Genomic DNA, 57,102 nt, shown 5'->3' with positions numbered 1-57,102 from the left:
ATTCACCCGGCGCCGGCGCGCCACCTCCGAAGCCCACGCGCCAGGAGCACGCGCCCCCTCCAGGAGCAACCGCTTCTCTTCTCGGACCCAACGCCGACGCGCCGATCCCGTCGACTTCACCTTCTTCCCTTCGGGTATCCACCCAATTGGTGGATACCCGAAGGGAAGCCTGACCCTTGCCGACAACAGGCCGCCAGATCACGCGTAGGGTCAGCCGAAGGGGTGACCGGTACACCCGCGTCATAGGCGCCGAGGCAGGGTCGGCGGGAGGATCGTTGACCGTTTGATAACCGTCACTCCGGCGATCGATGGCCGATCAATCCAAAGAATACGTCACATCCTGCACGGGAAGTCCCATTTATACCGGGACGCACTGTGGCCTTCGCAATCCCATGAGTATAAGGCTACTTTTTAGGCAATTTTGATCCTTTGAACCGACCTACGATCCTTCTAAAGCTGATGATAAATCACTGCCACGGCGATGCGGAGGGGAGCGTTCCATGTCTGGCCTTGCTGCCGAAATCGACGATACTGGTGCGCGGGAAGCCTCGGTCACCGTGCGACGCGATCCTCGCCAGGAGATGGCAGCGCGATTGCCCGCCGTCATCCAGCCTTTCCTGTCATGGCTGACCGCCAGGCCGGCGCCGGACGAGAAGGAGATCGTGCGTTCCCCGACACACTTCGTGCATCAGGGCTGTCTTTTGATCGTGGCGGGGCTCACGGCCGGCGTGCTCGCGACCTTGGCTCCGACGATCCAGGCCGACCTTCTCCTGTTCGTCTCTCTGACGCTCACCACTTCCGGCCTCGGGATTTTCCAGGTTGTGGTGTTCCACCACTGCGGCCATGGCACCGTGTTTCGCACCTGGGAGCGCAACCGGCTGGTTGGACGGCTGGTCTCGGCCCTCTTCCTGTTCAAGCATTTCGATCACTATCGAAAGGAGCACATGTATCACCACAGCGCCCGCAAGCTGCTGACGGAGGAGGATGAGTTCGCCGACTTCGTCCTCGGGATGTGCCGTCTCGAGCCGGAGCTCTCGAAACGCGAGCTGTGGCGGCGTGTGCTGGTCAATGTTGTCTTTTCGCCCGGATTCCATCTCCGATTCCTGCTCCGCCGAATGGGCGCCGCAATGCGTTCACACGACCGGGAACACAATGCGGTGGCCGTGGCTGCCCTGGTGCTGCCAGCGGCGGTTTCGGCTATCGCCGGCCATTTTCTCGCCTATCTCCTCATCTGGTTCCTGCCGCTGACCGTCCTCCTGCAATGGGCGACGATCGGGCGGATTCTGTGCGAGCACCGCTTTCCCGCACCGGAGTTGATCGTTGCCCGGGACAAGGAGTTCATTTGTCTGGCGACCGCGGGCGTATTCCCTGGCGTCGTCCCGCCGAGAGAGCAGGCGTGGTCGCCATCGGGCTTCGCCGCCTGGAGCCTGTGGTGGCTGAACATGCTCACGGTCCAGTTGCTGGTCCGCATCATCGTTTTGGTCGGGGACGCGCCCTGCCACGACTTCCATCATCGCCGCCCGTCGACCAAGCTCTGGACTGACTACATCCATGCTCGGCAGAAGGACGTCGACGCCGGGTGCCCGGGCTTTCCGTTGAACTACGGCGAGACCTGGGGCCTGTTCCGCGCCATCGACGAGAACCTCGCGACCTTAACTGCGACCCCCAGGGGCGCCATACCGACATGGCCACGCTGACAGTCCGGTTCAGCGCTTTGCCGTCGGTCTCCCCGCTCGCCCCGGGCTTCCCAGCGAAGCTGGAAAGACGATGCGGACGGTCGTTCCCCGGCCGGGCTCGCTCTCGATCATGACGGCACCGCCATGGGCCTCGACAAGGCCCTTTGTGATCGGCAGGCCCAATCCAGTGCCCGCGATCTTGCGGGTCAGAGCGTTATCGAGCTGACGAAACGGCTCCATCGCGATCGCGATGTCCTCGGATCGCATGCCGATCCCGGTGTCACTGACCGAGATTTGGATCGAGCTTTCCGCTCCGAACTCGATATCGACAGCGATCTGGCCGTCCGGCGGCGTGAACTTGATCGCGTTGCCGATCAGGTTGTCGAGGATCTGGCGGAAGCGGACCGAGTCGACGAGAAGCCCGAAGGCGGGATCGATGGGCGACACCGACAGAGTAATGCCTCGTTCCTCCGCCATCCCTTGTGCCGCCCGGATGGCGCCTCCCACGGCATGTTCCAGGCGGATCCACTCGGGCTGGATGGCCAGATGTCCCCGGGCGATGCTCGAATAGTCCAGAATATCGTTGATGAGGCGGAGAAGGTGACGCCCCGAGCTGGCAATTTCGGCCGCATATGTGCCGGACCGTTCCTCAGTCAGGGCGGAGGATCGCTTCGAGGACATAATGTCGGCCAGGCCGATGATGGCGTTCAGTGGAGTCCGCAATTCATGGCTGAGCGTCGCGAGAAAGGCGGCCTTCGCCTCGTCGGCCTGCTCTGCCGCATGCATCGCCCGCCGCAGTTCCTGCTCCGCCTGCTTGCGCGCCAGCACGTCGATAAAGACCGAGAGGCCGCCCTCGATGAGCTCCTGATCGCCGGCCTCGAAAGCGCGGCTCACATTCGCCTCGGACCGGTTGCCGATCATGAGGGCATGGCCAGTCGTCCGGTCATACGCCCAGAGCACATAGGGCAGTTGCAGGATGCCGGTGAGCTCATATGCCGGTGGCTCGATACGACTCTGGGCGGTGGTGAAGAAAAACTCAGGCACGCTCGGAAGCGTGATCGGCGATGCTGCCTTCTCGCGCAACCCGATCGCATGTGTCACGCGGAAGACGCGGCTCCCAGGAACCTCCTCGACTAGAAGAGCTGCGCGATCGCACATCGAGTTGTCGATGACGATCTCCAAGATCCGGTCACCGAGATCCTCCGCTCCGATCACGGTGTCGGCAAGACGGTGGGCCTCGCGGATCAGCTTGGCCAACGTTCGGCTGCGCCTCGCCTCGCGAAAGGCTTGGCTCTGCTCTTCCTGCAATCGCAGCAGGCGGGCGCCGAGATCGTTGCATTCCCGCTGATAGTAGGCGAGCTCGCGCTCCAATTGACCGGGCGAAACGCCGACGGCTCCCCGCGAACCGGTGATCATCGGGCGGACAGCACAGTCAACAGACCCGTCCAGTCGAGAGGACGGCTGTAGCCGTTGAAGGGTGCGATCTCGACGCCTGAGTAGAATCCAAGGAACGGGATCGTCGGGCTGAGGCCGTCTGCCACCAGCCGTGCCTCTTCGACCGCGGCGCCGCTGCGAGCACTGGCGCGGCCGGCACAATCGATATAAATCGCCAGAAGTGGCTGTCCGCCGCTTTGTGCGTGGTTGATCTTGCTGATCCCGCTCCGGACACTGTCGAGCATGAGCGCGTTGTCTCGGGACATGATCTGAACTCGCGTGCCGAGATGGAAGTCCTTCTCGAACAAGGTGATCGAGCCTGTGGTCCGATTGGCCCGCAGGATCAGGCGATTGACATAGCTGTTTTCGTCGTAGGGAGCGTAGGGGTCGCCTTGCTTCTCGCCCAGCGTTGCGATCAACGACAGGTCCTGCGACGACGTGTTACCGAGGGTGACGCCCAGCATCTGTTCGATCACGCCCAATGCGGAGCGGCCGTCGAGTTCGAAGACCTCCGCCCCTTCGATGCGCGTGATCTCCATGAAAGTGCTCACCGGTCGACAGCCATGCAGGATGACGGTTTCGTCCTTCAGTTCCGGCGGGAAGACGAGGGCGACGGCGGCATGCTTGGCAACGCTCCTGCCGTCGAGCACCCAGGCGTCAGACAGATTCATGTCGGTCAAAGTTCCGCCGCCGATCAGGCGAATCCGATGTCCCGCGAGCCCCGATTGTATGCCCGCGACGAGATCGCTCGCCGGATGAAGACGGAGCGGTGACTGGTTGGCGACGCTGTCGTAGAATAGCAGGGTGACTGCGTCCTCCGCCGCTCTCTCCCTGAGCTGCTGCCCAAGCGCGAGGCCCGCGGCATACTCGCCCTGCAGCAAATCCCGGTTGACCACGACTTCGGGCAGGAATTCGCCCTCGCCGAAGGCGATGAGCCCCACCTCCAACCCGCTATAGCCGAGGCCGTCCCGCCAGATGACGCCGGCAGCCGAACCGCCCACGATCGGCACATCTTCGCCGAAAGCGGCCCGAAGTGCCTTCACGATTTCGGTGCCGTCGTGCTTGCCGCCACAGAAGACCAGGAGGAGGTGGGGGACCATATCGCCCACCGCCGCGCGACACTGCTCAATCGCTGCCGTGGCCGAGACGCTTCTTCCATGACCAATCGCGACCATCGAGTCCCCCGAGATCATCGGCGCCCGTCACTTGGCGCCAGCAAAATGTCCATTCAACGGCAGGACGATTGCCATCACTCGCCCAAGTGGATGACCAAACCGAATATCTCGGTGACCGGCATGAAAATGCTCGGCGGCATCTCACCGTGATCCGAATGCTGCCTATCCTGGTACGACGTCGGGAAATCCACCTTCTCGGCAGCCCTCCATTCATCCGGGGCGCAAGCGCGTGATCATCCATCTCCTCAAATCCATATCAGCGTCGTCTGCGAGATGCGGTTACAGAAAGCTGCCTGCTGCCGGCGGAGCATACTGGAATATTTCGGAGCAGAGTTGGAGAGCCTGTATCAGAAGTATAATTCAGAAGCGCTGTGGCCGAGAAGCTCCAAATTCTAACACCTGTCGCTCGAGTTGCCGCAATGAGGACGTGCCCCGAGGGCCCACACCTGTGCCCATCTCCGGGCACGTCCCAATGATTACGGTCGATTGCTATCGGGAAATTCTTATCGGCTCGCGACAATCAAGTTCCCGACAGAGGGTTGCCGACACCAACCTGGACCGAGGAACCGAAGATGACCGAGGACATCATGGCCCTGCGCGTGCTGATGAAGAACAGCGCCGAGACCGATCTGCTGCCGAGATGATCGGGTTCGCTGCCCGGCGGCCGATGGGGATTGAGGTGACGGCGAAGACCCGCGCGGCGTTGGACGAGAAGCGCCCGGAGCGGCTGACGCGGCGCGACGGCAACCGCAACTGGGAGAGCCAGTGCGGTTGGAATCGGTAGGGATTTCGTCGCCGCGCTGACGATCAGCAGCTCGCCGTCCAGATCGAGCCGGCCGTGCCGATCGAGTGCCGGCAGCAGCACCAGGATCAACGGCTTCAAGCGCTCGAGCAGAGGCGGCCAGATGCCTCCCACAGCACCAACAGCACCTCGCGGACCGCACCGCAGTAGCAGACGCTCACCGCTCGGATGGCGGCTTCGTCGGCGTCAGAGAGCACTCAGAACGCCGCTGCACCAGGCGGCTATTTGGCCATCATGCTGTAGCCGGCGGCGGCAGGTATCCCGACACGGGAATCAGCTGCACGGCGATATTCAGGTCGCGCAGGGCTCGACGCACCTCTGTTTCGTATTCCGGGTTCATCAGCAGGATCGCATCGGGCGGACTGTCCTTCAGGGCCGCTGGTGGCACGATCTGATGGCCAGTACCGGCCGTAAAGGTTCCCGTCTTCAGTGGATTGATGTCAATGACGTGCTGGACGACATGCTGACCATTCCGATCCAGCAGGTTCAGGAAGGTGATCCCTTTCGACCCACCTCCCCAGAGCGCCAGGCGCTTTCCTTGTCGCCGGGCGAGGTCCATCCACTCACGCCAGGCCGTGACGGTCGCAGTGTAGCGGGCGCCAAACGTGTGAAAATTCTCAGCCACCGCGGGCGAAGACGCAGGATGGCGCGCATCGTGTGGCCCACAGATCGCCTCCGCGATCAGCAAATACCCCCCGAACGCGGGCTCGATCCGTTCGATACTCAAACCTGCCAGCCTCAACATATTGGCGAGCGACGAGGGGGTGAAATAAGACAGCTCCTCATAGAGGAACTCCCAGATACCGAGTTGATCCAGCATGAAGCCGCCGTTCGGAACCTCGATGAATAAAACCTGGGCCGGGCATGAAGCGTAGGCCTTGCGGATGGCACGGAGCAGATCCACGGGGCGGGGCAGGTGCTCCAGCACGTGACGAGTGCAGACGGCATCGGCATGCGGCGCCAGAGCCGGGTCGAAGACAGAGCTGATGAATCTCATCATGGCCCCGTCAACGGAGACGGTTTCACTGGGGCGGCTGGGTTCGAAGCCAATCCCGGTGCGGATCCCCCGCTGGCATAGTATGTGCAGGAACTCGCCCCGGCCACAGCCGATCTCCACGACCGTACGGCCTTTCAGATCATAGGCGGCGAAGAGCCGCTCGATGATGGCGTCTGTGAATTGCCGATAGCGTGGCGACGCCATCAACGAATTTTCGTAGTTCGCCTCATATGTGATCCGAGCCGGATCGAAAACCGCGTTGAAGACGTGTCCGCATCCGCGGCATCCGACCAGATCGATGTCTGCTCTGGCGACCTTCCTGGCCTCACTGGCGCTACGCCAAAGCTGGGTGCAGATGACAGGCACGGAGATGAGCTGAATCAGTCCGACAACATCCGCTCCACCACAGACGATGCAGAACAATTGGCTACGGCTTGGCATTTCTCCTCCACTGCTTTGAGGGAGCAAATATCTGAATAGACTGCGGCAAGACCGAGCTCGGCAGTGGGATCGCAAGAAAATCAGGAGAGTGGCCACAATATCCTGAAGACGGATACTCTGATCTCTATCTACACTTCCGGATCTTGTTCTGATATAGCGTCATCGACGCCGGTTGCGAAGCAACCCAATCGCAGAAGCGAGCACTCTCGCTGGGCCGCATCAGATGCATCCGGTGAACGGGTTCATTCTCATCGCGCCCTCGATCGAGAGCACAATCGATCTGACCGTCGCCACTGCGTCTTAGCGTTGTCCGGCGGATCAGCGGCCGGAATAGCCACCCGGAATCTCACCGGGTCCATGCGAATGTTCTTAGAGTAAGCATCTGCGGCGGGTCTGCAATCCCGTCCGCCCCGCCCAGCACCATCAATTTGTATGCTCCACTGCGGCCACTGGCCTATTCAAAGGATGAAAATACAACAATGGGTTTATTGCGTACCACTGATGGCACCGACTTCGGACTTCCGCTTTCCGCCCTTCACGGATGGTTTGCCCACGAGGATCGCGCCAAACGCTGCGCCTGACCTCGCACAGGAGCTGCCAGAACGGGACCGATCCGGCGCTCCGGTGCGCATGGGAACGGCTTCTGCCGAGGTGCTGATGTCGCGAGGGAAATAAGCCTTGGCGACCCCTGGTGGATGAAGATGAGAACTACGTCTTCGCCATAGCCCTATGATCCGCCCGCTGGCGATGGTGATCGCCGCTGGGGATTCTCACCGATGCGACAGATTGCTATTCCACGCTGCCGGTGGTTGCTTTTGCAAGCCATGCTCGCGATTTCACCGTCGCTCTCGCAGTTCAAATCGGGGACACGCAACCACCTACGCTCATGTACGCGACGTGCGATCGTGCACGCCATCGTGACGGTGGATTTGACGAGACCGGAAGACATACCGTTCAAGCCATGGTGCCGCGGGCGGCGACGGGCCACAGGCACTCGGCCCTGCCGTTGCGGATGCCGACATACCAGCCGTAGCGGTCGACGGTCGGGTCACAATGGCCCGGCACCAGGCGCAGCCGCTCGCCGAGCTTCGGCCGGGCGGCGCCGGGCTCGAGCACCAGCCGGCCATGTTCGTCCGACGGACCCTCGTAGCGTATGCCGTCGCGGCCCCAGACCAGGCGCATGCCGCTGTCGGTCGGCAGCGCCTTGTGGCCGGCATCGACCACGGCGGCACCGTCGCGCGGCACGCTCATCACCGTCGCCAGCACGAACAGCGCTTGGCGGAAGGGCGGCGGCGGGTCGTTGCGGGCATAGTCCGCATCCATGAAGGCGTAGGAGCCGACCTGCAGCTCGGTGAAGACGCCACTCACCGCCTCCAGCGCGAAGGTGCCGGTGCCGGCGCCGCCGACGATCGGGCAGTCAAGGCCGGCCCGGCGCAAGCCCTCCACCGTTCGACCGGCCGCCTGTGCCGCTTCGGCGATGGCGGCGGCGCGCTCCTCCGGCGACCGGCGGTGCTGGGCCCGGCCGCGATACGCCTGCAGCCCGCCGAAGGCGAGGTGCCGGCTGGCGGCGATGCGCCGGGCCAGCGCCTCCGCCGCCTCCCCCGGCGCCACGCCGCAGCGGCCGGTGCCGACATCGATCACGACCAGGACGGAGAGCCGCGTGCCCGCAGCCTCCGCCGCGGCCTCGATCGCCGCCACCCCGTCGGGATGGTCGGCGCAGACGGCGATCCGCGCGATCCGGGTCAGCGCCCCCAGTCGCGCCAGCTTGCGCGGAGACACCACCTCGTTGCTGACCAGGATGTCTGGCACGCCGCCCCAAGCCAGCACCTCGGCCTCCGCCACCTTCTGGGTGCATTGGCCGACCGCGCCGCGCGCCAGCTGCAGATGGGCGCTCACCGGCGATTTGTGGGTCTTGGCGTGCGGCCGCAGCTTCACCCCGGCCTGCGCCGCCAGCCCAGCCATATCGTCGAGATTGGCCTCGAAGGCGTCGAGGTCAAGGATCAGGGCCGGGTGTCGACCTCCTCCTCGCGCATGCCCGGCTCGGCCGGCGGCAGCGGCAGCGTCGATCAGACTCCTTGAGGCTCGGGCCTAGGCCGCCATCGGCCGGGTCGCGCCCTTCAGCTCGCGGAAATTGTCGCGGATATGGGTCGCCGCCCGCAAGGCCAGGGCCGAGATCGTCGGGGTCGGGTTGACCACGCCGCCGGTGGCCAGGACGCTGCCGTCGACGATGAAGAGGTTCGGCACGTCCCAGCTCTGCTGCCATTTGTTGACCACGGAGGTCTCGGGGTCGCTGCCCATGCGGCAGGTGCCGATCATGTGCCAGGCCGGAGTGCGGTAGACGCCGTCCTTGTCGCGGTAGTCCTGCAGCTTGACCTCGAAGGCGCCGGCGGCGCTGCCGATGTCGACCAGCCGGTCGAGCATGTAGTTCATCATCCGCCGGTCGTTCTCACCCGGCGCGTAATGCATGGTCGCGACCGGGATGCCGTCAGCGTCGCGCTTCACCGGGTCGAGGGCGACGCGGTTCTCCGGGTTCGGCAGGTCGTCGCCGATGGCGTAGACGCCGATGCCGTGGCCGAAATGGCGCTCGAACCAGCGGTGGTGGTCGCGGCCCCAGGGCGCCCGGGTCTCGGTGATCCAGCCGGCGGCGACCTCGGCGGCGGCGGAGGTGCTGGTCAGGCAGTTGAAGTTGAAACCGTTGACGAAGCCGCGGCTGACATCGGTCTCGGCGAATTGCCGGCTGATCAGCGAGGCGACATAGCCCATATGGCCGTCGATCGGCTCGTCGACCCAGATCTCGGCACCCACCAGCGTGTGGTGCAGCAGGTTGCGGCCGACCTGGTCCGACTGGTTGGCGAGGTTGTCCGACGCCAGCAGCAGCCGCGGCGTGCCGACGCCGTTGGCGGCGACGACCACGATCTCGGCCGGCTGGAACTCGGTGCGGCCGGTCTCGCGGTCGATGTAGATCGCGCCGGTGGCCCGCCCGTCCCTGCCCTTCTCGATCCGCAGCACCCGGGCGTGGATGCGCAGCTCGGTCCCGGCCGACAGGGCCTTGGGCCAGATCGACAGCGAATACTTGCTCATCGACCCGCGCGGGCAGCCGTTGCAGATGCCGCAGCCATTGCAGCCCGGCCGGCCATCATAGTCCTCGGAGATCACCCCGGCCTCGGCCGGCCACCAGTGCCAGCCGAGATGGTCGAAGGCCTGGGACAGGCGGTGCGCCGCCTTGGTGAAGGGCAGTGGCCCGGTCGGGCAGGAATCGCGCGGCGGCATCGCCGGGTCGCCGGCCAGGCCGCTGACGCCGATCATGCGGTCCGCCACCTCGTAGAACGGGGCGATATCCTCATAGGCGATCGGCCAGTTCGGCTGCAGCCCGTGCTCGTCGCCCTTGCGGAAATCGGACGGGCGATAGCGCGGCCAGATCGCGCCGTAGACATTGGTCGACCCGCCGACGCCGTTCCACATCAGCACCTGCGAGCTGTCGGAGACCACCGGATAGTCGTCCGGATGGTGGCGGCGGTTGACGTCGGCGTTCCACCGGGTCTTTCGCTGCCATGACCAGTCGGAGCTGTAATGCGGATGGTCGCCGGCCTCGACCCAGGAGCCCTGTTCGAGGCAGACCACGCTCAGCCCGGCCTGGGCCAGCACCACGGCGGCGAGCGAGCCGGTGGCGCCGGCGCCGATGATCAGGACGTCGCAGGATGGCTTGGTCATCGCTTCAGGCCCCAGGCTTGCGTGCGGTCGTTGTCGAGATCGAGGGTGGAAATGTCGACCGGGCGCACGTCCCCGGTCGCCTGCCAGCGGCCGCGGCCATGCTTCGGCGCGTCGCGTGCCGGGTCGAAACGCTGCAGCGGATAGCCCTTCACATGCGGCCGCAGCCGGTACGGATGGCCCTGGGCGTTGATCACCGCGACCACATAGGGGCTTTCGTAATAGGCGAAGTAGGCGGCGTCGCGGACCCAGCCGAACAGCTCCGGCTCCGCCGCCTCCAAGGCCCGGGCGATAGCGATGCGCCGCTCCTCCGGATGATCGGCGAACGGGCCGCCCGCCTTCAGGATCGCCTGGGCCAGCCGGGTCAGGTCCGGCTCGCCGCGCTCCTCGACCAGGCGGATCGCCAGGGTCGACTGGACGCCGACTGTCCCGCCGGAGGGCCAGTCGGCATCGCCCGGCAGCAGTAGCTCGACGAGGTCGGCCAGCAGCCGCGCCGCGACGGCGGATGAAGGTGTGGTTGTGGTCATTTCCCGGTCCGGGTGATCGAGATCATCTTGAGTTCGGTCATCGCCTCGAGCGTATGGCGGCCGCCGAGCCGGCCGATGCCGCTCTTGGTGCCGGAGCCGCCGCCGAAGGGCAGGTGCAGCTCCCAATAGGTGCTGCCGGCGTTGACGTTGACGATGCCGGCCGGGATCGCCTCGCCGAAGCGCAGCGCCCGGTCCAGGTCGGCGGTGAACAGGCCGACGCTGAGCCCGTGTTCGGTGTCCAGCGCCAGGTCCAGCGCCTCGGCATCGTCGTCGAAGGCCAGCACCGGCACCACCGGGCCGAACGTCTCCTCCCGGTTGATCCGCATGTCACGGGTGACCCCGGTGATCACGGTCGGCTCGAAGAACAGGTCGCTGCCCAGGTCCGGACGCGGCTTGCCGCCGGCCAGCACCGTGGCGCCGCGGGCGACGGCGTCGTCGACATGCTCGCGCACCTTGGCCGCGACCTTGGGGTTGTTCAGCGGCCCCATCGTCGTGCCCTGCTGCAGTGGGTCGCCGAGCTTGTGCGACCGGGCGATCTCGACCAGCCGCTGCGCCAGCGGCTCGACGATGCTGCGATGGGCCAGGACCCGGCCGGTGGCGGCGCAGACCTGGCCGGCGTTGAAGAAGGCGCCGCCGGCGGCGGCCACGGCAGCACGGTCGAGATCGGCGTCCGCGAACACCAGCACCGGCCCGTTGCCGCCCAGCTCCAGCAGCATCGGCTTGCCGGCACCGCGCTCGGCGATGCGCTGGCCGGTGGCTGGGCTGCCGGTGAAGCCGATGCCGTTGGTATCAGGGTGGGCGACGATCTCGTCGCCGACCACCGCCCCCTCCCCGATCACCAGATTGACCACGCCGGGAGGCAGCCCCGCCTCCTCGATCACCCGCATCAACTCGACCGCGGCCATCGATGTGGTCGGCGCCGGCACCCAGACGATGGTGTTGCCGGTGGCGATGCCGGGGGCGAGGTATTCGACCGGGATGTTGACCGGAAAATTCCAGGGCGTGATCACGGCATAGACGCCGCGCGGCTGGCGCAGGGTCAGCAGCAGCTTGCTCGGGTCCTCCGCCGGCAGCGTCTCGCCGCCCAGCTGCTTGACCAGTTCGGCCGCCAGCCGGAACCCGTCCGCCGCCTTGCCGACCTCGCCATGGGCCTCCTTGAACGGCTTGCCCTGCTCCAGGCTCAGGTTGCGGGCGATGCGGTCGCGCGCGCCGTCGATCTGCGCCGCGATGGCGAGGCAGGCCTTCGCCCGCTGCCACACCGGCGTCGCGGCCCAGCCGGCCTGCGCCGCCCGCGCAGCGGCGATGGCACGCCGCGCCGTCTCGCGGCTGCTGCGCGGCAGCCGGCCGATCGGCTCGCCGGTGGCCGGGTTGGTCGCCGGCATCCATTCCGGCTCCGCCTCCCAGCGCCCGCCGATGTGGTTGGCGAAGGTCTCGATGTCGTCGCGCTGCATCACTTCGTTCCTTCCGCCGGATGCCACCAGCGCCCGTTGACCACCACGCCCTCGGCGAAGATCCGCCGGTCGGCGGTCACGATTTCACCGCGCACGTCCTCCAGCGGGAAGGCGCCGTCCTTGAGCGACAGGATGCTGGCGTCGCCGACACTGCCCGGCCGCAGTGTGCCCAGCTCCGGCCGGTTCAGCGCCTTGGCGGCATTCACCGTCGAGGCGGCGATGACCTCGTCGAGCGGCATGCCCAGCTCCAGGAACTTCGACAGCGTCGTCACCTGGTCATAGGCGGGGCCGTTGATGCACAGCGCATGGACGTCGGAGGAGATGGTGTCTGGCTTGAAGCCCTGGGCCAGCATCGCCCGGCCGGTCTTCCAGGAGAACGACCCCTTGCCGTGGCCGATGTCGAACAGCACGCCGCGCTGCCGCGCCGCCAGCACCTCGGGCTTGATCTTGCCGTCGCGGGTGACCGGAGCGTTCGGAAAGGGCCGGAAGCAATGGGTCAGCACGTCGCCCGGCCGCAGCCGGTCCACCACCGCCTCATAGGAGGGCGGCGGCTCGTCGATATGGACCATCAGCGGCAGCCCGGTCTCGTCCGCCACCTGCAGGGCGACGTCGAGCGGGGCGATGCCGGCCGGGCCGCTGGCGATGCGGCCGATCCGCACCTTGATGCCGATGATGACGTCGCGGTTGCCGTCGGCGACCTCCACGGCATCCCGCGCGGCCATCAGCCGGATATCGTGGCTTTCCCCGACCATCACCCGCTCGGAGAAGGCGAAGATCCCGGCGAAGGAGACGTGCAGATAGACAAGGATGCGGATCTGGCTGGGGTCGATCACATGCTTGCGGAAACCCGGGAAGTTGCCGGGCCCGGCGCTGCCGGTGTCGACGCAGGTGGTGACCGCGCTCCGCCGCGCGAAGTCCTCGGCATCGATGCCGAGCGAGGTGCCGCCCCAATAGACATGGGTGTGCAGGTCGATCAGCCCCGGCGTCACGATCAGGCCGGAGACGTCGCGGACGGCGCCGCCGCCGGGATCCAGGCCGGCGCCGACCGCCGCCACCTTGCCGCCGGCGAAGGCGACGTCGGCGACGCGGTCGATGCCCTGCGACGGGTCGATCACCCGACCGTTCCGGAGCACGAGATCGAAGGCCATGGGATGCACGCTTCCTTGTGGGATCAGACCCGGGCGCCGCTGGCGCGGTCGAACAGGTGGATGCTGCGGTCGGCGGCGGTCAGGGTCAGGCTGGCGCCGGGGCGCAAGCCCCCGGGGTCGCCGCAGGTGGCCTTGACCATGCGGTCGCCGATCAGGACGTCGAGGAAATGGATCGGACCGGCAGGCTCGATCAGCGCCAGCTCCCCGGTCAGGGACAGCGCCCCGTCCTCCCGCCCGGCGGAGGGTGTCAAATCGTGCGGGCGGATGCCGACCACCCGGCTGTCGTCCTGGCCGCCGGAGACGGCGGAGCCCGGCAGGAAGTTCATCTGCGGGCTGCCGATGAAGCCGGCGACGAACTGGTTGGCGGGCTCGCGATACACCGCCATCGGGTCGGCGAATTGCTGCAGCACGCCGTCATGCATCACGGCGATCCGATCCGACAGGACCATCGCCTCCTCCTGGTCATGGGTGACGAAGATGGTCGTCACCGCCAGCTCGCGCTGCAGCCGCTTGATCTCGGTCCGCATCCGCACCCGCAGGCTGGCATCGAGGTTGGACAGCGGCTCGTCCATCAGCAGCGCCGCCGGGTTGCGGACGATGGCGCGGCCGACCGCGACGCGCTGGCGCTGGCCGCCGGACAGCTCGGCCGGCGACCGATCGAGCAGCTCCTCAAGCCCCAGCAGCTCCGCCGCCCAGGCGACCTGGCGCTTGATGGCGTCGGCGCCGACCCTTTGCTGGCGCAGCGGGAAGGCCATGTTGTCGCGCACCGCCATGTGCGGATAGAGCGCGTAGTCCTGGAACACCAGGGCGATGTTGCGGTCGCGCGGCGCCAGGCCGCTGATGTCGCGGCCGTCGAACAGGATGCTGCCGGTCGAGATCTCCTCCAGCCCGGCGATGCAGTAGAGCAGCGTGCTCTTGCCGCAGCCGGAGGGGCCGAGGAAGGAGATGAACTCGCCGTCGGCGATGTCGAGGTCGAGCCCCTTCAGCACCCGGTGCTGGGAGTAGCTCTTGGACACGGCGCGGATGTTGATCGAGGTCATGCGGGCCTCCCGGCTCAGCCCTTGACGGCGCCGGAGAGCGCGCCCTGGACGAGGTAGCGTTGGAACAGGAAGGCGACGAGCACCGGCGGCGCGATCGACAGCACGCTGGCGGCGAACATCGGCCCGTATTCGTAGAAGCGCGCCTGGCTGAGGAAGCCCGACAGCACCACCGGGATGGTCTGCGCGTTGGGCGTCGAGGTCAGGATCAGCGCGAACAGGAACTCGTTCCAGCTGACCAGGAAGCAGAAGATCGCGGCGGCGATGATGCCCGGCCGGGCCACCGGCAGCAGGATCTTCCACAGCATCTTCAGCCGCGAGCAGCCGTCGATCAGCGCCGCCCGGTCCAGGCTGACCGGGATGCCCTCGAAATAGCTCTTCATCATCCAGGCGCTGAGCGGCAGCAGGATGCTGCTGTAGGCGATGACCAGCCCGGTGCGGGTGTCGATCAGCCCCAGCGTCCGGAAGATGACGAAGAACGGCAGCACCAGGGTCAGCGCCGGCGTCATCCGGGTCAGCAGCAGGCCCCACAGGCTGATCCGGAAAAAGCGGGCCTTGCCGTGCCGGGCGAAGGCGTAGCCGGCCAGGGTGCCCAGGGCGACGCTGATTGTGACCACGACCACGCCGACGATGAAGCTGTTCAGCAGCGACAGCGGCACCCGCTTGGCCTGGACGCTGGTCTCGTTGCCGGCCGCCAGCTCCGGCGCCAGCACCGCGGTGAAGTTCTGCAGGGTGAAGCCGCTGGGGATCATGGTGGGCGGTGTCCGGATCAGGTCCGAGGCCGGGGTGATGCTCATCAGCACCAGCGCGATCACCGGCAGCGCCGACCACAGGAAGATCAGCAGCGCGGCAAGGGCGAAGCCGAAGCGGGCCAGGACGGCCTCGACCGGCCGGGGCAGCCGTAGCCGCGGCCGGTAGGGCGGCAGCGTCACCATGGCGTGCCGCCGGCCGGTCCCGACCCGGCCGCTGTCCGGGACGATGCCGCTGGAGGCAGCGGCCGCCCGGCGCTGCCGCGGCCCGAGCACCAGGAAGTAGAGGATCGCCAGGACGAAGCTGAGGATGGTGAGGCCGTACAGGATCGCCGCCCCTTCCCCGAACTTCAGGAACTGGAAGGAGTAGAGGTAGCCGAGCCAGGCGAAGACCGTGGTGGCGGCACCCGGCCCACCGCGGGTCATGATCCACAGGATGTCGAAGGCCATCAGCGAGTTGATCGTGGCGATGATGGCGATGAACAGCAGGTTGGGCTTCAGCCAGGGCAGCGTGATGGCGAAGAAGCGGGCGACCGGCCCGGCGCCGTCCAGCATCGCCGCCCGGTGCAGGTTCCCCGGCATCGACTGCAGCCCGGCCAGCAGCAAGAGGGCGGTCAACGGCGCCTGGTTCCAGACCTGGGTCAGGGCGACCAGGTTGAGCGCGCGGAAGCCGTCGCCTAGCCAGGGCGTGGCCAGGAACCCCAACCCGAGATCGTTGAGCAGCCCGTTCAGCGCGCCATAGTCACCGGCATAGACGAAGGACCAGAGCACGCCGACCGAGACCGGCGCCATGGCCCAGGGCACCAGCATGACGCTGCGCAGGAAGCCGCGGCCGGCGAAGCGCTCGTTCAGCACCAGCGCCATGGCCATGCCGATCACGGTGGTGCCGATCACCGAGAAGGCGGCGAAATAGCCGGTGCGGCCCAGCGCGGCCCAAAACTCGGCGTTGCCGAGCATGCCGGCGTAGTTGTCGAGCCCGACGAAGATCCAGCGCTTGGTGATCGGGTTGGTGCGGTGGAGGCTGAGATACAGGCTGTAGGCCAGCGGCAGGCCGACCACGGCGATCACGATCACCAGCGTCGGCGCCACCGCGCCATAGGCGAAGCCCGGGATCCGGCCGATGCGGCGGCGCGGACGGTCGATGGCAGGTGCTTGCGGAATGGTGATCGTCACCGGGCAGCCCCTCAGACGAATGGCGCGCAAAGGGCGATCACGGCATGGCCGCGACCGCCATTCCTGCTGGCTACTGGTACTGCTGCTTCAGCTCGGCCACCTTCTTGCCGAGTTCGTCGACGATCTGGTCGGTCGACATGGAGCCGCGGATGTATTCCTGCACCCGCTGCATCATGAACAGGTCCCATTCCGGGAACCAGATCTGCTTGGCGATGTCGCGGGAAGTGGCGAGTTCGAGCTGCTTGTTGGTGACGGCGAGGTCGCGCCACTTGCCGAAGCTGGCGACGACTTCGGGATCGGCCATCACTTCCTTGTAGGCGGAGCCGAGGCCGAAATCGAGCGCCCAGCGCTTGATCACATGGTACTGGCCGTCCTTGGACTTGCCGCCGAAGAAGCGCAGCAGGGTCCAGGTCCGGTCGATATCGGTCGGCTGCGCCCCCATCATGTAGACAGCGGTCCAGGCGAAGGTCGACTTGGTCTTGCCCGGCATCAGGGCGTTCTTCACCTTGCCGGCCGCCTTCGAGAGCTTGGGATCGTTGGCGACCTTCTGGTCGTAGTCGTGCAGCACCATGAAGGTGTGGCGGCCGGTGGCGTAGCTGGGCACTCCCTCATTGGGCAGCGTCATGATGTCGGCCGCCACCAGTTGCTCCTTGTACAGGGCCTGGTGCGTCTCCAGCACCTTGCGCAGCGCGGCGTCGTCGACGAAGTCGTTCTTCGCGTCGAAGACCGGCGCGCCTTCCGCGTACCAGCAGGAGAAGATGCTCCAGGACAGCTCCGGCCATTTCTGGCCCCAGGCGCTGTTGTAGGGCGCGTCCGAGATGCCGTCCTTCTTCAGCTTGCGGCAGGCGTCGAGCAGCGAATCCCAGCTGTCCGGCACCTGGAGGCCGGCCTTCTGCAGATGCTCCTCATTGTAGATGAAGGCGTTGTGCCCGGCGTAATAGGGCAGCCCCGCCAGCTTGCCGTTCGGCAGCGACATCGACTTGACGCTGACCGGGAACATGCCGGCCTTCATCTCGTCGACCCCGTCCAGCCCCTCGAGGTCCCGGGTCCACTCCGCCGTGCACCAGCGGGCGATGTGGTCCTCCTCGGCATACAGCATGTCGATGCGCTGGCCGCCGGTCAGCTTGGTCTCGACCACCGGGTGGTAGTCGCCGGTCACCAGCTCGTAATTGACGGCCTCGTCGTACAGCGACTTGAAGGTGTTGACGTTCTCTTCGACGATCTGCGGCTGGAACTGCCAGCCGATGAAGCTCAGGGGCGTGGCCGGCGCGGCGTGGGCAAACCGGCTGCCGAGCCCCGCGAAGGCGGCGCCCGACCCCAGGGCCGCGCCCTGCAGCAGACGACGGCGGGACATCAGATAATGACCCAATAGATCCTTATCCATTCGCCTCTCCTGTGATTTTTTGGGCTTGCTTCCATCCGGCATGGCCGCCGGCGCGGGCTCGCTTCATAGTATGTTTGTTCTAGCTCCAAACATACTTGCCGTCAACGCGGAAACCGTGCAGAGAGCGTTTAAACGGAAGGACGGGGCGAGGAGCGTTCCGCATCGCGCGCCGCCGCCGATAGACTGTCGGGAGGCCGGGCCCTACCCGCGCCCATGGAAGAGCAGGATATGTCGATTGGAAAGATGTCAGGAATGGCGGGCGGCACTGCCGAGGAGGCCGCCCCGCCGTCGGCCGGCGCGCCGAGCGACGGGGTGAAACCAAGGCCCCCGTCCCTGCTGTCCCCATCCAGGATGGGCGACCTCAACCGCGGCCGCTTGCTGCAGTCGCTATTCGACCTCGGCCCGACCAGCCGCGCCGACCTGGCCCGCCATATCGGGGTGAACCGGGCCACCATCACCGGCATCGTCCAGCCATTGATCGACGATGGCATCCTGGTGGAGGGCGAGCCCGCCTCGTCCGGCGGCACCGGCGGCAAGCCGGCCCGGCCGCTGCAGTTCTCGCGCGATGCGCCGCAGATCGGGGCGGTGGCGCTGAGCCACGGCTCGGTCCGCACCGCGCTGGTGTCCTGGTCCGGCGAGATCACGGCCCTCGAACGCGCCGAGTTCCCCACGGATGGCGGCGCCCCCGGCCAGGCGGTCGCGGCCATCGCCGAGAGCCTGGCGCGCACCCTGTCGACCGCCCGGCAGCCACCGCTCGGCATTGGCGTCGGCGCCACCGGCATGATCGATACGGACCGAGGTGTCATCGTCAAGGTCAACCTGGCGCCGGTCCTCTCCGGCCTCGCCCTCGGCGCGGTCCTGGAGGAGCAGACAGGCCTGCCAGTCTATCTCGACCATCACCCGCGGGCGCTGCTGCTGGCCGACCGCTGGTTTGGCATCGGCCGCAGCCTGCGCACCTTCGCTGTGCTGTACCTGTCCGACGTGATCGGCGGCGCCCTGCAACTGGACGGGCACCTGCAAAGCGGGCCGGCCGGCGCGGGCGGCGAACTGGGCCACACCTTCGTTCAGATCGATGGCGAGATCTGCGCCTGTGGCCGCCGCGGCTGCTGGGAGACGGTCGCGACCATCGGCTGGCTGCGGCGCCAAGCGCGGGCCGCCGGCCTGGCTGGGGCCGAGGAGATGACCCCTGCCCTGCTCGCCGGGCAGGCCGACGCCGGCTCCGAGGCGGCCGGGCGGCTCCTGGACTTATATGCGCGCAACATTGCCGTCGGCATCGCCAACCTCCAGCAGACACTGGCCCCCAACCATTTCGTGCTGCATGGCGAAGTGGTCGAGGCCGGCGAGCCGCTGCGGGCCGCAATCGAGGCACATGTCAGCCGCTTGGTCCCGCCGCGCCCCGGCAGTGATCCCCGCGTGCTGCTGACCGACCAGAGGGGCCTGGCCACCCTGAGAGGAGCGGCGGGCATCGTGCTGTCGCGCCGACTGCAGTTCCAACTATAGCGGCGGCCTGACAACCGATCTGGCGTTCCAGATTGACCTTCAAGGGCCGTTCCGACATCCCAACTCGGCTGGCGAGCTTGGAGAGGCTGCAATCCCCGACCGGGTTTCCAACGAGCTCGGTGTGGCCTGCTGCCGGTTTCGTGGACACCGAGATTGGTTGTTTCATGAAGCCGGAGGTGGCGTATGAGGCGAAGACAGTTTGGGCGTGAGTTCAAGATCGAGGCTGTGCGACTGATCAAGGATCGCGGGGTTAGTGTGGCGCAGGCGTCTCGGGATTTGGATGTCCATGAGAACCAGCTGCGCAAATGGGTGAAGCTCTTCTCGGCCGATCCTGTGCAGGCCTTTCCCGGCCACGGTCAGATGAAGCCGGAGCAGCTTGAGATCGAGAAGCTGCGGCGAGAGGTGGCCAAGCTCAAGACGGAGCGCGACATCCTAAAAAAGGCCGCAGCCTACTTCGCGAAGGACGTGACATGAGGTTCACGTTCATTGCGAAGCACCGGGGGATCTGGCCGGTGGCATGGCTTTGCGAAGCGCTGGATGTGTCGCGCTCGGGCTTCCATGCCTGGCTCAACCGGTCACCGAGCCGTCGAGCACGCGACGACGAGGAGATTGGCAACAGGGTCCGGGCGAGCTTTCTTGGTTCGGATCGGACCTATGGTGCCAGGCGTGTCTGGCGGGACGTGCTGGCGGAAGGCATCGATTGCGGCCTGCATCGCATCGAGCGGCTGATGCGTGCCCAGGCTTTGCGCGCCAGGCCGCGTCGGCGCAGCCTGCCCAGGGATGATGGCCAGCGATCGGCCATCGCGCCGAATACGCTCGGCCGGGAGTTCCATGCCGAGCGTCCGAACCAGCGCTGGATCGCCGACTTCACATATATCTGGACCGCAGAGGGTTGGCTTTACGTTGCAGCCGTCATCGACCTCTTCTCCCGGCGTGTGGTGGGCTGGTCGATGAAGGCCGAAATGACCGCCGGGCTCGTGACCGATGCGCTGATGATGGCGATCTGGCGTCGGGGAAAGCCTGACGCCCTGCTGCACCATTCGGACCAGGGCAGCCAGTATGCCAGCGAGCAGTTCCAGAAGCTCATGACCGACAACGGCGTCACCTGCTCGATGAGCCGCTCTGGCAATGTCTGGGACAATGCCGCGATGGACAGCTTCTTCTCGTCGCTGAAGACCGAGCGGATCAGAGGCAGGGTTTACCGGACACGCGACGATGCTCGTGCCGACGTGTTCGATTACATCGAGCGCTTCTACAATGCCGTTCGCAGGCACTCGACCATCGGCTACATCACCCCGGTCGAGTTCGAAAAGAAGGTCGGATTAGCCTAACCGACTGTCCACAGAACCGGCAGCAGGCCACACTGCAGCGCTTGTCGGCGGACTGGTTCTTGCCCGAGCCGTTGACGATGAAGCGCTGTCCGAGGAGATCCTTCGCGAGGTCGCCGAGGGCCTTCGAGCCGGCTTCCGCGACAGGTAGCGTTCCATCTTCATCGGAGTCCGTCCGTCTCTGACTGTGAAAGTTGACCTCCGCGATGCGCGTGCCACGCTCGGTCGGCGATTCCCCTGCCCCGTCAAGCAGGTGACCTTGCTTGCCGCTTGAGCGAGAGCGCCTGAATGCTCATGACAACTTAATGAATTTACAACGATTTGTCGCAAAAATGCGAGTGCCGTCGCCAGTTGTTCAGTTTCACAATTGCAGACGCAACCAAATTGCGCGAGATCTGTCTCGAAAGCGTAACATATCTTCGTGATGCTAATGATACTTCGCGTGGCCGGCGTTGCTTACAAAAGAAGGGCCAGCCGCGTTGCCTTCGAAGGTGCCAAGACCAATTGAGCCGCTTCAGTCATCTGGCCTTAGCATCTAACTCTTCACCTGCGATGGCACTGGGAAATTTCTTTGCCGCAAGATCGTGCTGGAACACATCTAGTTGAAGAATTATCAGGGACACGGGGACGAATCCATGACAATCCGCGGCATCGTTAAGCGATTACATAGTCAGAAGAATGGAAGAATTACTCGCCTTTTTAGCCCGTCCAGTGAGGGCGAGCTTCTAAAGCCGTTTGTATTTCTCGATCACGTCGACAGCGGAGGCCCGGTGGGCGAGGGGACTGATTTTCCCCTGCATCCGCACTCGGGAATTGTGACATTGGGCTATCTATTTGGAGGCTCCGCGCACGTAGAAGACACGACCGGTGTCGCGCATTGTATTGAGCCCGGCGGAATCGAGTGGATGAAGGCGGGCAAGGGTGTTTGGCACAAGACAACTCCCGATGTCGGCTCACACGTAAGGGGATTCCAACTTTGGATTGCGCTTTCTCCCGACCAGGAACTCGATCCACCCCAAAGCGAGACTTTCCCTGCGGCCGACGTGCAGAGGCGTGGCCCAGTGAGTGTACTACTTGGATGTTATGAGGACGCGCTTAGTCCCATCCCACCATTCGGACCGGTTGATTATTTCGCTGTTGAACTGCGAAAAGGCGAGCAGTGGCGCCATCAGCCGCCTCCGGGGCATGATGTCGCTTGGCTAGCGGTTGCGGAGGGGGAATTAGGGATGCAACCAGTTCTACGAAATGGAGAGGTGGCTGTCTTTGATCGTAGTGACAACGCGATCGCGGTTACCGCAACCAGGAATACCACCTTCATGTTCGGATCCGCGCCCGCACACCCTCACAGTCTCTTCGTGGGAAAGCACTCGGTGCATTGCAGCGCAGAAGCCCTGCATATCGCTGAAGCGGAGATTGAACGCCAACGCCCTGCCGTCACTCACCCCGGTCAGCCTGTTTGATCTGGGACTTCGGAATTCTTGCATGCGGCGGCAGTGCCCCTGGCGTTGAATACGTCCAGGGGCCACCGTCAGTCCGAGCTGCGGACAGATTCTGTTGCACAGACGGTGCTTGGACTCATGCAGCGCGGCCGAGGCCCCCGACCTGGTTCGATATCAGGAGCGCTCTGGTACGAGCGGAGCGGAAGTCAGCGGCGGTGGAGTGATCTCGGCGGCGGGGAAAGAGGTTGGCCATGGGATCTCGCACTGACAGGAAGCGCTTGCCATTTGTAACGGGCGTAGCCTTTCCCCTGTTTTTTGACATCGCCCTGAAATACCGATCGGTCCTGGTTATTCCCGCAAATCTCTCCTCGTCGTAAATGGTCAGGACCAATACCATGTCTCTCGAGTTCTTCTACGACTATCGGAGCCCCTATGCTTATCTCGCCGACTTCCAGTTGCGCGGTGTGCCGATCGCAGCGAAATACAAGCCTCTTGACGCATATCGGGTAATGAAGGCCCTGAACAATCACCCGACTCCGGCATGTCCGGCCAAGCTGAAATATGCGATACTTGATTCAACACGCAATGCAAGGCGTCTCGGCGTTCTATTCACGCCTAATCTCGACCTGTATCAGGCATTGGGAAGCGGCGTGGTCGATCCATCCTTCCTCTCGCGACTGGCGCTGGCCGCGATGGACACCGGCACATTCGATACCGCGCACGGGGCGCTCTTCGAGGCGATGTGGGCAGGGGAGGCCGATCTCGTAACGCCTGAGGGGCGCCAAGACTTTCTGAGCAAGCATGGCCTACCCCGCGATCTGTTCGCGATGGCGGAGAGCGAAGCGATCACTCGGCGCCTTAAGGATCTCGATGATGAGGCGATCGAGCGAGGGGTGTTCGGGGTGCCGATCATTTTCGTCGGAGATGAGATGTTCTTCGGCAATGACCGAATGGATGCGGTGCGCGAGAGCGTTGCCGCCGGCCGGATCGGAGGGGCGGGAGCATGAAGACGGACCGCAAGCTCGCCATAATCTCAGGTGTAGGCCCCGGCACGGGCACCTCCCTCGCCCGGCGCTTTACCTCAGGCGGTTACAGAGTGGCCATGCTCGCGCGCGGGGAGGATCGGCTGCAAGCGCTCGAGCAGGAACTGCCGGACGCGCGGGGATATGCCGTCGATGTGACGCACGCTGGGGAGATCCTTGCCACACTGGATCGCATCGAGGCGGATCTCGGCCCGGCCGAGGTCCTGATCCACAACGCGGTGAGCGCCGTATTCGGCACGTTCCAGGAGATCAATCCGGCCGACCTGGAGCGCAATTTCCAGACCAACGTGATGGCGTTTCTGACATTGGCCCGACGTCTGGCCCCTGGCATGATCCAGCGAGGCCGAGGCGCGATCGTTGCGACAGGAAACACATCGGCGCTGCGCGGCAAACCCAATTTCGCCGGCTTTGCCCCCACCAAGGCTGCGCAACGGATCCTTGCGGAATCGATGGCGCGCGAACTTGGTCCCAAGGGCGTCCACGTCGCCTACGTTGTGATCGACGCCGTGATCGATCTTGAGTGGACACGCCAGCGCCTGCCGGACGCGCCGGATGACCATTTCATCCAGCCCGATGAGATCGCGGACGAGGTGTGGCACGTTGTGCACCAACCGCGAAGTGCCTGGTCATTCAACGTTGAGATCAGGCCCTTCAAGGAGACCTGGTAAGACGGAGGCATGTCCATAGGGCACTCGCAAGCCCAGAAGATCTGCACACGAACGACTTGTCGGCTCGAACCGCCCCGGGTTTGCCGGAGACTAGTGCTGCGACCGCGTCACCATGGCTCGCTGCAACGGCGAGCGGCCAATGTGCCGGATGGGCCTAGCTATCGGGGTGCGCGGCCAGACGATGAAGACCGCCGTCTCCAATGCAGCGGCGCCCTGCCCAGCGGACCGGCTTAACCGGCAGTTCCAGGCTGACCGGCCAAACCGGCTTTGGGTCTCGGACTTCGCCTATGTCTGGACCTGGCAGGGTTTTCTCTACGTCGGTTTCGTCATCTACGTCTTCGCTCGGCGCCCGATCGGCCGGGCCGGCCCCATCCACCACAGCCTCCGCGATGCGCAGTACGTCGGCGAGCGCGTGGTCGAGGTCTGCGTCGAGCCGTCCGCCGGCAGCATCGGCGACAGCCAGGGCAACGCCCTGGCCGAGACCATCAACGGCCTCTACAAGGCCGAGCTGACCTGGCACCGCGGCTCCTGGCGCAACGCCGAGGCGGTCAAGTTGGCCACCCTCGAATGAGTCGATTGGTTCAACAACAGCCGCCGTCGCGAGCCGATCGGAGACATCCCTCCCGCTGAAGCCGAAGCGGGCTACTACACGCGAACCGAGGCACCCACTCTGGCACCGTGACCCAAGCACAATGGCCCTCGACAAACCCGGGGCGGTTCAGGTAGTGGCGCGCCCGATCCCCTGGCCGACACCGATGTCGATGGCGACGGAACTCGTCATGGTGTGTCTGCTCACGATGGTGATGGCAAGCTGGGGGCATGCCCGAGCGGCGACAGTCGGATGATCCCGGTCGCGCGAGCCAGGTGGGTTGGCTCGACGCAGAGGGACGCGAGGCTTAAGGCTCAAGCATAGAGCCGTCGGTTGCGTCAGCGGGCGAAAAAGACCCGGATCGCACCGGCGATCTCGGCGGAATGGGTCTCCAGGGCGAAGTGCCCGGTGTTGAAGAAGCGGACCTCGGCATCGGGCAGGTCGCGCTTGAACGCCTCGGCGCCAGCCGGCAAGAAGAAAGGGTCATTGCGTCCCCAGACTGCCAGGAGCGGCGGGCGCCGGGCGCGGAAATACGCTTGGAATTTCGGGTAAAGCGCAACGTTACTGGCGAAGTCGAGGAATAGGTCAAGTTGCACGTCGTCCGCCCCTGGTCGAGCCAGATAGAAGCTGTCGAGCGAGAACCCGTCAGGGGAGACTATATTGTCGTTAGCCACGCCATTCATGTATTGCCAACGGGTGGCCTCAGGTGTCAGGAACGCGCGCAGGGCTTGGCGACTGGTGCCGCACGGGTCCTGCCAATAAGCCCGGATTGGGTTCCAGCTCTCGCTCAGACCCTCCTCGTAGGCGTTGCCGTTCTGCGAGATGATCGCGGTGATCCGATCGGGATGCCAGAGCGCCAGTCGGAATCCGATGGGTGCGCCGTAGTCGAAGAGATAGATCGCAAAGCAGTTAAAGCCAATGGCTTGAGTGAATCGTTCCATGACCTGGGCGATTCCGTCGAAGCTGTACCGGAAGGTTTCGCGGCGCGGCATCTCCGACCGTCCAAAGCCCGGGAGGTCGGGCGCCACCAAGTGGAACCGGTCTGCCAAAAGCGGGATCAGGTCTCGGAACATGTGGCTTGAGGAGGGAAACCCGTGCAGCAGGAGCAGCTTTGGCGCGCCAGCCGATCCGGCCTCCCGGTAGAAGATGCGGACGCCATGGATATCAACGGTGCGGTATTTGATGTCGCACATTACGAACCACTCTCCCTGTAGATAAGCTGTGTCTGCGTTCAAATTTGCCTGACACACTTCTGTAATCATGCAGAGATCCGAAGTATAATCAAATATTGGTAATGTTAAATTCGCGATTTACAATAGAAATCCGCCGGAACCAGCGGAGCGCCAGCCCGTTATAAGGTTGTAATACCTACGTAAATCTGAGGGACAGTGATATTCTATTCTAAACAGAAACTCCCAATCGGCCGGGGCGCGCGGTGTCGGTCACGCGATCTTCTGCCCGCAATCTCCTTGCGCCCAGGCCCGCAGCTTTGAAATTCCGGTGCGACCGGCGCGGCAATGTGGAGTTGGTCGCCAGGCAGAAGCGGGAGCATCAGTTCGAAGTCTGGCGCCACTTCTAAGCATCTCTTGCGGTGACGGGGGAGCCGCCATTGTAGTGCGAGCGCTGTCTTGCTCGCGCACATGCACGTCGGCGATTGTTGAGCCGTGTCTGGTGTCAGCCCTGCACCATGGCCGAGGCAGCACGGCGGTCGACCTTGCCGAGCGTGTTGCGTGGGATGGCGACCACGATCAAGAGCTTCTCGGGAACCTTGTAGTCGGCCAGCCTTGCGGTTGCGTGATCGAGGATATCCGGCAGGTCCGCTTGGCCGTAGCCGGCCGCCAGTTGCACCAGCGCGCACACGCGCTGGCCGAGAACGGCGTCCGGTACTCCAACGACAGCGGCGTCCCGCACCGCCGGATTGGATTTCAGGACCTGCTCGACCTCCACCGGCGAGATGTTCGATCCGCCGCGGATGATCAGCTCTTTCCTGCGCGAGATGAACCACAGGTTTCCCTTGTCGTCCTGCCGCATCAGGTCGCCGGTGTGGAACCATCCGTTCGATCGGGCGCTGTCGATGGTCCCAGGCGCGATCCAGTAGCCGGGGGTGACGTTGGGCCCGCGCAGCAGCAACTCGCCGACCTGACCGGGCCGGACGGGCTCGCCATGGTTGTCGACGAGCCGGTACTCCGCCCGCGGCGAGGGGGCGCTGACCGGACCGTCGACCGGGCCGGGCGCCAGCGAGCCCACCGCCTCCGTCGCCGCCCAGACAGAATGCAGCCGGACGCCGAACACCTCCCTGAACCGGCGCTGCAGCTCGATCGACACGGCATCCCCGGTCGAGACGAAAATGCGGCTCGGGCCGATGTCGTGCTGCCGTGCCTTTTGCGCCTCGACCAGTTCGCTGAACATATAGGCGATGCCGGTCATGTAGGTGCTGCGATGGCGCGCGATCGCATCAAGCACCTGGTCGGCATCGAACCGCCGCATCAGCACGAAGGGCATGGCGACCGACAGAGACCTCACCACTGCCATCAAGCCGGACATGTGCATCATGGGACTGGGCGCCAGCATCCACATCTCGCTGTCCAGGGGCGTTGCCACAAGCATCGCCACGGCGTGGGCCAGCGTGTTCTGGGATTGGACGACGAATTTCGGCTCCGCCGTCGTGCCGGAGGTGCAGAGCATGACAGCCGGCGCGTCGAGGTCGACCGAATTCGCCAGTCCGCCGGCGGTGGCAGGCCTGGTCGCCCAGGCCCGGAGTTCGGCCGCGGAATTGATTGCCAGTCGACGCTTGGGTGCAAGGATCTCGTCATCGATGCCGACGACCTTGCCGTGCAGATCCGGGTGTCCGATGTACAGAGCGGGCCGGAGCCGTCGGAACAGGGCCTCCAGTTCGGCGGTCTTCAGCTCCGCCTTCATCGGCACCGCGACGATCCCCGTGGCGAAGCACGCGTAGTAGCCGATCGCCAGCTCCGGGCTGCTCCTCATGTGAAAGACGATACGGTCGCCAGCTTGCAGGCCAATCGCCAACAGGGCCCTCGCCATATGCTCGACCTCGGCCGCGAGGCGGCCGCGGGTCCAGATTTCGTCGCCGAACTCGAAGGCGACCGCGTCGGGGGCCGCGGCCGCCCTGGCGAACAGAAGCCCGGACAGCCCGCGCGCGTCGGTTCCGGCAGCCAGCGCTGCCCAGATGGTATGATCTGTCATTGTCTTTTTCCTTGGGGCTGCGCCGCAGGGGTCTCACGACCCGCCGCCGGCGGCCGCCGCACGTTACTTGGATGTGGGGCCGTCCCTCAGCGGTTCGACAGTCGATGGCTGCCGGCTGTAAGGGGCCCGGGTTCTAGATCGTGGCGAGGCAGGCTTAGAGACATGGCCTGAATCTAGAGTCGGCCCTTCGATCTCCCCAGCAGCACCAGTCCGACTGTAGTGGCCAAAGCACACGCAAATATCAGGTAATGCATGTGTGCCATTCGATCGATTCGCAGACCATAGGTCACGATGATTGGCGTCATCCCTCCAAATATCGCGGATGCCATGTTATATGACAGCGCGACGCCCGTGTATCTGACAGAAGGTGGGAAGCTATTAATCATCAGATAGGGAACCGCGACAAACACCGAAGAACAGAATCCGGCCATGGCATACAGAACAAGCAACCAATTCGGATGGTAGAGCATTCCTTCGAACAACACGCATACCGACACACCAAAGCCGATACTGCCAACGACAAGAAACCACTCGCCCCCGACCCGATCGACCACAAACCCCGCGGCGATCGTTGATGCAATGACGACACCGGTTGCCAGAAGGTTGGCTTGCAGAGCAGCGAGTGGGGTGATCGCATAAAGGGTTTGCAGCAGGGTGGGGGTCATCAAGTACAGGACAACCAGGCCGGCTGTCAGAAACGAACCCAAGGCGAAAGAGATCGCGACACCGAACAAATGGCGCTTGAGCACTATCCGAAGCGGCCATTCAGTCGCCAGAGCCCGTTTCCGTTTCAATTCTTCGAATGCCGGCGTCTCGGCAAGGTATCGCCGGACGAACATGGATAGCGCCCCGGCGCATCCGCTCACCAGAAATGGCAACCGCCAAGCAAAGCTCTGCACATCGCTCACTGAAAACCATGAATTTATCGCGATAGCCGTCAGAGACCCGAGAAAAATCCCCATGACGACACTGCTCGACATCATCGCACAGGCAAGCCCCACCCGATGGCGCGGTACATGCTCAGCCACGAAGGTCCAGGCGCCCGGAACTTCCCCACCGACGGCCGCGCTCTGCAGCAATCGAAAGGCAAGAAGCACAATCGGCGCCGCGATCCCGATACCGGCGTAGGTCGGCATTGCTGCAATGCCCAACGAGGATGACGTCATGATCGCGATGGTGAGGACGAACATCCTCTTCCGGCCCAGCAGATCGCCATAGTGGGCGAGCACAATTCCACCGAACGGACGCGCCAGATAACCGGCGGCAAAAATTCCGAAAGCCGCAACCTGCGTTACCCAATCGGGAATAGACGGCGGAAAGAATATCTGGCCGATAGTCTTCACGAAAAATACAAATATGATATAGTCATAGTACTCCAGCACCGTCCCGAGGCTCGATATGGCGATCGTTCGATACGGCCTTTCGCCGCGCGAGCGCTTGTGATTCGATCGCTTATTCTCTTGGTCAGACGCATATAGTTCTCGAGGCGAAGGAAGGCTCTGTTCAAGATGTCGCATTTGATACACCTGATGTGGGCGAGCGGGCAGGATGAGCACGAGAAGGCCGAAGCGAAGATACCGCCACCGCAGGCCAAAGCTCTCTCGGACAAGCCGAGATTTCCCGGTTACCCGTAGGTTTTGGACCTTAGGAGATCGGGGGTGGATCTGCGCAAGGTCACTCGAACTCGGAAACGACTGTTTAGTCATTTCCTTCCTGCCTGACGATCGATGGTTAATATTATTGTATGGCTATTTCAAAAGCATTACTTAACTATATGCTTGAAGCTACGCTTGAAATATTTCCAATATTTAATCAAATTTGATTTTTATTTCTACGGGCCAGCAACATAAGTTCATAGAATTTAGATCGGTGCGACCTTATCGGCCTGCCGATGTGTCATCACGGTGTTTCACCATTTTTGCGAACAATGAAGTGTATATTTAGAATTCGTGTGAATCTGCTGAAAGGCGGTCACGGCTTTGTCTGTGCTTTGCTGGCTTCCCTCCGGGCGAGCTGTAGAAAAGCAAACCGGTCATCACGTCCTCGCCGAACAATGCGAGGCATTGTATCCCCACGACGGCGGGGTCGCCGACACCCGCGAGATGTTCAGATTGGGCGTGCCCGAGCAGGCAGGTGAGTGCGCGCTGACCACCTGTCCGGACACACTGCAGTTCCAGATCTACCTCGGTCGCATGCTCGGCCTCAGATATTCACAGCCGAAACATCGCGACCACGGCCGGCGGCGCGGACTCCATCAGCAGGCTTGCGGCCAACACCGTAAGAGTGGATGCCGGTATTTCGAGACCGCGCGGCCCGGGTACCCCCGCAAGCATCCGTATCTTCATCAACGCTGAAAGCACGAAGCCAACATCGATGCCTTGCGGGAGCAATTGGACCGGGCGCCGAATACCATACCTGTCCGAGGCAAGATGGCCGAGCATCCATTCGGCGCCCCAAAGGCCTGGACGGGAGCCACCCACTTCCTGACCCGGGTTAGCATCGAGATGAGCCTCCAACTCCTCACCTCCAACTTCAAGCCCGTCGTGTCCATCCTGGGTCTGGCGGGCTTGCTGCAGGCCATCCGCCCGTGACATTCGAACTGCCGAGCCAGTTTCAACGGCCGCACGACGATGAAACCTGGCGGCACCTACCAAACGCGCGTTTCCGCACGACCTCGGAAGATAGCGGATAGGCGAGCGGTGAAGCGGACGGGTGAGCAACGCTGGTTTAACCTCGCATGGCTCACATGGATGCCACCCGACGCCCTCGGCGGTCATGGGCTCCAGCAGCGTCAGTTGCATTGCCGCATGGCTGGCCGGGGCTCTTAGGCCTCGAGGACAAAGTGCGTCCGGTTCGCGTTGATGAAGTCCTCGACGGTCATCAGCGGGCCGCCAATGATCTTCACGCCGATGTCGTCAAGGCCGGCCAGGCGCCCCTCCTGCTGGTCGATGGCCACCGCCTCGAAATGACGACGCAGAGCGGTCTGATTTTCCAGGCCGAGGCGTTCCAGGAAGACCGACACCGTCACGTGTTCGTATGGCAGGTCGACGCCCAGCACGCGGCTGACTTCCGCGGCCAACTCTTCGTGGCTGTATTCCTTCGGACCGTGCAGTTGGTAGGCTTGGCCGCCGTGTCCTTTCGGCTTTTCCAGGATATTGGCGACGATCTTGGCTATGTCCGCTGCGGCCAGCGGCGCGAAACGGCTTTCCCTGTTGTACGGCATTGCGTAGCGCCCACGCTGAATCTGCGAGGAGATGTAAAGCAGCCACTCGGCGAAAAAGGTGATGCGCAGATGCGTGGTCGGGGTGCCCGACCAGTCGAAGACCTGCTCCGACAGCCAGTGGTTCTGGGTCGCCTTGCTGCGCGCATGGGAGCGCGACTGCTTGTGCGACAAGTTCACGATGTGCTCGACATGCTGCTCCCTGGCCGCTTGCGCGAAGATCACGCCGGCTTCCACAAGGCCTTCCGCGAGCGGGAAGCAGAAATAAGCGCGCCGGACGCCGTCCATGGCCAGCCGGATGTCGCGCAGGCTCATCATGTCGCCGTAGACGATCTCGGCGCCCAAGGCAGCCAACTCCTGGGAACGGTCGTCTTCACGGCGAGCCAGGGCCCGGGTCTTGAATCCCTTCTTGAGGAGCTCTTTCACCGTGGGGCGGCCAGTGTCCCCCGTCGCGCCGGTCACGAGAATGGTGGTCATCGTATCGCCCTGGTTGGTTGCGCCGCCGGCGATCGACCTCGCGATCAGCTCGACATGTTGCATATACATCATATAGCTCGCGATGATGCATATACAACATCGAAAGCCTTTTTTTTGCGTCAGCCGCGCAAAATTTCGTCCGCGACCTGCTTGATTGCGTCCATGCCGGCCTGGCCGAGGACCTTGGCCGCGCGGGCCTGACCCGCCCGCCACGCCGCGATCGATGAGAACAGCAGTTCCTCCCCGGTCCGACTGAGACGCAAGGGACGTTGGCGACCACGGGCCTGTTCGGCGACCTCTTCGATCCAACCCGCCTCAAGCATCACCTTGAGGTTCCGCGTAAGGGTCGAGCGATCAAGGTGGTTGGCGCGGCCGATTTCCGCGCGCGTCGCCGAGCCTTTCCGCATGATCGAGTTGAGCAGAATGTGTTGCGAAGACTGCAGGCCGAGCGGCCGCAATTCCTCGTCGAAGATATTGGTGATCACTCGCGAGATCAGCCTCGTTCGCGCGATCATGCAGGTTTCTTTCACTTCCCGCACCAGCGCCTGCCGCTCGGGCGAGAGAGTCCGCGTGTCCATAACGACAAGGTGGTGCATATACAACACTTCGTCAAGGAACTGCGAACCCGTGGGGTGACGGCGCCAGGCGACGAGCCGGCTCGTATCAGCGAGCATCATTGGAAAAGCGCACGAGTGGCGCTGTGAATTCGGCGCCGGTCTGATCCCGCCTTCTAGCGACCGTTACGGCATCGAAGCGTTCTGACGGACCCGACCTATGACGTCCTAGGGCTGCCAACAATTCGTTCCGTCGCGCGAACTCGGAAGTGCCCCAGTATTGCGTTCGTCGCCGTTTGATCCCGACTTCGTAACGCTCCGGTAGCGCGCGGCTCCCATCCTGACTCCACTGTCGCGATGTTGGGCACATGAGACACAGGGTTCGGATTGGTCCGTGTAAGCGACCCCGAAACTCACCTCGACTCGGTGCGATAATTCTCGGCCCGGGGCTGAAAACGTCAGATCAACGCTCTTCAGCTTCCGGCGAAGGGATAGCGCGACATTGACGAATATCCGGCCTTGACATCAAGCCAAAAGGAAGATCTGCGATGTTAACTGATGGACTTTATTCGCGGGCAAAAACCTGCCCTGAATCCGTGGCATTTATTTCCAGGAACAATCACTACAGCTATGATTGGTTCGCGTTGAAAGTTAACCGACTTGCGGTCGGGTTGCGGGCTCATGGTATTTGTGCAGGCGATCGCGTTGCGCTGCATATGACCAACATCCCAGAACTACTGGTTTCATACTATGCCTGCTTCCGTATAGGTGCGATCGCAGCACCGCTGAACATCAGGTGCAAGACAGCGGAACTGCGGTCGCTCCTGGAGCGGCTGCGGCCGGCGATCTACCTTGGCGAAGCACAGCTCTACCCTCAGGTTGCGACAGTGGAATCCGAGATTTTGGCGGAGGGCGCGCGCTTTGTCGTCGGTATTGGCGAGAATGCGGGCGCTCAAGACTGGGACAGGCTGTTAGATGACACGGGGCTAGGGATGGATTTCAATCATCCTGATGCCGGTGAGCTTGCTGTACTGCTCGCGACCTCCGGCACCACCGGCGAACCCAAGTTCGTGGTACATACGCATGCGACCCTATCAGCATTCAGCAAGATCACTGGACATCTTGGGGTTGATCGAGAAGATGTTGCCATCATCGCCATGCCGTTGGTCCACATCGCCGCTCTTGTCTCCTCCATATTCTGCATCGAGAGTGGCGCTCCGATTGCGCTCTTCGAGCGCTTTGATGCGGATACCGTATTGGCCGCAATTTCGGTACACCGCTGCAGTTGGATGATCGGCACGCCCGCGATGTTCGCTCAAATGTTGATTCGTCAGCGCGCTGACAGTCGTGACGTGTCGACGTTACGGAGTTGCCGGAGCGTCGGAGACGTTTGTTCCCTCGAGATACAGCGGGCGTTTTCCGAGGTTTTCGGACTTCCCTTGCGCACTTTTTGGGGGTCGACTGAGACAGGCGCGTTTGCCTACGGTCTTGAACTGGGGCCGGTCAGCCGCATCCCACCGGAATTGGAAGTCCGCGTGGTTGACGACTGTGGCATGACGGTCCCCGATGGAGAGGTCGGAGAGATGTTGGTGCTGGGACCAAGCGTTACTCCCGGATACTGGATCGAACCGGGCCGCATCCAGGATCCTAAGTCGGACGGCTGGTTCCCGACCGGCGATTTAGTGCGGAAGGGTGACGGCGACGACGTGTGGTTCGTGGGCCGCAAGAAGGACCTAATCGTCCGAGCGGGATCGAACATCTCGCCGGTTGAGGTCGAGCAGGTTCTGTTGGGCCACCCAGCCATACGCGATGCCGCCGTATTTGGAATCCCGGACGAGATCGAGGGCCAGAAAGTGGCTGCGCTCATTCATCTCGCCAGCGATGCGCGTGAAAATGCGATCGATGATATCGAGGAATATGCAAGGCGGTCTTTGGCCGACTATAAAATTCCCGAGAGTATTCATATAGTTCACGAGATTCCACGAAACGCTTTGGGCAAGGTCGACCGGAAGGCGCTGCAGACATTAGTTTTGAGCTCCTGATAAGGCAATACCCGGTGCCAGCCAGAATTCCGCGTGACCGATCCGGTCGGATCCGCACTATCAAGTCATTGCAATGCCGCTCCTCCCTTTTCGTGTGTCGTTGGGAAGACGATGCGGTTGAGGTATCTGCGTAGCTGAATCAACCTCCATCGCGGCGTGTCGACAGCGCCCCCTTGATGAAGGCGGTGACGATCGACAGAGACAGGCGGCAGCACCACGCGTAAGCCCAATGCGCCGTTTTGGGATCGAGGCAGCGGATCGCTGCGAAGGTATGCCGGAAGGGGATGCGCTGCTCGAACTTGGCCACGAGCACCTCGTCCTGCAGCATGCCCTTGATCTTGCTGGTGTGCGTCAGGCTCGGGCAGACGGAGTTCACGCGGATGTCCCTCCGGGCGAGGCCGAGCGCCAGGGTTCGCGTCAGGTTCACCATGGCGCCCTCGGCGGCGTTATGGGGCCTCATGCCTCAGTCGCCACCCGTGCCGGACCCCGAAGCGGTGTTGACGATCGCGCCCCCGGTCTTCTCCGGATGCGAGATCGTCGCCCGGTAGCCGAAGAGCACGCCGTGGCTTTTAAAGATCCGGTTGATTTATTCGCGCAAGATTTCTTGGCCCATGAAAATCAAGCAGATCACAATCCGTCTGCAACCTCTCGGACGAAGTCCAGAAAAACTCTGACCTTTGCCGGGGGAAGGTGGCGCGAGGGATGGTAGGTGTAGAGCGGATAAAGCTCCTCCGACCAGTCCGGCAAAATCCGCACCAGTTCGCCGCGTTCCAGGAAGGGCGCAAGACCCACGGCGACGCTCTGGAACACCCCTTGGCCCGCCACGCAGGCGGAGACCGCGACGGAAGGATCGTCGAGCACCAGGCGGCTTGAGACCTTGACCTCGACGATCTCGCCGCCGCGGTGGAACTCCCACGGGAACGGCAGTCCAGTCTGTGGATCGCGGAAGAGAAGTGCCTCGTGATGGACGAGGTCATGGGGCGAGCGCGGCTCGCCATGGCGGTTGAGATACGCTGGCGCGGCGACCGTCAGGATCGGTGTTTCGAGGAGCTTGCGCACGATGAGCGATGATCCGTCCGGCGGGCCGAAGCGTACCGCGACGTCGACGCCCGCCATCATCTCCTCGCGATAGTTGCTGGTGGACAGATCGACCTGGAGCATTGGATAGCGCGCCAGGAATTGCTTAAGCGTCGGCGCAAGGACCATGCGGGCGAACCAGGGGTCGACCGACACGCGCAGCCGCCCGCGCACGACGGCCGCGGCGCCGGCCACTTCGGCCACCGCCTCGTCGAGACCGGCGAGCAGCGGCATCACCTGCGCATAGAGGCGCCGCCCTTCCTCAGTGAGGCTCACCTCTCGTGGATTGCGGTCGAAGAGGCGAACGCCGACCCGCGCCTCCAGGCGCGCCACCGCCCGGCTCACGCCCGAGGGCGTCAGGCCGAGCGTTTCGGCCGCCCGGGCGAAATTCCCGGCCTCCGTGACCGCCGCAAGGACGCCGACGCCGGTGAGAAGCCGTGTGTCGAAGCCCATTTCATCCCCTCCGTGGCACCGCCGGCGGCCACTCTGCAGCATGGTGATTATAAGTCACAGTAACATTGATCTTAATGCGCATGAATCACGATATGGCGCGGCTTACAACGGCGTCATCGCAACGCCATCGCGGGCAAGCAGCCACATCACCCTTCCTGCGACCGTCCAAAGGGGCCAGCCATGAACCAGGCGTCACGCAGAACCATTCTCCAGCGCGGAGGCATACTAACCGCCCTCTTGACGCTCGACGCGGCCGGCCCCGCTTTTGCGGCAACGAGACCCGCCGCGTCCTTGCGGAACGTGGAAGCGATCGATGCTGCCTTGCGCGGGGGCGTTGCCCGCAACGACGTGGCCGGAGTCGTTGCCATGGGAGCCACCCGCAACGGCCTCGTTTACGAAGGCACCTTCGGCAAGTCGAACGTCGCAACCGGTGCGCCGATGTCGGTCGACACTGTGTTCTGGCTGCTGTCGATGACCAAGGCGTTCACGGCCACCGCCTGCATGCAACTGATCGAGCAGGGCCGCATCAACCTCGATGACGATGCGGCCAAGTATCTGCCCGAACTCTCCGCGCCGCAGGTCCTCGAAGGCTTCGCCGCCGACGGCACGCCGCGCCTGCGACCGGCCAAAGGCGTCATCAAGGTGCGGCACCTGCTCACCCACACCTCCGGCTTCACCTATTCGATCTGGAGCGAGGTGCTGACCCGCTACGAGCAGGTCACCGGCATGCCCGACATTGCCACCTGCAAGAACGCCGCCTTCACGGCGCCGCTCGAATTCGAGCCGGGCGAGCGGTGGCAGTATGGCATCAGCATGGATTGGGTTGGCAAGCTGGTGGAAGCCGTCTCCGACCAGTCGTTGGAAGTCTATTTCCGCGAGAACATCTTTGCCCCGCTCAACATGAAGGATTCCGGCTTTCTGATCGGCAGCGCGCAGAAGAAGCGCGTCGCCACCTTCCACAGCCGGCGCCCCGATGGCAGCCTGGAGCCGGCGCCTTTCGAGATGCCTCAGCGGCCGGAGTTCTTCATGGGCGGCGGCGGCGCCTTCTCGACGCCGCGCGACTACATAACCTTCCTGCAGGCGCTGCTGAACGGCGGCGCGCTGGGCGGTAAGCGCATCCTGCGTCCGGAGACGGTCGCGCTGATGATGCAGAACCAGATCGGCGAATTGAACGTCCACGAGATGCCCTCGGCGCAGGCGCCCTATTCGCGCAGCTTCGACCAGTTCCCCGGCCAGCCGCACAAATGGGGCCTGTCCTTCGACATCAACACGCAGCCCGGGCCGAACGGCCGCTCGGCGGGCAGCATCTCATGGGCGGGCCTTCTCAACTGCTACTTCTGGCTCGATCCGGTCAGGCACGTTACCGGGGCGCTCTTCACGCAGGTTCTGCCCTTCTACGACGAGCGGATCGTTGCCCTCTACGGCGCCTTCGAGCGCGAGCTTTATGCCGGGCTCGCCTGAGACCGCGCGCGGCCCAGCTTAGGAGAACCGAAATGTATGCAATCACCGGAATCACCGGCAAGGTCGGCGGCGCCCTGGCGCGCGCCCTGCTTGCCGACAGGCAGCCTGTCCGCGCCGTTCTACGCGACCAGGCCAAGGCTGGACCATGGATCGCACAGGGCTGTGAGATCGCCCTTGCTGAGATGGATGATGCGAAGGGCCTCGCATCCGCCTTCCGCGGTGCCGAGGGCGTCTTTATCTTGCCGCCGTCGGAATTCGATCCCGAACCTGGCTTTCCAGAAGCGCGGCGCGTGATCGAGGCGCTGGCGGCGGCCCTCTCAGAGGCGCGTCCAGCCAAGGTGGTGTGCCTGTCGACCATCGGCGCCGACGCCCCGTACGAGAATCTGCTGACCCAGCGTACCCTGCTGGAAGAGGCCCTGGGTGATCTCGACCTGCCGGTCACCTTCCTCCGGCCCTGCTGGTTTATGGAGAATGCCCTATGGGACGTTCCCGCCGCGCGTGACGACGGCGTGCTGCGAAGCTTCCTTCAGCCCGCTGACAAGGCCTTCCCGATGGTCGCGACGCAGGATGTTGGCAGCACGGCGGCGGCGTTGTTGCGGGAGGTTTGGAGCGGGACGCGGATCGTCGAGTTGGAAGGTCCGCAGCGGATAACGCCGAACGACCTCGCCCGGGCCTTCGCCGAGGTGCTGGGACAGCCGGTACGGGTCGAGATCGTGGCGCGCGACACTTGGGAGGCAATCTTCCGTGGACAGGGCACCCGCAATCCGCTGCCCCGGATCCGCATGATCGACGGCTTCAACGAGGGCTGGATCGCGTTCCGGGACAGCGGTCGGTCGGCGAAGAAAGGCACCGTGACACTCGAAAACGTCGTTACGGAACTTGTCGGCCAGAGCCGCACGAAAGCGGCCGACTGACCTCTGCAGCCTGCGCCCGCGAAGTGCCGGCGGAGCTGTGTGCCGCCGCAACGTCATCTATGAAAGGACGACATCATGGACCCCATCATCACCAGGGGCGTTGCAATCCCCCGTCTCGGTTTCGGCACCTTCCGCATGCCGGGGGCCGACGCCCAGCCCGTGATCGAGAGTGCGCTCGCAATCGGCTACCGGCACATCGACACCGCCGCGATGTACGAGAATGAAGCCGCGGTCGGCGCCGCCATCGCCGCGTCCGGCATCCGGCGCGACGATCTCTTCGTCACCACCAAGGTCTGGCATGACCAACTGGCGCCGGATGCGTTGCATCGGGCCTTCGACGCCAGCCTGCGCAAGCTCGGTCTTGATCATGTCGACCTCTACATGATCCACTGGCCGTCGCGGGACATGGACATGGCGGCGACGCTCAAGGCACTGACCTCGCTACAGGAACGTGGCCTTACGCGCGCCGTCGGCGTCTGCAACTTCAACCTGCCGATGATCCGCCGCGCGGTGGAGGAGATCGGTGCGCCGATCGCCAGCGTCCAGCTCGAATACCACCCTTTCCTGTCGCAGACGTCCATGTTGGGCTATTTGCGGGAGAAGGGCATTCCGCTGACCGCGTATGCTCCGCTCGCGCAGGGTCGGGCGGCGAGCGACCCGACGCTGGCCGCGCTCGGCCGCAAGCACGGCGCCGGCGCCGCGCAGATGGCGGTCGCCTGGCTGCTAGACCAGGAGGGCGTCATCGTCATCCCGAAAGCCAGCCGGTCGGAAAGCCAGAAGGCCAATCTCGAAGCGTGCAGCATCGGATTGGACGACGACGATCGTACCGCGATCGGGGCGCTGCCGAAGGATCAGCGCTTCGTACGGCCACCGTTCGCTCCGGATTGGAATGCTATTGGTTGAGCGCCCACGTGGGCGAACCGCACCGCCGAATATCCATCCATATTAGTCGTTCTTAGTGTCTGACCCGATAAGAGTTGAGTGATATCAGTCGGTTGTGATTCGGTCGCGGTTGCGAGCTACGACGACTGTGAAATAGGGGGGCCTCGAGAAACTGATGCCGGTGACCCGGACGCCATTCGGGAGCGGGATCATCGCCGATCCAGCAAATTCAGGGTAACCACCCGATGAGGACCGCCTTGTGTGACGGCGGTGAAGATCGGAGGTCATAGGGTAATCCTAGGAGTAGCGCTGACGATGCCGCGAGCTGAGGTGCTGCCTCTGGTGGAACGCCGCCGGCGCTGGTCGTGGGAGGAGAAGGAGCAGATCGTCGCCGCCCAGTCACACTTGTGTCCATAACCGCCTTTGTGGACACTTCTCACCCTCATCTGATCAACGATCCAATCAGGGTCGGTGAAATAAGGCGGTCGAGGAAGGCGGCCTTGCCCGGATGCGTACCATTCAGGACCCGACGGAGCGCCTCGGCATCGACCTCCCGGTCGACCCGCAGTCGGCGCCCGTCTCCGAGATCGATCTCGATCAGGCCGGCCTTCCGCTGCTGACGAAGCGGTGGCCGCGGTTCGAGCCCCGCTGCCGCCTCGACAACCATCGGAGGCGTAATCTCGACTGGTACAAGCCGCTGCTCCGCGACATCGGCCCGCTCGCAAAGCTCCCTCCGGTGAAGGCCCAGTATCGAGACGCCAACACTATGACCGCTTTGGGCGCCGTTCAGTTCGGCCGATTCGGCAGCAAGGCATAGAGAATCGTGGATTCGACGGATGTCCGGTGTCGAGGCGGCGATGCTGTGTCGTCTTTTGGCGCGTTGCGGAAGACTTTCCGAACCAGGAAGCGCCGTAGGGGCTATCTCTGACCGAGCGCCTCTGGAGAAGTTGGGTCGTGATCGTCCGCCATTGGCTCATCGCCACTCGCAGCCCCGGTATTGCAGCTGGGCGTAAGAATGTCGTTCGGGATCTCCTGCAACAGGCCTTTTCCCTTCGCGAGTCGCCGCCCGAGCGCCTCGACAAATCCCTGATACCGTTCCCGCCCCTTGGCCTGTGCTGCCGATTGGGCGTCGTTCGGCAGGGGCGGCGTGACCGTAAGCCAGAACCGAACGAAGAGTGCGAGTGCTTCGACTGAAATCCCGACATCACGTTCCAGCCGTTCGATCTGCCGAGACAGCCGGTCGAGACGACGGGTAAAAGCCGCCTCGCGCTGATCCGACCCGTCCGGCGACAGGAAGGACGCGACCGCGGCCTCGACGATCGAGGAGCGCGACAGCCGCCTGCGGTCAGCGAGTTCCTCGATCCGCCGCAGCAGGTCGGGCGAGAAGTAGACGTTCAGCCTGGTTTTCATCAGCCGCTCACAGCGCGATGCCATCATCAGGATCCACCGCCGCCTGCCGGGCAACGGTCCGCATTCTCCGCCGCACCGCTCTCGCCTTGACGGCCTCGTCGTCCGGCGTCCTCGAGATCGGCGAACTCCTTGGTCGGCATGGCCGTCTCCGGCGCAATGGCTTCGTGCTCTGGCAGCATGGGCTCGCGCCGGATGCCGCCGTTTACAGGATCCTCTGCGTCCTCCTCGGCTTGCTCGGCGGCCGCCGAATCGCCTTGCGGCAGTATGGCGATCCAGTCGTCGGCGCCGGGAGCGGCCCCTCCTCCGTCCGGCAGCAATGAGAGCTCCGCAGGCGGCGGCAGAACTCTGCGGGTAAAACGCGCATCGTCGTAGTAGCGAACCTTTCCGGCCCGGATCGGCGACATGCCGGAAACAAGCACGAGTTCCTCCGAAGGCGGCAATTGCATCACCTCCCCCGGCGTCAGCAGCGGTCGCGCCGTCTCCTGGCGCGACACCATGAGGTGACCGAGCCAGGGCGAGAGCCGATGCCCGGCATCATTCTTCATCGCCCGGAGCTCGGTTGCCGTGCCCAGTGCATCGGAAACTCGCCGCGCCGTCCGCTCGTCATTGGTGGCGAAGGCGACGCGGACATGGCAGTTGTCGAGGATCGAGTTGTTGGGCCCATAGGCCTTCTCGATCTGGTTGAGCGACTGGGCGATCAGGAAGCTCTTCAGGCAACCCTCCAGTGCTCGAACGTCGCGACTGCGTTCAAGGCATGGCTGAACTGCTGCGGTCGATCAGATCGAGCGGCGCGACACCGGCAGCATTCTTTGCATGACCCCGTCGCGCCGGAAGAATGCGTGATACAGGGCCCCAAGGACATGGAGGCCCACCAAAGCCAGCAACACATTGGACAGCAGACCGTGGAGATCGCCGGCGAACCGGCCGAAGGACGATCCCTTGGCCACCAGATCCGGCAGCGTCATGAGACCGAACGGATTGACCACCCATCCGCGCTCGCCTGCCCAGAGCCATCCGAGCACGGGAAGAGCCAGCAGCAGCACGTAGAGGAGGATCTGGATCGTCTGCGATCCGAGGCGTTGCCACGCCGGCAGATCGTCTGGCAGCGGCGGCGCTGGGCGCAGCAGACGCCAGGACAGGCGCATCAGGACGACAATGAAGATCACGATCCCGAAAGAAAGGTGCAGGCTGATCAGCGTATCCGGCGAGGACAGGCGTTCAGGCGCTGCCCACGCCAAGCCGAACTGGAGGATCAGGAGTGCCAGGGTCAGCCAGTGCAACGCCTGGGTGACCGCGTCATAGTTGGATCGATCGCACTCGGCATCGCGCATGGCGGCCCCCTCATTGGCGGATAGATCAGGCTGTCGCCCGTGATGGTCAGTGGATGCGGTTCGTAAAAGCGCATCCAGTTACAAATCGACAACCAGGTTCGGCGGATGCGCGCAGTGGATCCGAGCGTCAGGCACGCCACGCAGCGCGGGAGATAAACCACCAGCAGCATGCAAAGCAGCCCGGCCGCAGGGAGGTCGAGACTCCTGCCGTCCCTCAATACCGACTGGATCGCCGCAGCTCCGCGTCGACCGGCGCCTTCGCCGCGCTGACTTCGTGCAGCTCGAGCCACATGGCGTTGAGGATGGAGAAGGCGCAGGCAAAGCCGACGCCGAGGATCCAGGCGAAATACCACATCGGTCATCTCCTCCGTTCAGTAGGTGCTGGTGGGATTGTCGGAGACGTAGGCGAGGGTCACGCGGCCCCGCAGCACGCGGTAGACCCAGGCCGTGTAGGTGATGATGAGCGGCAGGAAGACCACGGTTGCGCCCAGCATGATGGCGAGAGTCAGGCGGCTCGACGAGGCGTCCCAGACCGTCAGGCTGGCGTTCGGGTTGAGTGAGGACGGCAACAGGAACGGAAACACGCTGAGCCCCGCCGTCGCGATCACGCCCGCCACGCCCAGCGCACTCGCCAGGAGCGTGAGGCCGGGCCGCCGCAGGCCGGACAGCGCAATCACGCCGAGCGCACCGAGGAAGGCGAGTACGGGTGCCGCCAGGGTCCAGGGCTGCGTCCCATAGTTTGCCATCCAGGCCCCGGGGGCACGCGCCACCTGCTTCAGCAGGGGGTTCGACGGCCCGTCATGCGCCACCGCGCCGACGATGGCATAGCCGTCGATGCCGATTGCCACCCAGAGGCCAGCGACGGCGAACAGCGCAATGAGGACGATCGCGGCCAGACGCGTGAAGGTGACCGCGCGAGCTGCCACCGGCTCCGCCGCCTTCAGCGCCAGCCAGGCGCCACCGTGCATGACCAGCATGGCGACGCTGACGAGGCCGCAGAGCAGCGCGAACGGGTTGAGCAGCCCGAACAGGGTGCCCTCGTAGGTCATGCGCAGCGTCGCGTCGAACCGGAAGGGCACGCCCTCCAGGACGTTGCCGAAGGCGACGCCGAAGACGAGCGACGGCACCAGGCCACCAACGAACAGAGCCCAGTCCCAGGTCCGGCGCCAAGTCGGATGATCGATCTTCGATCGGAACTTGAAGGCCACGGGCCGCAGGATCAATGCGCACAGCACCAGGAACATGGCGAGGTAGAAGCCGGAGAAGGCGACCGCGTAGAGCGGCGGCCAGGCGGCGAAGATCGCGCCGCCGCCGAGGATGAACCAGACTTGGTTGCCTTCCCACACCGGGCCGACGGTGTTGATCACGACCCGCCGCTCCGCGTCGGTCCGGCCGACGAAGGGCAGCAACATTGCGGCCCCGAGGTCGAAGCCGTCCATCACAGCGAAGCCGATCAGAAGCGTGCCAAGCAGCGCCCACCAGATCAGGCGCAGGGTTTCGTAATCGAGCATGATGCGGTCCTCCCGGAACTATTCCGCCGCGGCCGGAACTGCGGCCAGATCGGGCTCAGCCGTAAGATCCGATCCGGCCGCCGCGGGACCGACACGGATGGCCTTGACCATCAGGGTGACGTCGATCGCGAAGAGGATCGAATAGAGGGCGATGAACCCCAGCAGCGTGGCCAGGACATTGCCGGCCGTCAGGTTCGACACCGCCAGGTAGGTCGGCAGCACACCTTCGATCACCCAGGGCTGGCGCCCCACCTCCGCCACGAACCAGCCGAGTTCGGCGGCGATCCACGGGAGCGGCAGCGCGCCCACGGCAATCCACAGGAACATCGGGGACGCCTGCAGCCGTCGGCGTGATGCCAGGACGAAGGCGACGGCGAAGAGGCCGATGAAGAGGAAGCCGAGCGCGACCATCAGCCGGAAGCTCCAGAACAGCGGGGAAACCTGCGGCACCGCGGTCCAGGCAGCCTTTTCCACATCGGCATCGGTGGCGGCCAGGATGTCCGGCCGGATCGGCTTGAGCAGGAAGGCGTAGCCGAGGTCTTCGGCATGGGCCGCCAGCCTCGCCCTGGCGTCGGCATCGTTGCGATCGGCCTGCAGCCGCTCGAGCCCGCCATAGGCGATCAGGCCGGAGCGGATGCGCGCCTGCGCCCGCGCCACCAGCTCGTTGATGCCCGGCACCTCACCGTCGATCGACCGGGTGGCAATCAGCCCCAGCATCCAAGGCACCTTGATCTCGTAGTCGGTGCGATGCGTCTCCTGGTTCGGCAGACCGAACAGGGTGAAGGAAGCCGGCGCCGGCTCGGTGTCCCACATCGCCTCGATCGCGGCGATCTTCATCTTCTGATTCTCGCCGGCGGTGTAGCCGCTCTCGTCGCCGAGCACGACGACGGACAGCGCGGCCGCGAGGCCGAAGCTGGCGGCCACGGTCAGCGATCGCTTGGCCAGGTCGACATGCCGGCCGCGCAAGAGGTAGAGGGCGCTGATCGAGAGCACGAACATCGCCCCCGTCACATAGCCGGCACTGACCGTGTGCACGAATTTCGCCTGCGCCACCGGGTTGAAGATGACGGCCATGAAGTCCGTCACTTCCATGCGCATCGTGTCGGGGTTGAACCGCGCCCCGACCGGATGCTGCATCCAGCCATTCGCGATCAGGATCCACAGCGCCGACAGGTTCGACCCCAGCGCCACCAGCCAGGTGACGATCAGGTGGCCGACCTTCGACAACCGGTCCCAGCCGAAGAAGAACAGGCCGATGAACGTCGCCTCGAGGAAGAAGGCCATCAGCCCTTCGATGGCCAGCGGCGCGCCGAAGATGTCGCCGACATACTGGCTGTAATAGGCCCAGTTCATGCCGAACTGGAACTCCATGGTGATGCCGGTGGCGACCCCCATGGCGAAGTTGATGCCGAACAGCACACCCCAGAACTTCGTCATTCGGCGCCAGACCTCGCGGCCGGTCATGACATAGACGCTCTCCATGATGCCGAGCAGCACCGCGAGGCCGAGCGTCAAAGGCACGAACAGGAAGTGGTACATGGCCGTCAGGCCGAACTGCAGCCGCGACAGCTGCACGACATCCATGGCGATGGTCATGGCGCGGTATCCCCTGGATAGGCGCCGGCATTGGACGCCCCGAAGCGCTGGTATCAACCACGGTGGCCGCGGGCACCTTGATCTGGATCAAAGCCCGGCCGCGGCGGCGTCTGCCATAGGAAAGGCCTTCGAAGCGCAGTCCGGGACGGAAAATGGCCAGCCTCATCGAGACGGACGGTGGCAGGAAGGCCAGGCGGCGATCGCGACCTGGCCTGCTCAGGACTCTGGGCCCCGGCCTGGTCACCGGCGCCGCGGATGACGACCCGAGCGGCATCGCCACCTACAGCCAAGCCGGCGCGCAGTTCGGCTACGGCATGGCCTGGGTCATGCTGTTCAGCTATCCGCTGATGTCCGTCACTCAGTCGATCAGCGCCCGCATCGGCTGCGTCACTGGCCGCGGCATCGCGCAGAATCTGCGCCGGCACCATTCGCGGTGGCTGCTGCGGACCGTCGTGCTGGCGCTGCTGGTGGCGAACATCGCCAATCTCGGGGCGGACCTCGGTGCCATGGCGGCAGCGGCGCAGTTGCTCATTCCCGGCCCTGCCCTGCTGTACGGCATCGGCTTCGCGGCGCTGTGCATCGTCCTGGAGGTCTTTCTCAGCTACGCGCGGTACGCCGCCGTCCTGAAATGGCTCACCCTGTCCCTGCTGGCCTATGCCGCGGCGGTCTTTGTCGTTCATGTGCCGTGGAGCGAGGCGTTGCTGCGGACGTTCGTGCCGCATCTGGTTTTCGATGCCGACCATGCCGAGGTGCTGGTGGCGCTGCTGGGCACCACCATCAGCCCCTACCTCTTCTTCTGGCAGGCGTCGCAGGAGGTCGAGGAGCGGCTCCGGCGCAAATCGCAGCCGCTCTATGTGACGCCCGCCCAGGCAGGTCCGGAACTGGATCGGGTCCGGATCGATACCTGGGTCGGCATGGGCTATTCGAACCTGATCTCGCTGTTCATCATTTTCGCCACGGCGGCAACGCTGCACGCCAACGGCATCACGGATATCCAGAGCTCGGCGCAGGCGGCCGAGGCGCTGAGGCCGATCGCAGGCCCCCTTGCCTTCGCGGTCTTCGCCTGTGGCATCATCGGCACCGGCCTGCTGGCCGTTCCCGTGCTGGCTGGCTCCGCCGCCTACGCCGTCTGCGAGACGTTCGACTGGGTGGAGGGCCTCGACCACAAGCCGAAGGAGGCGAAGGCCTTCTACGGCGTGATCGTCCTGGCGACGGTGCTCGGCCTGGGGGTGGGCTTCACCGGAATCGATCCGATCAGGGCCCTATACTGGAGTGCTGTGCTCAACGGCCTCCTGGCCGCGCCCCTGATGGCGACGATGCTCCTGATCGCGACCGATCGTCGGATCATGGGGTCGTTCATCCTGCCCCGATCGATGGTCGCCGTCGGGTGGCTGGCCACAGTGGCGATGGCGGCCGCATCCATCGCCCTCCTGATCCTTTGAAAGATCAGCAGGGTGCAGCGCTTCGCGCGTCGTCCCACGGATGCTGCGTTTGATCCAGCGCAAGGCCGGCCCCGCCGAATGCCGGCACCATCGTCCTCACCAAGGAGGAGGCATCGATGGTCGACACACCGCAGCAGGACGTGATCGCATTTCTTTCGCAGCCGGAGGCCTATGGCGTGGATTCGGTGCAAAGGGTGGAAACGCACGCTTCCGTCGTCTTCCTCGCCGGCGGACATGCCTACAAGCTCAAGAAGGCGGTGCGGTTCAGCTATCTCGACTATTCCACGCCCGAGCTCAGGCATGCGGCCTGCGAGAAGGAGCTCGCGATCAATCGCCGGACCGCACCGGGTCTCTATCTCCGGGTCCTGCCGGTCTGCCGTGCGGCCTCCGGCGGCCTCACCCTCGGCGGGGACGGGACGATCGTCGACTGGCTCCTGGTGATGCTTCGCTTCGACGGATCGGGCCAACTCGACCAATTGGCCAAGCACGGCTTGCTCACGACCCAGATCATGCGCCGGCTGGCGGACCGCATCGCCGAGTTCCACCAGTCGCTGGCGGGCGAGCCGGACTTCGGCGGTCCGGCGGCAATCGCCGACATCATCGTCGAGAACGACGGCAACCTCTCCCGTTACGGCGCGGATCTGTTCGAGGCGGCAGCGGTCACCGGTCTCACGCGCCGGTCCCTGGATCAAGCTTCCCGACACGAGGCGCTGCTCCATCGCCGGCAGCGTTCCGATCATGTCCGCCGCTGCCACGGCGATCTTCACCTTGCCAACATCGCCATGTGGCATGACGAGCCGACACTGTTCGACGCCATCGAGTTTTCGGACCGCCTGGCCTGTGTCGACGTCCTCTACGATCTGTCCTTCCTACTGATGGATCTTCTGGACCGGTCGCATCGGGATTTCGCGAACGCTGTGTTCAACCGCTACCTCGACCGCATGCCGGACGAGGCCGATGGTGTCGCCCTGCTTCCCCTCTTCATGTCGATCCACGCCGCCATCCGCGCGCATGTCCAGGCAGCAACGGCCAATGGCACGAGCGATGCAGCGGCCGGCTTGGAGGCGCGCAGGCGGGCCACAGCGTATTTCGCCCTGGCCGACGAGTTGTTCCGAAGCCCCGAACCGCGATTGCTGGCCATCGGCGGCGTCAGCGGTACCGGCAAATCGACCCTCGCCGCTTTCCTCGCCCCCTATGTCGGCCCGCATCTGGGGGCCCGGGTGCTGCGGTCCGATGTCATCCGGAAACAGCTTCACGGAGCGGCGCCCGAAGCGCCTCTTCCCGACGGTGCCTATGGCCCGGAGCAGACGGCACGGGTCTACGAGACCCTTCTCACCGAGGCCGATCGCCTGCTGGCGGCTGGCTGCACGGTCATCGTCGACGCCACCTTCCTCGATCACGCCGAGCAGGACGCAGTCAGAGTCGTGGCGCAGCGTCGGGGCGTACCGTTCGCCGCCCTCTGGCTCGAGGCCGCGGATGCGATCCTGGTTCCCCGGCTTTCGGCGAGGGTCGGCGACGCGTCGGACGCAACACCAACCGTGCTCGCTCGGCAGCGTCGAGATGAGATGGGGGCACCGGGATGGGCCGCCTTCACCTCCGATTGTTCGATCCCGACCCTCGCTTTCCGAACCCTTCGATATCTGGGACGGCTCGGCTGGCCGGTGCAGACGCCAGCGGAAACGCCGCTGCTGCAGGCGATGGCCCGCGCCTGAACAGGCTTGCGCCAGATCAAGGTGGCCGTCGCCACGGCGAGCAAAAATAACTGGATCAAGTATCGATCGCAGGAGAGCAAGATGAGCCTGAGCCGAGTGCGAATGGAACTGGCGCGAACGCCGGAGGCGCCCGCGGGGGCGCCGGATTGCGGCTACGAGCTGATCGCTCCGCTGGATCCGGATGGACATCTCAACCCCGACGCCTGGCGTGCCCAGCGCGCCGAGTGCACCGTCCGTCGCTTCTGGCAGGGAACGGATGACGAACACGGGCAGCTGATCCACACGCGCCAACGGCGCTGGGCCTTCTCTTATGCGCCGGGCGAAGATGACGACGAGCCGATCTGGCGGCTCGACACCCATCGCTTCGTCGAAGGCGAATATGTCTCGGTGACCGAGCACGACGGCGTCACCCGGCCCTTCCGCGTCGTCCGGGTGAGACCCTGGCCAGCGGCCTTTGGGTGATTGACTGCAACAACCAGCAGGATTGCGATGCCGCCGCCCGAAGGGCGGGGCAACTCCGACCGCGGCAATGCCGCCGGGGCGTTCACGGGATGGAGGCGACAGTGCTCAAGCTCGACAAACTCGCTGCATGCTATCGGCTCGAAGACGGAGCCGGCTTCCGCCTGCAGGATTGGGATCCGGGCGACACCGGCGGGCTGAGCAGCGGAGAGGCGGCTCAGGCAGGCCTGGCCCAGAGCGTCGAACAGCTCGCCGAGATGCAGGAGAAGCTCTACGCCCAGGACCACTGGTCTGTGCTGCTGATCCTCCAGGGAATGGACGCGGCTGGCAAGGACGGCACGATCAAGCACGTCATGTCGGGTGTGAATCCCCAGGGCTGTCAGGTCACGCCGTTCAGGCAACCCTCGGCGGAGGAACTCGACCACGACTTCATGTGGCGCACCACCAGGCATCTGCCCGAGCGCGGGCGGATCGGCATCTTCAACCGCTCCTATTACGAGGAGGTGCTGGTCGTCCGGGTGCATCTGGATACCCTCGCCAACCAGCGGCTGCCGCCGAGGCTGGTGGACAAATCGATCTGGACGCAGCGCTACGAGGACATCAACGCCTTCGAACGCTACCTCTCCCGCAATGGCACCCTGATCCTGAAATTCTTTCTCAACCTCTCGAAGGACGAGCAGAAGCGGCGCTTCCTGGCGCGGCTCGACGACCCCGAAAAATCCTGGAAATTCGCCCCCGGGGACGTGGCGGAACGCCAGCGGTGGGACGACTACGCATCCGCCTACGAGGAGATGATCCGGGCGACGGCGACGCCGCACGCCCCGTGGCACGTGATTCCCGCTGACAACAAATGGTTCACCCGCCTGGCCGTCGCCGCTGCCACGGTGAATGCCATGGAGGGGCTCGGCCTCTCATACCCGGCCGTCGGACCGGAGTTGCAGAGCCAGCTGCTGTCGGCGCGGGCTCTGCTGGAGAACGAGTAGCCACGGGCCGTTGCCGCACATACAGCGTGATCGACCGACGACCGTCGTCCCGTGGTCAGGCGAAGGGAAGTGCATCATGAAGGCGATGATCCTGACGCAGCCGGGTGCACCGCTGGAGCCGGCCGATCTGCCTTGCCCCAGCCCAGGACCGACCGAAATCCTGATCCGTGTGTCGGCCTGCGGCGTCTGCAGGACCGACCTCCACGTCGTCGACGGTGAGTTGGCCTCACCGAAGCCTCGGCTGGTCCCGGGGCACGAGATCGTGGGCCGGGTGACGGCAGCGGGAAGCGAAGCCACCCGCTTCAAGATTGGCGACCGTATTGGCGTCCCATGGCTCGGATGGGCTTGCGGCAATTGCGAATTCTGCCGCCGCAGCCAGGAGAACCTCTGCGAAAGCGCGCGTTTCACCGGTTATCAGCTCGACGGCGGCTATGCCGAATTCGTCAAGGCGGATGAACGGTTCTGCGTGCCGATCCCGGAGCGCTACGGCGACGTCGAGGCGGCCCCTCTCCTCTGCGCCGGGCTGATCGGCTACCGCGCCCTCCGACTGGCTGGGGACGGGCCGCGGCTCGGCCTCTACGGCTTCGGCGCCTCCGCGCATATCGTTATCCAGATCGCCCGCCACCGCGGCCAGGAGGCCTTCGTCTTCACCGTGCCGGGCGACGCCGAAGCACAGGCCTTCGCACGACGCCTGGGCGCGGCCTGGGTCGGCGGCTCCGACGAAATGCCGCCGGCGCCGCTCGACGCCGCCATCATCTTCGCCCCGGTGGGTGATCTCGTCCCCGCCGCACTGAGGGCGATCCGGAAGGGGGGCACGGTGATCTGCGCCGGCATCCACATGTCGGACATCCCGCGCTTCCCCTACGCCCTGCTATGGCCGGAACGGACCATCCACGCGATCGCCAACCTGACGCGCCAGGACGCCGAGGCCTTCATGGCCGTCGCCGCGGAGGTGCCGATCCACACCGAGACCCTGGCGATACCGCTCGATCAGGCGAATGAGGCCCTGGCTCGGCTTCGCGGAGGTCAGCTGACCGGGGCGGCGGTGCTGGTCCCGCCCCGCGACCCCGCCGTTTGACCCCTCAGCTGTACCGGCTCGCCAGCGCCACGCTGGCCGCGAACACGCCGAATGCAGCGAGGATCAGCGCTCCAGGCGCAATCATGATGCCCTCCGATGCATCAAGGGCATCGACAGCAACTCGCCTGCCCTTGCCGGGTTCTTTTTTCGCTAAGTAGTTTCCCGTACGTATCCTTCACAATGATGCGGCGCATGGCCGAGGCGTAAGACAGCTGCACGTCCACCCGACGGCAGCGAGATCAACATGCAGACGCAGCACGCTTTCTCCGCATCCCGGCCGGCGCCGGGCTTCATCCCCGCCCTGGCCCCCCACCCCGACGACGGCACCGATGACGCCCCGGCCGGCCTCACCGCCCTCGGCGCGGTGGCCACGCTCCGCCGCGGCACCGCCGCCTACCGCGAGGGTGATCTCGCCTCGCACTGGTACCGCGTCGTCTCCGGCACCGGCTGCACCAGCAAGCTGTTGCCCGATGGCCGCCGCCAGATCGGCGCCTTCCTCCACGCTGGCGACTTCTTCGGCTTCGAGGCGCTCCAAGAGCACGGCTTCGCCGCCGAAGCCCTCACCGACATGGTCGTCATCCGTTACCCGCGGCAACGCGCCGAGAGCGCAGGCGACGCCGACCCGACCCTGAATGCTTTCTTGCGCGAGATCGCGTGCCGCTCCCTCACCTGCGCCTATGAGCGCCTTCTGACCCTGGGCCGGAGGACGGCGACAGAACGCGTCGCCAGCTTCCTGCTCGAACTGGCCAGCACCGCGCCGGACGGCAGGACGGTCAGCTTGGCGATGTCCCGCAGCGACATCGGCGACTATCTCGGCCTGACGCTCGAGACCGTCAGCCGGACCCTCGCGGCCCTCAAGCATGACGATCTGATCGACATGGCCGGCCCGCATAGCCTGGTACTGCTCGACCGCCCTGCGCTGGAGGAGATGACCGAAGGCGACGAGCCCGCAGTCCGGTTCGGGCGCGCCTGATCCCGCAGGGTCCCAGTCGCCGATCCAAGGAGCGCGGGAACGCCGGCACCGCAGGTCAGCCAGCTTCGGCCGCGGGACAGGTGCGGCGCTCACACGATGGCCTTGCACCCACGCTGTGATCTTGGCCCGGCGACGGGCCCCACAGCAGACGTCGTGGACAGGCTTGAAAGGCGTGAGGGCATGGGCTTCACCACACCAACACTCGCCGGCGGCTCGACGGTCGACCTTCCGGATACGCTGCTCGGCTTCATCCTGCGGGCCAGCCGCTGGCATCAGCTCGCCCTTGCGGTGTTGTCCACCGGCGTATTCCTGCTGACGATCGCACCGATCGAGCTGCAGCGCCGGATCGTAGACGATACCCTCTACGAGCATGACTTTCGCCCGGTCCTGCTCCTTGCACTGGCCTATGGCGGCGTGGCCATCCTCGAAGGGCTGGTCAAGCTGCTCACGAACATCTATCGCGGGTGGGTCGGGGAAAGCGCGGTGCGGCTGCTGCGGGAGAAGGTCCGGCTTGGGTTGCACGATCTCCCGGCGGCCCGGCATGACAGCATGGCAGACGGCATCGGGCTCTCCATGATGGTCGCCGAGAGCGACGATATCGGCGGTTTCGTCGGCAACAGCTTGTCGGAACCGGTCCTGCAGGGCGGTATCCTGCTGAGCGCCTTTGCATACATGCTCTACATCCAGCCGTTCATGGCGCTTGCCAGCTTTGCCGTCTTCGTGCCGCAACTGGTGCTCGTGCCGATGATCCAGGGCCGGATCAACCGGCGCGTATCGCGGCGCATCACGATGCTCCGGCAGGTCAGCATCGCCGTCACCTCCTCCCCCGTCAGCGCCGGCAGCGAAGAGCAGACCCGCCGGTTCGATTCCATCTTCACGCTGAATGTCGGAGTGTTCGTCCTCAAATTCTCCATGAACTTCCTGATGAACATCTTCTATCACCTGGGCGTGACATGCGCCTTCGGCCTCGGCGGCTGGTACGTCGTCCATGGCGAGGCCGGGATCGGCACCGTCGTGGCCATCATTTCCGGGCTTTCCAAGATCAATGACCCGTGGGGCGATCTCGTGACCTGGTACCGGGACCTGACCGTCACGCAGGTGAAGTACCGCTTGATCGCAGACGCCCTGAGAGCGATCCCAGCGGCATGATCGCCGCGGCAGCAGGCAGGCGATCGGGGCGGCGGGATCCGTGGTCTCACCGGAGCGCCGCCCCGCCTGACTCTCGATGCCGACGACCAATCGATGCGAGGGGCCATCGAACGCGTCGGGCACCCGACCGCGACAGGCGCGGAGGGCCTGCGGACGATGACCACAGGCCCCGGCGTCTCAGGCGTTCACGCCGCCTTCACATCGATCTTCTTCTCGGATTTGATCGCTTCCACCGTCTTCGGAAGAACGACAGTCAGCACACCATTCTTGAAGCTCGCCTCGATCTTGTCCGTGTCGACGTCGGCAGGCAGCGGGAACGCGCGCTGGAAGGAGCCATACCGCCGCTCGGACAGATGATAATCCTGCTTCTGTTCTTCCTTCTCTTCGGCCTTCTCGCCCCTGATCGTCAGCGTCCCATTCGACAGCTTGACCTCGATATTGCGCTCGGCCAGGCCCGGCAGCTCGGCCGTGAGCTGGTACCCCTTTTCACCCTCCGCAATATCCATGGCCGGGACCATGCCCTGCGTCATCGCGCGGGGCCATGTCGGCTCGTCGCCGACCATCGGGCGCCCGAGCGGGAACAGCCGCAGGCCTCGATTGAAGCTCTCGAAGACGTGATCGATCTCATGGCGCAGGATCTGAAGCGAATCCCAGGCGCGCGTGGGCGCCGGCGTTGAGCCAGCAGCGGGCTCGGACTTGACCGGCACCTTGGTCACGACTTGTGTCATCGTCATTCCTCCTTGCTGACGAGGGGTGGATGGCCGGACGAATTCCGAGCTCCACCGCCACTCGTGGGTGAACGCCTTGGCCCGGGCCCCTGAGATCCGAGGCGAGGTCGGCAAGACGCTCCACCACCCTGACGGACTTTTGCTTCGCTGCGCCTTGACCTGAGTCAAATCTGACCTTACGGGCCACGCCGAACCAGGATTGATCCTGATCAACACCCGATCGGAACGGGCTGGATAGGGTGCTGCGGAAAACGCTTACCCGGGACCCGCCATGGATCTCAGCAATATCCGCATCCCACCCGCCGGACTGACTGGCACGCTGCGGCTTCCGCGCCCCACGAAGGCTCTCATCGTCTTCGTGCAAGGCAGCGGTTCGAGCCGTTTCAGCCCACGCACGACGCTCATGGCTGAGGCGTTCCACAGGCGGGGGTTCGCGACCCTGGTGTTCGATCTCCTGACCACGGCGGAGGAGCGCCAGCCGGCCAATGCGTTCGATATCCCGCTGCTGTCGGCCCGGCTCGCCGCTGCACTGCGGTGGATCGCCCACGAACCTGCTGTCGCCTGCCTCCCGCTCGGGCTGCTCGGCACCGGAACCGGAGCCGCAGCGGCGCTGGTCGCCGCGGCGGACGGGCCGCGCATCGGAGCGGTGGTTTCATATGGAGGCCGTCCGGACCTCGCTGGCCAGACCATCGATGAGATCCGGGTGCCGGCCCTCCTGATCGTCGGCGGAGCCGATGACGGCATTCTCGCGCACAACCGGCATGTCTACGCCAGGCTGAGGGGTCGGAAAGACCTCCGGGTCATCGAAGGCGCCGGCCGCTGGTTCTCGGAGCCCGGCGCGCTCGCGGAGGTGGTCGACCACGCCGCGCTCTGGTTCAGCCGATACCTGTGCCCTGAAATGATCGGCACCCAGGACATCATCCCTTCCGACGGCTAGGAGCTTGCCATGCCGCTTCCGCGAGCGACCACAGCAGTTGAGGCCGCTCCGCGACCGAGCCTCGGGGAGCACAGGCCGGCGCAGTTCGGGGTTTTCTTCGACGCGCTGAAGACGTCGGCCGATAGGACGGCGTTGGCCTGCCTTGCCACGGGGATCCTCCTCGTGGTCGTCGCCACGACCCTCGCCCAGATCAGGCTGAACGCGTGGAACCAGCCATTCTACGACGCGCTGGCCCAGAGGAGCGTCGATGCCTTCGTCCGGCAGTTGATGGTCTTTGCCGCCATCGCCGGGACTCTTCTGGTGCTGAACGTGATGCAAAGCTGGCTCCACGAGATGATCAAGGTGCGGCTGCGGGGGTGGCTCACGGGCGATCTGATCGCCCGTTGGCTCGAACCGGGACGAGCGTATCGGCTGGTCTGGGCGGGGGAGGCCGGGGTCAACCCCGACCAGCGCGTCCACGAGGATGCCAGGCACCTGACGGAACTGTCAGCCGACCTCTGTGTCGGGCTTCTCCAGTCAGGGCTGCTGCTCGCCAGCTTCGCCGGGGTTCTCTGGGTGCTGTCGGAAGACGTCGTCTTCTCGCTGCAGGGCCGGCCCCTCGCGATTCCCGGCTACATGGTGTGGTGCGCGCTGTTCTATGCCGCGACCGCTTCCTGGTTCAGCTGGCGTGTCGGCCGTCCCCTGGTGAATCTCAATGCCGAGCGCTATGCCCGCGAGGCCGAGCTGAGATTCGCACTCGTTCGCGTCAACGAGAATGCCGACGGCATCGCACTCGGCGGCGGAGAGGCCGATGAGCGGCAACGCCTCGATCATGAGTTAGGCCAAGTCGTCGCGGTCACGCGCCAACTGGTCAATGCCGGAGCCAGGCTCACCTGGATCACCTCCGGCTATGGCTGGTTCGCGATCGTCGCCCCGATCCTGGTCGCCGCCCCCGGGTACTTCGCCGGCAACCTGTCCTTCGGCAACCTGATGATGGCAGTCGGCGCCTTCCTCCAGGTACAGCAGGCGCTGCGCTGGTTCGTCGACAACTACAGCCGCATCGCTGACTGGCGCGCGACGCTGACCCGCGTCTCCGCCTTCCGCCAGGCGCTGGCAACTGTTGAAGGCCTCGGCGGCCAGCCCGCACGCATCGAGGTTGCGGATCATCCCGCCGCCGGCTTGGCCTTCGACCATCTTGCGGTCACGACCGCTGCGGGCCGGGCGGCGATGACGGAGGAGCAGATCGAGATCGCGCCCGGCAGCCGCGTCCTGATCGTCGGCCGGCCTGGTTCCGGCAAGAGCACCCTGTTTCGGGCATTCGCAAGGCTGTGGCCCTGGGGCACGGGGCGGCTTCTCCTGCCGCCGCGGCACAGCACAATGTTTCTGCCGCAACGGCCCTACATGCCGCTCGGACCACTGCGCGCCGCCCTGACCTATCCCGCCGACCCGTCCAGCTTCGGAGACAATGCCCTGGTGGCAGCTCTTGAGCGGACCGGGCTGGGTCACCTCGCCCCGCAGCTCGACAGTTCCCAGCGCTGGGACAAGGACCTCTCGATGGACGAGCAGCAGCGGATCGCGTTCGCCCGCCTGCTGCTGCACAAGCCAAAGTGGGTCTTCATCGATGAGGCCATCGACATGCTCGACGAAGACCATCGCCGGATCGTGCTGTCGATCTTCAGGAAGGAGCTGTCCGACGCCGCGGTGATCAGCATCGGCCGCCGCGCCGTCCGCAGCGGTTTCTATGAGCGGATCCTGCATCTGAACCGATATCCGCTAAGCAGGCTGCACACATCGTCATCCGAGGCCACCGTTCCAACGAGAAACGGTACGGGCTGATCCGGATCGGCCCCGTCAGCGGAGGACCAGAACCGGAATCCGAGAATGAGTCAGGACTTTCTGCGTCTCGCTGCCGAGCACGACCGCGGAGATGCCCCGCCGCCCATGCGAGGCCATCGCCACCAGATCACAATCCTGGCTCGTCGCCACATCGATGATGGCGGCGTAGGGCTGCTCGTGTTCGATCGCGATCGCCTCGCATGGCACACCGAAGGTCCTCGCGATCTCGATGCCTGGGGCCAGGAGTTCGCGTCCGTGCTGCTCCGCGTACTGGGCGTATTCGTCAGCTCCCACCAGCGGCCAACTGCTGGCGACATGGAACGGTTGCGTGACCGTGAGCAAGGTCACCTGGGCATGGATCTCCGCCGCGAAGTGAAGGCCCCGGTCGACCGCCTTGTCCGCGAGGGGCGACCCGTCCGTCGGAATCAAGATGTGCTTGAACATCCCTCTGCACTCCCCTGCATGGGCCGCCCGGTGCCCCATCCGAACGCGTCGCAACGGTCCGAAGCGGCAGGCGGCGGTCTCATCATCATCCGCCCGCGTGCCGCAGAGCGGAATCGAGGCGGCGTTTCTGATCGTCGCTCAGCACCCGATACAGCGCATCATAGGCCGGGCAGATGATCTCGGCCGCCTGCAACATCGCCTCGATCTGCCGATGGATCGCGTCGAGCTCCGTGGGCGATCCCTCGGCGCACGCGCTCCGAACGGTCTCCCGGGCGCGACCAGCGGCCGAGACCAACGCATCGAACGAGCTGCGCTGTGCTTCGTTCGGCCTGATGACTCCCCTCATCCAGGCGAGATCCTCCATAACGCCGTCGCCGAGCCAGGAACTGCACGGTGCCCAGCCATGGGGGTCAACGCGGTCGAACGGAACGGCAGTGCCCGATGGCGCTCCGTCCCGCAGCGCTTGAACGGGAGGGGCGGCCGCCGACGCTCCCGCCACTCCGAGCGCCAACGCCACTGTCAGCAGTGCTCCGCGGGTGCTGTTCGCGTGGCTCATCGTGACGACCTTCGCGTCCCGGCCGCGGGTCCCCGATACCCGATCGGTGCCCCCGCGACGGTCTCAGCCCGGAGTGGCATCCGGATGGCGCGGAGCCGCCCGTCCCGCAGCCTGGCAAACAGAGTGACATCGTGGCCGAGCGACCGGCAGAATGCAGCATCACGGCCTGCCAGGCGCAACGCTTCACGGCGCGTCTCGAACCTTCCGGCGGCCATGTGCCCGGACACCACGGTCCAGCCGGCCAACCGGGGCTCAACCACATAGGCGACATGGACGATCTGGGACATGTCAATTCTCGCTGCCTGCGGCGCCCTGCCGGACGCTGGCCGGACGCCGCAGCCCACCCTCGGCGATAGCCGGGTCAGCGGCGTTTGGATGGTTGCGGCCCCCATGGACGCCGATGACCTCGGCCTCGGCGATGG

The 57,102-nt window shown here is 64.8% G+C and carries 50 protein-coding genes, 1 pseudogene and 1 other annotated feature (1 of these 52 only partly in view); of the genes and pseudogenes, 22 read left to right on the top strand and 29 right to left on the bottom strand.

The window, feature by feature from the left end:
• Positions 1-500: 500 nt before the first annotated feature.
• The gene (locus E9232_RS03640; RefSeq protein WP_309792193.1) at positions 501-1,697 is read left to right on the top strand and encodes a fatty acid desaturase; all 1,197 of its coding nucleotides are present in this window, start codon (positions 501-503) and stop codon (positions 1,695-1,697) included.
• A gap of 9 nt (positions 1,698-1,706) precedes the next feature.
• Here E9232_RS03640 and E9232_RS03635 read toward each other — a convergent pair whose 3' ends face one another.
• The 12 genes from E9232_RS03635 to E9232_RS03580 all read right to left on the bottom strand — a co-directional run bounded on the left by E9232_RS03635 (position 1,707) and on the right by E9232_RS03580 (position 17,672).
• Positions 1,707-3,092: a sensor histidine kinase gene (locus tag E9232_RS03635; RefSeq protein WP_309792192.1), complete on the bottom strand. Its 1,386-nt coding sequence runs from the start codon at positions 3,090-3,092 to the stop codon at positions 1,707-1,709.
• Entirely contained in the window at positions 3,089-4,285 is a 1,197-nt protein-coding gene (locus tag E9232_RS03630) for an FIST signal transduction protein (RefSeq protein ID WP_309792191.1), read from the bottom strand. The genes E9232_RS03635 and E9232_RS03630 overlap by 4 nt, the downstream gene beginning before the upstream one ends.
• A gap of 520 nt (positions 4,286-4,805) precedes the next feature.
• On the bottom strand, positions 4,806-5,159 hold the full coding sequence (locus E9232_RS03625; protein ID WP_309792190.1) for a hypothetical protein: 354 nt from the start codon (positions 5,157-5,159) through the stop codon (positions 4,806-4,808).
• A gap of 160 nt (positions 5,160-5,319) precedes the next feature.
• Positions 5,320-6,525 (bottom strand): class I SAM-dependent methyltransferase, encoded by a 1,206-nt coding sequence (locus tag E9232_RS03620; RefSeq protein WP_309792189.1) that lies wholly within the window; start codon positions 6,523-6,525, stop codon positions 5,320-5,322.
• 304 nt (positions 6,526-6,829) lie between these two features.
• Positions 6,830-6,885: a sequence feature (sul1 is cis-regulatory element that is thought to sense ions involved in sulfur or methionine metabolism; They are found in Alphaproteobacteria), on the bottom strand.
• A 594-nt stretch (positions 6,886-7,479) separates the two neighbouring features.
• A complete protein-coding gene (locus E9232_RS03615; RefSeq protein ID WP_309792188.1) occupies positions 7,480-8,487 on the bottom strand; it encodes a DSD1 family PLP-dependent enzyme in 1,008 nt (335 codons plus the stop codon).
• 126 nt (positions 8,488-8,613) lie between these two features.
• On the bottom strand, positions 8,614-10,236 hold the full coding sequence (locus E9232_RS03610; RefSeq protein ID WP_309792187.1) for a GMC family oxidoreductase: 1,623 nt from the start codon (positions 10,234-10,236) through the stop codon (positions 8,614-8,616).
• On the bottom strand, positions 10,233-10,760 hold the full coding sequence (locus E9232_RS03605) for a hypothetical protein (RefSeq protein ID WP_309792186.1): 528 nt from the start codon (positions 10,758-10,760) through the stop codon (positions 10,233-10,235). The genes E9232_RS03610 and E9232_RS03605 overlap by 4 nt, the downstream gene beginning before the upstream one ends.
• Positions 10,757-12,211 carry an aldehyde dehydrogenase family protein gene (locus E9232_RS03600; RefSeq protein ID WP_309792185.1) on the bottom strand — a complete coding sequence of 485 codons (1,455 nt, stop codon included), beginning with the start codon at positions 12,209-12,211 and terminating at the stop codon, positions 10,757-10,759. Before E9232_RS03600 ends, E9232_RS03605 begins: the two co-directional genes overlap by 4 nt.
• Complete coding sequence (locus E9232_RS03595; RefSeq protein WP_309792184.1) at positions 12,211-13,359, bottom strand: amidohydrolase/deacetylase family metallohydrolase; 1,149 nt, start codon at positions 13,357-13,359, stop codon at positions 12,211-12,213. The genes E9232_RS03600 and E9232_RS03595 overlap by 1 nt, the downstream gene beginning before the upstream one ends.
• 23 nt (positions 13,360-13,382) lie before the next feature.
• Positions 13,383-14,399 (bottom strand): ABC transporter ATP-binding protein, encoded by a 1,017-nt coding sequence (locus E9232_RS03590; protein WP_309792183.1) that lies wholly within the window; start codon positions 14,397-14,399, stop codon positions 13,383-13,385.
• Between the two features lie 14 nt (positions 14,400-14,413).
• Positions 14,414-16,318: an ABC transporter permease gene (locus E9232_RS03585; protein ID WP_309792182.1), complete on the bottom strand. Its 1,905-nt coding sequence runs from the start codon at positions 16,316-16,318 to the stop codon at positions 14,414-14,416.
• Positions 16,319-16,388: 70 nt separating this feature from the next.
• Positions 16,389-17,672: an ABC transporter substrate-binding protein gene (locus E9232_RS03580; protein ID WP_309792181.1), complete on the bottom strand. Its 1,284-nt coding sequence runs from the start codon at positions 17,670-17,672 to the stop codon at positions 16,389-16,391.
• Positions 17,673-17,954: 282 nt separating this feature from the next.
• Here E9232_RS03580 and E9232_RS03575 point away from each other — a divergent pair, with 282 nt between their 5' ends.
• The 6 genes and pseudogenes from E9232_RS03575 to E9232_RS03550 form a co-directional block, all read left to right on the top strand.
• Positions 17,955-19,202, top strand: coding sequence for an ROK family transcriptional regulator (locus E9232_RS03575; protein WP_309792180.1), 1,248 nt, complete (start codon positions 17,955-17,957; stop codon positions 19,200-19,202).
• A gap of 183 nt (positions 19,203-19,385) precedes the next feature.
• Positions 19,386-20,533 (top strand): IS3 family transposase gene (locus tag E9232_RS03570; RefSeq protein ID WP_309792179.1). Its coding sequence is split into 2 segments (ribosomal slippage): positions 19,386-19,635 and positions 19,635-20,533, totalling 1,149 coding nucleotides; the frame shifts between segments, so codons are not numbered across the junction.
• 632 nt (positions 20,534-21,165) lie between these two features.
• Positions 21,166-21,990 carry a pirin family protein gene (locus tag E9232_RS03565; protein ID WP_309792178.1) on the top strand — a complete coding sequence of 275 codons (825 nt, stop codon included), beginning with the start codon at positions 21,166-21,168 and terminating at the stop codon, positions 21,988-21,990.
• Positions 21,991-22,364: 374 nt separating this feature from the next.
• The gene (locus E9232_RS03560; RefSeq protein WP_309792177.1) at positions 22,365-22,976 is read left to right on the top strand and encodes a 2-hydroxychromene-2-carboxylate isomerase; all 612 of its coding nucleotides are present in this window, start codon (positions 22,365-22,367) and stop codon (positions 22,974-22,976) included.
• Positions 22,973-23,680: an SDR family NAD(P)-dependent oxidoreductase gene (locus tag E9232_RS03555; protein ID WP_309792176.1), complete on the top strand. Its 708-nt coding sequence runs from the start codon at positions 22,973-22,975 to the stop codon at positions 23,678-23,680. Before E9232_RS03560 ends, E9232_RS03555 begins: the two co-directional genes overlap by 4 nt.
• A gap of 112 nt (positions 23,681-23,792) precedes the next feature.
• Positions 23,793-24,362 (top strand): annotated as a pseudogene (locus E9232_RS03550) (transposase domain-containing protein); the annotation flags it as partial.
• A 245-nt stretch (positions 24,363-24,607) separates the two neighbouring features.
• Here the strand turns inward: E9232_RS03550 and E9232_RS03545 are convergent.
• The 3 genes from E9232_RS03545 to E9232_RS03535 form a co-directional block, all read right to left on the bottom strand.
• A complete protein-coding gene (locus E9232_RS03545) occupies positions 24,608-25,462 on the bottom strand; it encodes an alpha/beta fold hydrolase (protein ID WP_309792175.1) in 855 nt (284 codons plus the stop codon).
• Between the two features lie 481 nt (positions 25,463-25,943).
• Positions 25,944-27,476, bottom strand: a complete 1,533-nt coding sequence (locus E9232_RS03540; RefSeq protein ID WP_309792174.1) for a class I adenylate-forming enzyme family protein — start codon at positions 27,474-27,476, stop codon at positions 25,944-25,946.
• A gap of 173 nt (positions 27,477-27,649) precedes the next feature.
• Positions 27,650-28,993, bottom strand: coding sequence for an MFS transporter (locus E9232_RS03535; RefSeq protein ID WP_309792173.1), 1,344 nt, complete (start codon positions 28,991-28,993; stop codon positions 27,650-27,652).
• A gap of 912 nt (positions 28,994-29,905) precedes the next feature.
• On the opposite strand from E9232_RS03535, the gene E9232_RS03530 reads away from it, so the two are divergent.
• Positions 29,906-30,067, top strand: coding sequence for a hypothetical protein (locus tag E9232_RS03530; RefSeq protein ID WP_309792172.1), 162 nt, complete (start codon positions 29,906-29,908; stop codon positions 30,065-30,067).
• Positions 30,068-30,300: 233 nt separating this feature from the next.
• Here the strand turns inward: E9232_RS03530 and E9232_RS03525 are convergent, their stop codons facing one another.
• Positions 30,301-31,242, bottom strand: coding sequence for an NmrA family NAD(P)-binding protein (locus tag E9232_RS03525; protein WP_309792171.1), 942 nt, complete (start codon positions 31,240-31,242; stop codon positions 30,301-30,303).
• Between the two features lie 50 nt (positions 31,243-31,292).
• The gene (locus E9232_RS03520; RefSeq protein WP_309792170.1) at positions 31,293-31,850 is read right to left on the bottom strand and encodes a MarR family transcriptional regulator; all 558 of its coding nucleotides are present in this window, start codon (positions 31,848-31,850) and stop codon (positions 31,293-31,295) included.
• Positions 31,851-32,275: 425 nt separating this feature from the next.
• On the opposite strand from E9232_RS03520, the gene E9232_RS03515 reads away from it, so the two are divergent.
• Positions 32,276-33,769, top strand: a complete 1,494-nt coding sequence (locus E9232_RS03515; RefSeq protein WP_309792168.1) for a class I adenylate-forming enzyme family protein — start codon at positions 32,276-32,278, stop codon at positions 33,767-33,769.
• A gap of 139 nt (positions 33,770-33,908) precedes the next feature.
• Here E9232_RS03515 and E9232_RS03510 read toward each other — a convergent pair whose 3' ends face one another.
• Positions 33,909-34,229: an SDR family oxidoreductase gene (locus E9232_RS03510; protein WP_309792167.1), complete on the bottom strand. Its 321-nt coding sequence runs from the start codon at positions 34,227-34,229 to the stop codon at positions 33,909-33,911.
• A gap of 167 nt (positions 34,230-34,396) precedes the next feature.
• On the bottom strand, positions 34,397-35,299 hold the full coding sequence (locus tag E9232_RS03505) for a LysR family transcriptional regulator (RefSeq protein WP_309792166.1): 903 nt from the start codon (positions 35,297-35,299) through the stop codon (positions 34,397-34,399).
• A gap of 180 nt (positions 35,300-35,479) precedes the next feature.
• Between E9232_RS03505 and E9232_RS03500 the strand changes: the two genes are divergently transcribed.
• From E9232_RS03500 to E9232_RS03485, 4 genes are all read left to right on the top strand, one after another.
• Positions 35,480-36,760: a serine hydrolase domain-containing protein gene (locus tag E9232_RS03500; RefSeq protein WP_309792165.1), complete on the top strand. Its 1,281-nt coding sequence runs from the start codon at positions 35,480-35,482 to the stop codon at positions 36,758-36,760.
• A 32-nt stretch (positions 36,761-36,792) separates the two neighbouring features.
• On the top strand, positions 36,793-37,674 hold the full coding sequence (locus E9232_RS03495; RefSeq protein WP_309792164.1) for an NmrA family NAD(P)-binding protein: 882 nt from the start codon (positions 36,793-36,795) through the stop codon (positions 37,672-37,674).
• Between the two features lie 75 nt (positions 37,675-37,749).
• Positions 37,750-38,577 carry an aldo/keto reductase gene (locus E9232_RS03490; RefSeq protein WP_309792163.1) on the top strand — a complete coding sequence of 276 codons (828 nt, stop codon included), beginning with the start codon at positions 37,750-37,752 and terminating at the stop codon, positions 38,575-38,577.
• 487 nt (positions 38,578-39,064) lie between these two features.
• The gene (locus tag E9232_RS03485; RefSeq protein ID WP_309792162.1) at positions 39,065-39,373 is read left to right on the top strand and encodes a hypothetical protein; all 309 of its coding nucleotides are present in this window, start codon (positions 39,065-39,067) and stop codon (positions 39,371-39,373) included.
• A gap of 101 nt (positions 39,374-39,474) precedes the next feature.
• On the opposite strand, the gene E9232_RS03480 is transcribed toward E9232_RS03485, so the two are convergent.
• The 6 genes from E9232_RS03480 to E9232_RS03455 all read right to left on the bottom strand — a co-directional run bounded on the left by E9232_RS03480 (position 39,475) and on the right by E9232_RS03455 (position 44,404).
• Positions 39,475-39,966 carry a ribbon-helix-helix domain-containing protein gene (locus E9232_RS03480; protein ID WP_309792161.1) on the bottom strand — a complete coding sequence of 164 codons (492 nt, stop codon included), beginning with the start codon at positions 39,964-39,966 and terminating at the stop codon, positions 39,475-39,477.
• A gap of 26 nt (positions 39,967-39,992) precedes the next feature.
• Positions 39,993-40,643 (bottom strand): type IV secretory system conjugative DNA transfer family protein, encoded by a 651-nt coding sequence (locus tag E9232_RS03475; RefSeq protein WP_445351978.1) that lies wholly within the window; start codon positions 40,641-40,643, stop codon positions 39,993-39,995.
• 99 nt (positions 40,644-40,742) lie between these two features.
• Entirely contained in the window at positions 40,743-41,297 is a 555-nt protein-coding gene (locus E9232_RS03470; RefSeq protein WP_309792160.1) for a cytochrome b, read from the bottom strand.
• Between the two features lie 214 nt (positions 41,298-41,511).
• A complete protein-coding gene (cydX, locus tag E9232_RS03465; RefSeq protein WP_309792159.1) occupies positions 41,512-41,652 on the bottom strand; it encodes a cytochrome bd-I oxidase subunit CydX in 141 nt (46 codons plus the stop codon).
• Between the two features lie 16 nt (positions 41,653-41,668).
• Positions 41,669-42,808 (bottom strand): cytochrome d ubiquinol oxidase subunit II, encoded by a 1,140-nt coding sequence (cydB, locus tag E9232_RS03460; RefSeq protein ID WP_309792158.1) that lies wholly within the window; start codon positions 42,806-42,808, stop codon positions 41,669-41,671.
• A gap of 18 nt (positions 42,809-42,826) precedes the next feature.
• Positions 42,827-44,404 carry a cytochrome ubiquinol oxidase subunit I gene (locus tag E9232_RS03455; RefSeq protein WP_309792157.1) on the bottom strand — a complete coding sequence of 526 codons (1,578 nt, stop codon included), beginning with the start codon at positions 44,402-44,404 and terminating at the stop codon, positions 42,827-42,829.
• 152 nt (positions 44,405-44,556) lie between these two features.
• Here E9232_RS03455 and E9232_RS03450 point away from each other — a divergent pair, with 152 nt between their 5' ends.
• The 7 genes from E9232_RS03450 (at position 44,557) to E9232_RS03420 (ending at position 52,200) form a co-directional block, all read left to right on the top strand.
• The gene (locus E9232_RS03450; protein ID WP_309792156.1) at positions 44,557-45,846 is read left to right on the top strand and encodes an NRAMP family divalent metal transporter; all 1,290 of its coding nucleotides are present in this window, start codon (positions 44,557-44,559) and stop codon (positions 45,844-45,846) included.
• Positions 45,847-45,962: 116 nt separating this feature from the next.
• Positions 45,963-47,558 carry a bifunctional aminoglycoside phosphotransferase/ATP-binding protein gene (locus E9232_RS03445; protein WP_309792155.1) on the top strand — a complete coding sequence of 532 codons (1,596 nt, stop codon included), beginning with the start codon at positions 45,963-45,965 and terminating at the stop codon, positions 47,556-47,558.
• A 6-nt stretch (positions 47,559-47,564) separates the two neighbouring features.
• Complete coding sequence (locus E9232_RS03440; RefSeq protein ID WP_309792154.1) at positions 47,565-48,020, top strand: hypothetical protein; 456 nt, start codon at positions 47,565-47,567, stop codon at positions 48,018-48,020.
• Positions 48,021-48,121: 101 nt separating this feature from the next.
• Complete coding sequence (locus E9232_RS03435; protein WP_309792153.1) at positions 48,122-49,000, top strand: polyphosphate kinase 2 family protein; 879 nt, start codon at positions 48,122-48,124, stop codon at positions 48,998-49,000.
• 76 nt (positions 49,001-49,076) lie between these two features.
• Entirely contained in the window at positions 49,077-50,078 is a 1,002-nt protein-coding gene (locus E9232_RS03430) for a zinc-dependent alcohol dehydrogenase family protein (protein WP_309792152.1), read from the top strand.
• Positions 50,079-50,322: 244 nt separating this feature from the next.
• The gene (locus tag E9232_RS03425; RefSeq protein ID WP_309792151.1) at positions 50,323-51,051 is read left to right on the top strand and encodes a helix-turn-helix domain-containing protein; all 729 of its coding nucleotides are present in this window, start codon (positions 50,323-50,325) and stop codon (positions 51,049-51,051) included.
• 180 nt (positions 51,052-51,231) lie between these two features.
• Positions 51,232-52,200, top strand: a complete 969-nt coding sequence (locus E9232_RS03420; RefSeq protein WP_309792150.1) for an ABC transporter transmembrane domain-containing protein — start codon at positions 51,232-51,234, stop codon at positions 52,198-52,200.
• A gap of 185 nt (positions 52,201-52,385) precedes the next feature.
• On the opposite strand, the gene E9232_RS03415 is transcribed toward E9232_RS03420, so the two are convergent.
• Positions 52,386-52,928 (bottom strand): Hsp20/alpha crystallin family protein, encoded by a 543-nt coding sequence (locus tag E9232_RS03415; RefSeq protein ID WP_309792149.1) that lies wholly within the window; start codon positions 52,926-52,928, stop codon positions 52,386-52,388.
• A 271-nt stretch (positions 52,929-53,199) separates the two neighbouring features.
• Between E9232_RS03415 and E9232_RS03410 the strand changes: the two genes are divergently transcribed.
• Together E9232_RS03410 and E9232_RS03405 are read left to right on the top strand one after the other, a co-directional pair.
• Positions 53,200-53,865: a dienelactone hydrolase family protein gene (locus E9232_RS03410; protein WP_309792148.1), complete on the top strand. Its 666-nt coding sequence runs from the start codon at positions 53,200-53,202 to the stop codon at positions 53,863-53,865.
• A 9-nt stretch (positions 53,866-53,874) separates the two neighbouring features.
• Positions 53,875-55,680: an ABC transporter ATP-binding protein/permease gene (locus E9232_RS03405; RefSeq protein WP_309792147.1), complete on the top strand. Its 1,806-nt coding sequence runs from the start codon at positions 53,875-53,877 to the stop codon at positions 55,678-55,680.
• 15 nt (positions 55,681-55,695) lie between these two features.
• Here the strand turns inward: E9232_RS03405 and E9232_RS03400 are convergent, their stop codons facing one another.
• The 3 genes from E9232_RS03400 to E9232_RS03390 all read right to left on the bottom strand — a co-directional run.
• Positions 55,696-56,124 (bottom strand): universal stress protein, encoded by a 429-nt coding sequence (locus E9232_RS03400; protein WP_309792146.1) that lies wholly within the window; start codon positions 56,122-56,124, stop codon positions 55,696-55,698.
• Between the two features lie 85 nt (positions 56,125-56,209).
• The gene (locus E9232_RS03395; protein ID WP_309792145.1) at positions 56,210-56,680 is read right to left on the bottom strand and encodes a Spy/CpxP family protein refolding chaperone; all 471 of its coding nucleotides are present in this window, start codon (positions 56,678-56,680) and stop codon (positions 56,210-56,212) included.
• 288 nt (positions 56,681-56,968) lie between these two features.
• A protein-coding gene (locus tag E9232_RS03390) for a YbhB/YbcL family Raf kinase inhibitor-like protein (RefSeq protein WP_309792144.1) crosses the window boundary here: on the bottom strand, positions 56,969-57,102 show its final stretch. Its footprint extends 418 nt past the window's final position; 134 of the gene's 552 nt are visible here — the last part of the coding sequence; its start codon lies off the right edge, out of view — the gene reads right to left on this strand; its stop codon occupies positions 56,969-56,971.

It is taken from the genome of Inquilinus ginsengisoli (genome assembly GCF_031453975.1).
Classification (GTDB): domain Bacteria; phylum Pseudomonadota; class Alphaproteobacteria; order DSM-16000; family Inquilinaceae; genus Inquilinus; species Inquilinus ginsengisoli_A.
This window is presented reverse-complemented; position numbering and strand designations above follow the sequence as displayed.

Excerpts from the sequence above, each read along its gene's own strand:
- E9232_RS03640 (WP_309792193.1), top strand. The coding sequence starts at position 501 with ATGTCTGGCCTTGCTGCCGAAATCGACGATACTGGTGCGCGGGAAGCC.
- E9232_RS03635 (WP_309792192.1), bottom strand. The coding sequence starts at position 3,092 with ATGATCACCGGTTCGCGGGGAGCCGTCGGCGTTTCGCCCGGTCAATTG.
- E9232_RS03630 (WP_309792191.1), bottom strand. The coding sequence starts at position 4,285 with ATGGTCGCGATTGGTCATGGAAGAAGCGTCTCGGCCACGGCAGCGATT.
- E9232_RS03620 (WP_309792189.1), bottom strand. The coding sequence starts at position 6,525 with ATGCCAAGCCGTAGCCAATTGTTCTGCATCGTCTGTGGTGGAGCGGAT.
- E9232_RS03615 (WP_309792188.1), bottom strand. The coding sequence starts at position 8,487 with ATGGCTGGGCTGGCGGCGCAGGCCGGGGTGAAGCTGCGGCCGCACGCC.
- E9232_RS03610 (WP_309792187.1), bottom strand. The coding sequence starts at position 10,236 with ATGACCAAGCCATCCTGCGACGTCCTGATCATCGGCGCCGGCGCCACC.
- E9232_RS03605 (WP_309792186.1), bottom strand. The coding sequence starts at position 10,760 with ATGACCACAACCACACCTTCATCCGCCGTCGCGGCGCGGCTGCTGGCC.
- E9232_RS03600 (WP_309792185.1), bottom strand. The coding sequence starts at position 12,211 with ATGCAGCGCGACGACATCGAGACCTTCGCCAACCACATCGGCGGGCGC.
- E9232_RS03595 (WP_309792184.1), bottom strand. The coding sequence starts at position 13,359 with ATGGCCTTCGATCTCGTGCTCCGGAACGGTCGGGTGATCGACCCGTCG.
- E9232_RS03590 (WP_309792183.1), bottom strand. The coding sequence starts at position 14,399 with ATGACCTCGATCAACATCCGCGCCGTGTCCAAGAGCTACTCCCAGCAC.
- E9232_RS03580 (WP_309792181.1), bottom strand. The coding sequence starts at position 17,672 with ATGTCCCGCCGTCGTCTGCTGCAGGGCGCGGCCCTGGGGTCGGGCGCC.
- E9232_RS03575 (WP_309792180.1), top strand. The coding sequence starts at position 17,955 with ATGGCGGGCGGCACTGCCGAGGAGGCCGCCCCGCCGTCGGCCGGCGCG.
- E9232_RS03565 (WP_309792178.1), top strand. The coding sequence starts at position 21,166 with ATGACAATCCGCGGCATCGTTAAGCGATTACATAGTCAGAAGAATGGA.
- E9232_RS03560 (WP_309792177.1), top strand. The coding sequence starts at position 22,365 with ATGTCTCTCGAGTTCTTCTACGACTATCGGAGCCCCTATGCTTATCTC.
- E9232_RS03555 (WP_309792176.1), top strand. The coding sequence starts at position 22,973 with ATGAAGACGGACCGCAAGCTCGCCATAATCTCAGGTGTAGGCCCCGGC.
- E9232_RS03545 (WP_309792175.1), bottom strand. The coding sequence starts at position 25,462 with ATGTGCGACATCAAATACCGCACCGTTGATATCCATGGCGTCCGCATC.
- E9232_RS03540 (WP_309792174.1), bottom strand. The coding sequence starts at position 27,476 with ATGACAGATCATACCATCTGGGCAGCGCTGGCTGCCGGAACCGACGCG.
- E9232_RS03535 (WP_309792173.1), bottom strand. The coding sequence starts at position 28,993 with ATGCGACATCTTGAACAGAGCCTTCCTTCGCCTCGAGAACTATATGCG.
- E9232_RS03530 (WP_309792172.1), top strand. The coding sequence starts at position 29,906 with ATGGCCGAGCATCCATTCGGCGCCCCAAAGGCCTGGACGGGAGCCACC.
- E9232_RS03525 (WP_309792171.1), bottom strand. The coding sequence starts at position 31,242 with ATGTATATGCAACATGTCGAGCTGATCGCGAGGTCGATCGCCGGCGGC.
- E9232_RS03520 (WP_309792170.1), bottom strand. The coding sequence starts at position 31,850 with ATGATGCTCGCTGATACGAGCCGGCTCGTCGCCTGGCGCCGTCACCCC.
- E9232_RS03515 (WP_309792168.1), top strand. The coding sequence starts at position 32,276 with ATGTTAACTGATGGACTTTATTCGCGGGCAAAAACCTGCCCTGAATCC.
- E9232_RS03510 (WP_309792167.1), bottom strand. The coding sequence starts at position 34,229 with ATGAGGCCCCATAACGCCGCCGAGGGCGCCATGGTGAACCTGACGCGA.
- E9232_RS03505 (WP_309792166.1), bottom strand. The coding sequence starts at position 35,299 with ATGGGCTTCGACACACGGCTTCTCACCGGCGTCGGCGTCCTTGCGGCG.
- E9232_RS03500 (WP_309792165.1), top strand. The coding sequence starts at position 35,480 with ATGAACCAGGCGTCACGCAGAACCATTCTCCAGCGCGGAGGCATACTA.
- E9232_RS03495 (WP_309792164.1), top strand. The coding sequence starts at position 36,793 with ATGTATGCAATCACCGGAATCACCGGCAAGGTCGGCGGCGCCCTGGCG.
- E9232_RS03490 (WP_309792163.1), top strand. The coding sequence starts at position 37,750 with ATGGACCCCATCATCACCAGGGGCGTTGCAATCCCCCGTCTCGGTTTC.
- E9232_RS03485 (WP_309792162.1), top strand. The coding sequence starts at position 39,065 with ATGCGTACCATTCAGGACCCGACGGAGCGCCTCGGCATCGACCTCCCG.
- E9232_RS03480 (WP_309792161.1), bottom strand. The coding sequence starts at position 39,966 with ATGAAAACCAGGCTGAACGTCTACTTCTCGCCCGACCTGCTGCGGCGG.
- E9232_RS03470 (WP_309792160.1), bottom strand. The coding sequence starts at position 41,297 with ATGCGCGATGCCGAGTGCGATCGATCCAACTATGACGCGGTCACCCAG.
- cydX (WP_309792159.1), bottom strand. The coding sequence starts at position 41,652 with ATGTGGTATTTCGCCTGGATCCTCGGCGTCGGCTTTGCCTGCGCCTTC.
- cydB (WP_309792158.1), bottom strand. The coding sequence starts at position 42,808 with ATGCTCGATTACGAAACCCTGCGCCTGATCTGGTGGGCGCTGCTTGGC.
- E9232_RS03455 (WP_309792157.1), bottom strand. The coding sequence starts at position 44,404 with ATGACCATCGCCATGGATGTCGTGCAGCTGTCGCGGCTGCAGTTCGGC.
- E9232_RS03450 (WP_309792156.1), top strand. The coding sequence starts at position 44,557 with ATGGCCAGCCTCATCGAGACGGACGGTGGCAGGAAGGCCAGGCGGCGA.
- E9232_RS03445 (WP_309792155.1), top strand. The coding sequence starts at position 45,963 with ATGGTCGACACACCGCAGCAGGACGTGATCGCATTTCTTTCGCAGCCG.
- E9232_RS03430 (WP_309792152.1), top strand. The coding sequence starts at position 49,077 with ATGAAGGCGATGATCCTGACGCAGCCGGGTGCACCGCTGGAGCCGGCC.
- E9232_RS03425 (WP_309792151.1), top strand. The coding sequence starts at position 50,323 with ATGCAGACGCAGCACGCTTTCTCCGCATCCCGGCCGGCGCCGGGCTTC.
- E9232_RS03420 (WP_309792150.1), top strand. The coding sequence starts at position 51,232 with ATGGGCTTCACCACACCAACACTCGCCGGCGGCTCGACGGTCGACCTT.
- E9232_RS03415 (WP_309792149.1), bottom strand. The coding sequence starts at position 52,928 with ATGACACAAGTCGTGACCAAGGTGCCGGTCAAGTCCGAGCCCGCTGCT.
- E9232_RS03410 (WP_309792148.1), top strand. The coding sequence starts at position 53,200 with ATGGATCTCAGCAATATCCGCATCCCACCCGCCGGACTGACTGGCACG.
- E9232_RS03405 (WP_309792147.1), top strand. The coding sequence starts at position 53,875 with ATGCCGCTTCCGCGAGCGACCACAGCAGTTGAGGCCGCTCCGCGACCG.
- E9232_RS03400 (WP_309792146.1), bottom strand. The coding sequence starts at position 56,124 with ATGTTCAAGCACATCTTGATTCCGACGGACGGGTCGCCCCTCGCGGAC.
- E9232_RS03395 (WP_309792145.1), bottom strand. The coding sequence starts at position 56,680 with ATGAGCCACGCGAACAGCACCCGCGGAGCACTGCTGACAGTGGCGTTG.